This is a genomic window from Legionella rowbothamii (assembly GCF_900639985.1).
Taxonomy (GTDB): domain Bacteria; phylum Pseudomonadota; class Gammaproteobacteria; order Legionellales; family Legionellaceae; genus Legionella; species Legionella rowbothamii.
The window spans coordinates 1-57,671 of record NZ_CAAAIM010000001.1 but is presented as its reverse complement, the minus strand read 5'-3'; the positions used below and the strand labels follow the sequence as shown (position 1 = coordinate 57,671).

Below are 57,671 nucleotides of genomic sequence, written 5' to 3'. Positions count from 1 at the left end.
ACTTAATCCTGAACCTTCATGGGCATTAAATTGTCTTTTGTAATGTACTTGGAAAAAAGAGTTGCAAAACGGGTATGAATTCGGCCATCCAACTCGCTATGTTCACCTTTTAAATAAAAATCACCCCGATTTAATGTAGGATCTGCAGCCAAGATTTCATGCAATCCCGGGAGCTCGTTTTCTTTGATTTCAGCTTTAAGCCACTCAACATCTGATGGATGCATAGCCAACATGCGATGATTATTTAAGGTGGGTAGTTCCGTTTTAATTTCATTAAGTAAATCCCGCAATTTTTCTGGATTTACCGATAATTCAACAGCGATGCAATGTTGGCTGAGCCAGAGTATCGTTTGTAATGTTTCCTGGATAACATGTTCATCCAAAAGTTTTACTGGATTTTTAACTAAATCCAGCCAACGGATAAGCTCGTCCCTTTTTTTATTTATTTCTACTTGGCCTTGCTGTAATCCTTGTTCATAACCTTTTTGTATTGCCTCTTGCTTTAAACGCTCACATTCAATACGAAAGACTTCTCGTTCATCAACCGCGGGAGCTTCCTCTTCTTTTTTTTGCGTTGATTGATAATCCCAGACATTAAAATCATTATCATTAGTTTGTTTTGTACGATAAGGCTCAAATTTATTTGCCATGTAAAACCCTTAGTCCCTTATAGTTCACCCATGCTACGTCTTTTAAGTTAACACTGGGAATTAACACTGTCGCCATTGCGAATACAATGGCGAAATTTACAAATATTATGAATGATTAATAGCGCTAACTTGTCTTAATTTGCAAGCAAAATGGCCAGCTAAAAAATGTAGCTTTAAACACCCTACCAAAATTAAATCATTTCATCTCCACCTTTAGAACCTAATGCAATCTTCCCTTCTTCTGCTAAGCTCTTGGCGATGGTGAGAATATCTCGTTGTGCACGTTCTACATCCACTACCTTGACCGGTCCTTGAAGTTCAATATCTTCGCGCAACAGATCAGCCGCACGTTTAGACATATTGGTATATATTTTCTCTTTGGTTATTTCGGTTGTACCTTTTAAAGCTAACTTTAACAACTCCTGAGATACGTCGCGTAATAAAGTTTGCACACTACGGTCATCCATATCGACCAAATTCTCAAATACAAACATTTTATCGCGAATTTTTTCACTTAAATCCGAATCCCATTCCTTAATTTTATCTAAAACCTCTTCTTCCATCGAACCATCAAAATAGTTAATAACATCAGCTACACTTTTGATTCCCCCAACGGAAGCAGATTTACTCACCTTTTGTCCACTGAGTTGTTTTTCAATTACCTGTCCAAGCTCACTAATAGCTTCTGGCTTTACCGTATCAATATTACACATACGTAATAAAACCTCTGAGCGTTTTTCCATACTAAAGTAACTCACTACTTCTGCAGCTTGCTCACTATCCAGATGAATTAAAATGGTTGCAATAATTTGCGGATGTTCATTTCGAATAACATCAGCAATTAACCGTCCATCCAACCATTTCAAACGATTAAGACCGCTGTCTTTATCTGACACCAAAATACGGTCGATAAATGGGGTTGCTTTTTCTAGTCCTAAGGCTTCTATAAGTATGGTTCTTAAATAATGTTCTGTATCTACGGCCAAGCTAGTCTGGTCGCCTATAGCACTAGTAAAATCAGCTAAAACATTCTGCATTTTTGTCCTACTGACATTATTTAAAGCAGCCATTGCCATTCCAACTTTCTGCACCTGTCGTGGTTCTAAATGCCTCAAAACCTCAGCTGCATTTTTCTCTCCCATACTGAGAAGCAGTATGGCTGCACGCTCTATTCCATCCATCTCTTACCCCCGATCAACCCAAGTTTTAACTACCTGCGCAACACGCTTGGGTTCTTTATCAACAACTTGGCGTAATAAATTTAATTGTGACTCATAATCATGTGCATCACCTACATTAATTCCCTCATCATAAGTCAATTCACCCTGAGCCTCTGGCTGGTCTTCTAGATAAGGCAGATCACCACCTCCTCCTTTATTGCTTGCCAGGGTTTTAAGCATCGGCCTTAAAACCCCAAAGATGATTGACAGAATAAACAATGCACCTACAACTTGCTTGACAATAGACCAGAAGATGTCTTTTTGCCAAAAACGTTCTTCAGGGAGAGGCGCAATAGGATCTGGCTTCACAAAATCACTATTGATTACATTCAAGCTATCACCACGTTTAGCATTTAAACCAATCGCGTCAGCAACCAACAGCTTGATTTGATCGATCTCCTTAGCAGTCAAGGCTTTCTTAGTCATTTTCTTAGTTTTGTCATCCATTATTGCAGGATTATCTACTAATACAGCTACAGACAAGCGCTTAATAGAACCTGGTTGATTTCTGGTATGACTAATGGTTTTATCCAACTCAAAGTTCTTCGTACTTTGAGTACGTACGTCCGTATTTTGAGTTGTCTCTGATGATTGCTGCCCTTGCGGATTCGCTGGATTCGCTGGAGCATTCGGATTCTTACCAGTAAGCGCCGGATTAGACTGAGGCGTATTAGATAATGAACCAGGCACTCCCTGTGCTTCATTGTTCGCATTACGCTTTTCTTGCAGTGTTTGTTCACTACGCAAGGAAGATTGTTCTGGATTAAACAGCTCTTGAGTTTGCTCATAGCTAGTAAAATCGATGTCCGCAGATACTTTAGCGCGCACACGACCATAACCTAATAATGGGGTCAAAATGTCTTGAATTTTTTGCGCATACTGACGCTCAAGATTTTGTCTATAATCGAGGAAACGTTCGGTATCAGTAAATAAGGTCTGTCCTCCTCCCTCATTCAATAATTGGCCATCTTGATCCACCACGGTGACACGACTTGCTGATAAATTAGGGATACTAGATGCCACTAAATTCACAATGGCAGCAATAGTTTGTTTTTTGAGCTCAAGTCCTGAATAAACATCAATGAAAACTGACGCACTAGGCTGCTGTGTATCACGAACAAAAGCAGATTCACGCGGAATGGCTAGGTGTACTCGGGCCGCTTTAATGTCATTAAACTTGCTAATAGTTCGAGCCAACTCCGCTTCCAGCGCTTGCTTATAACGTGCAACCTCCATGAACTGGCTGCTATTGAATGCATTACCGCTGGTAAATAGCTCCTCAGAACCAACCGGATCACGTGGCAAACCTTCAGCGGCTAGCTTAAGACGCGTACCTTGTAATTTTTCTGATGGGATTAAAATGGTACTGTTATTGTTATCAATTTTAAAATCGATACCATTGCGCTCAAGAGCCGATACGACTTCAGCTGTGTCTCGGGCATTCATTTGAGTATATAAAGGAACATAATTAGGATCACGAGACCATAAAACCACTGCTAAACCTATTGCAATACTCGCAGCCAAACCAATTAATAAACCAATTTGTCGCGGTATAGATAAGCTTGCAAATTTTGCTGCTACCATTGAAGCATTATCAGCCAATGCCATACTAAACTCCTGTAAAATCTACCCTGTAAAATAACTTGGGAGTTATGATTTGTCTATACTGGCATGCCCATAATGTCTTGATATGCTTGTAAAAATTTATTTCTGACTCGTAAAGCAGCCTCAAGTCCAAGATTAGATTTTTGAGTTGCGATCATTACTTCACCAATACTTACATTGCGATCGCCAAGTTCAAAACGGCTCTTTAAAGAATCGGCATTATTACTTAAATCACTTACTTGATTTAAAGCATTTTGAAAAATTGCACTGAATGAGGATTGATTTACGTCCCTATCGACTGTTGCGCCTTCAGCCTTTGCTGCCATTGATTGCATTTGATCAAATAGGCCAACGGTATTAATGTCATTCATTCCTTCGTCTTCCTCTACATAACATACTTATTATCTAAAACTTAAACCTCGAACGCATTTAGTCCCTAAAACGCTCGCTGTTTAGCTCCTCCTAAAAAAATGGTAACTATTCAGCCTAGTACACTGAAAAAACAGGTTTAACAGACTTTGAACGTAAACCTAAGTTTTCACTAGCATATTAACATGAATGCTATACAACATACCCTTCTTCACGCATTTTTGCTAGCTTATAACGTAAAGTTCTCTCACTAACTCCCAATAATGCAGCAACTTTTTGTCGATTCCCGTTATTTTCCATTAAAGTTTTAACAATTAGTTCAAATTCATGCACTTGCAAATTTTTACTACTCGCGGCTATAACCTCTGTTTCTTGAATAACTGTCGCCGAAAGTTGCAAATGTTCTACTTCAATAATTCCTTGAGTTTGTAATACCAAAGCTCGTTGGATGACATTATCTAATTCGCGTGTATTTCCCGGCCACGCGTATGCAAGCATTGATTTTTGTGCTGCAGGGCTAATGACAGGCACAATTGGCTGCTTATGATGACAGTGCTTACGAATTAGGTAATTAGCTAAGGGAATAATATCATTTTTCCGTTCTCTTAAAGGATGCCACTGTAAGGGAAACACGTTCAAACGATAAAACAAATCCTCTCGAAAGCGTCCCGCTTGAACTTCATCCTTTAATTGCCTATTTGTCGTCGCCAGAATTCGTACATCCAAACTAATAGTTTTGTTTGATCCAATACGCTCTACTTCTTTTTCTTGCAAAACGCGTAATAATTTTGCTTGCAGGCTTAAAGGCATTTCGCTGACCTCATCAAGAAGCAAGGTTCCACCTTGAGCCTGTTCAAATTTACCTGGGGTTGATTTATAGGCGCCTGTAAAAGATCCCTTCTCATAACCAAATAAAGTAGCCTCGAGCATTTGCTCCGGAATTGCCGCACAGTTTATAGCGATAAATGGTTTTTTCCTGCGTGTGGAATGGTCGTGTATGAAATGGGCTAATACCTCTTTTCCCGTTCCACTTTCGCCACTAATCATCACCCCTACTTCAGATTGAGCAACCTTTAATGCCATTGATAATAAAGCTTGGCTTTTTGGATCTTGTGCTATAGGCTCGCCAGTATCATCGTCATCCTGCTCCACTTTAATAAATTGATTAATCTTTTCAATGAGAACCTGAGCGCTAAAAGGCTTTTGTAAGTAATCTACAGCCCCCCGACGCATTGCATCAACCGCATCTTGTACTGACCCATAGGCAGTCATCAAAATAACAGGCAAACCAGGACGTTTTCGTTGAATTTCATTTAATAGTTGATTGCCATCCAAACCATCCATACGAATGTCAGTGAGTACGACTGCTGGATTATGTAATTCAAGTAGCGCAAGCGCTTCTTTACCATCCTTAGCGGTAATATAGGTATGTCCTGCAATGGTCATTGTTTCAGCTAAGGCTTCTCTTAAGACTGGATCATCTTCAACGATTAGAACATGACTCATAATAAAAATCCCTTTTTTCAAGCTACAGCCTGTTATCTTTCTTGTCTTTTGACGGGCAAAATGTAAACAGACCCTGATTTTATCTTAAGGCTTACGCATCATCTTAAAAAATAAATTTTAAGATTATGGCAAATACAAATTAACCTGCGTACCAACCCCTTCCATAGATTCTAAACTCACGGTTCCTCCATGAGCCTTGACTACTGCAAAAACTACAGCTAAACCTAAACCAGTTCCCTGGGCCTTTGTCGTATAAAAAGGAGAAAAAGCATGGCTTTTCACTTCCTCAGACATTCCCTTCCCATTGTCTTCAACTGATATATGAATACCTTGATTATCCATTGATGCTAGGGTTAAGTAAACCTCTGTTGCTCCAGATTGTATTGCGTTAATTACTAAATTTAAAACTGCCCCAATTAATGATTCGCCATGAATCATCCCTTCCTGGGAAATCAATTGGTTATTTACCTTAAACAACACCGAATGCGATGAAACATAAGGTTGTGCACGCTGAATTAATTGCGAACACCAATAGTTCATATCCATACGTGTAGGTTCTATAGTGGTACCTCGAGCAAAAAGCAGTAAATCCTGAATCTGTTGCTCGATACTACTATGACACTCATTCAACCTCTGAAACCAATTCTGGGTTCGATCATCAATACTAGTGAGGCTATGTAAATGATCGGTAAATAACATCGCTGAAGCTAAAGGTGTCCGGATCTGATGTGCTAATTGTGCTGTCATCGTACCAATAGAAACCAAGCGCTTATCATTTTCTTTTTCCTTCTCATAATCGCGTGTTGTGGTAACATCCGTCAAGCTAATTAAAATACCTGGTAAACTATCTAAAGTAGCGAGATCAGCATGCACACGTCGTCCATCAGCTAGAGAAACCTCATGTCCATCATCTGCTTGTGGAACAAAAGCACGCAATAAAACATCTAACCATAAAGATCCAAATAAACCATAACCCAACATTGCCTCTGCAGGGGGATTCAGCCAAACAATCCGGCCTTGTGAATTAATAATAACTAGAGCAGTCGGAAGGCTCGACAAAATATCCCATTCAGATATAGGCATCTGGGGTCTTACTGCACAAGTTTGATAATTTGAATAATGCATACTAGACATTATGATTATATGAATCTAAAGACTGTAACAAATTTTAAATAGAAAGCAAAATTCTTTTAAAATCATAGAATTAATTTTAAATTCTGTGTGACGATTAATTGAGCAAAGCATGGGAAAATAAATATATTTTAAGCTTTTATATCTCTTTTCCATATTAAAAATTATGATAAATTTCTGTGGCTCTCAGAGTCGGAATAAGATCACCTCTCATTGAAATATAGTGCCTCGCGTTAATTACTCGTGAATACGCATTTCAATTCAATTATTCAGCCCAGTATGCTGTTGATGCGAAACCTCAATATCTTCCCCCGAGATGATTACTATCAATCAAAAGCATATAAAAACAACAGATAATTTAATATATGCTTAATCTGTTTAATCTATAATCATAATAAATGAGGTTCATTATAACTGAGCTAAAATGAAGATAATTGAACAGACCACTGCTTTTCTAAAAAAAGTAACGTCTTGGTATGAAAAACGCAATACTGAGCAAGCGGTGAGAACGCTTTACAGTAAACAAAAATACCTTGCGGGATTCTTTAATGGCTTTAATACTTTTTTAGATCATTTTACAAAATATGGAGCCGTAATAACTCTTGCCTTATCTATTACCTCCTTTTTAGGCTTCTCTATGACGCCAGGAGGCTGGATGATAGTTGGAGCATCGATGCTAATAGGGGGAATAGTTCTAGCCGCAAACAGCATATTCAGTTATCTCGATAAAACTAAAAAACTGATAGAGGCGATTGAGACCCGGGATGCACATGAACGTCAAATTAAAGACCTCGCAAAAGAAATCGAGCTCCAATATGCTCAACATGATGCATTAGAAAAAGAACTAGAAACACTCCGTCATTCAGCGGAAAATTTTAATATTTCCAAAGACTTAGAAACTGCAAGTATTCTACCGGTTAATGCCAAAATAAAGCCTATTGAAGAGAACAAAAATGCAGAAAAAGAAAATCCATTCATCCAGGCTATAAAAAATCTAGCTACACCTTTTATAGCCTTAGCGCAACCATTTATCAAGCTGCCTCAACTACTAGTGCCCCAATTGCAAGAACTGATGGGTGCAACCACCCCTATACAACAAAGATTCAAAGAGCTGGCTGCTGTTTTAACCTTTGTAACTACCGCTTTTACTGGGCTTTTTACGTGGATGTCCTCCTTACTTGGAGGAGGAATTACACAATTGAGTTTCCTGCAGACATTGAGTGCCTTAACGGCCTCTTTAACTCCGGTTGGTCTAGGACTAATTTGCGCTACTATCTTATTAACTTCAGCAAGTCTACTTTTAAATAAAATATTCTTTAAAGACCCTCATGAGCAATTAACCAAAGAGCTAGAAGAAAAAAGAGAGGTTCATATTGATAGTTTAAATCAAAACCATCTGTTATTGTCTCAAATTGAATCTAAAAATGAATATCTAAAAGAAAAAGTTAAACTACTCACGTTAAAAATAGATTTAGTACAAAATACACTAAAAGATAAGGAACATAATAAACGACCCGTAATTGAAGCGGGGGAATCAAAAGAGTCATTGGAACCTCCCACTTTCGTCACAGATACCTCAAGCGCATCAAAAACAGACATTAAGCAAAAGCTGACCGATAACATTCACCATCTTCAAAGGTACATTCAATGGTATCAAGAGCAATTAAATAAATTGGAGCAAACAGAGATTTTAGAGAAATCCGATGTAGATATTTCTTCAAAAGAAGAAAACTCCCTGGAGCTAGCAAGTCAAGCCCCCCTCACTTTGTATAGCGCTACCACTGATTCCAACACCCGAAACAGTGAGATACGAGTGAAAAGTCCTCTTCAAAAACTTAGTATATTTAAGAATGATGTAGGAGTATCAGATAGTGATGACGCTCTTACTCCTAAAAAAATTTCTCCCGTCTAAAGAGTTATCGTGAGAAACTAATGTGTATTTTCCACCTTATACATTCCGATAACTCTCGTTAAACCGGTAATCTCAATAAGATCACGCCGAAACGCGGTAAGATTAGAAGAGCTACTTGGATTTATATTCTTCATCAAGTTTTTTTAAAAATGCCATTTTTTCGGCAATCTTGATTTCTAGGCCTCGTGGCACGGGTTGATACCAATTAGGCTTTTTCATCCCCTCAGGTAAATAATGTTCACCTGCAGCATAAGCATGAGGCTCATTATGGGCATATCGGTATTCATGCCCATATCCTAATTGTTTCATTAGACGCGTAGGGGCGTTGCGTAGGTGAATAGGTACCTCTCGCGACTTGTCTTTTTTTACAAAAGCCATCGCTTCGTTGAACGCATTGTAACCTGCATTACTTTTAGCGGCTATTGCCAAATAAATCACCGCTTGGCCTAAGGCTAACTCGCCTTCTGGGGCGCCTAAGCGCTCGTAGGTTTCTGCGGCATCATTCACAATTTGCATCGCGCGAGGATCGGCTAAACCAATATCCTCCCACGCCATTCTAATAATCCGTCGCGACAAATATAAGGGATCAACGCCTCCATCCAACATACGACAAAGCCAGTAAAGTGCGGCATCGGGATTAGAGCCACGAACCGATTTATGTAAGGCAGAAATTTGATCATAAAAATTCTCGCCGCCTTTATCAAATCGTCGCATATGCTGAGCTAAGGAGTTAATCACGAAGTCTTTAGTCACTTCAGTCACTTGCGTAGCGGTGCATGCGGTCTGCAATTGCTCCATGCAATTGAGTAATCTTCGAGCATCCCCATCCACATAATCAATAATAATTGCGATTGCTGCTTCATCGAATGGAATTTCAGTAAGAACTGCCTGGTGCGCTTTTTCAAATAATTGTTTTAATTCTTCATTACTTAATGACTTTAATACATAAACTTGTGCTCGTGACAACAAAGCAGAGTTTACTTCAAAAGAAGGGTTTTCCGTTGTTGCTCCAATAAACGTAACCAAGCCAGATTCGGTATAAGGAAGTAATGCGTCTTGTTGGGATTTATTAAAACGATGGATTTCATCAATAAACAGGATGGTATGTCTACCTTGAGTCAGATTCTCTTGGGCTTGTTCCATTGCAGCCCGAATATCTTTAACACCCGAAAAAACCGCTGAAAGTGCGATCCACTCGCAATCAAAAGCCTCCGCGGTAATTCGCGCCAAGGTTGTTTTACCAACTCCTGGAGGCCCCCATAAAATCATCGAGTGGAGCTTACCGCCCATGAAACTAAGTCGTAAAGGCTTTCCCTCTCCTAACAAATGCTGCTGACCGATTACGTCATCAATATGTTTTGGTCGTAATAATTCGGCCAATGGCAAGGTGGGAGGCTTCCTTGACTCAGTCATTGCTGTACCACATCAACCCCTTTTGGCGCCTTAAATTGAAACAAAGGAGCCGCCAATTGAGGGTTTAATTTAGTTTTTACCAACTCTACTGTAGTCACCTGCCCTAGCTGATCATACAATACCAGTTCAGTTAGCATATTTTTATGAAATACCAGCTTCATGCGCTGAAAATTTGCTTTGGGTGATTTGGATTTCAGATCAAAAACAGGATTATCCCCTGAGCCAGTTTGAACCACGGCAAAATCTCTCGTTACCGTATCGTCATAACCACTTAAAAATAAAGCAGCTGTTCCACCTAAACCTTTTTCTTGTTTTTTCACTGTGACCTGCTCGAGATCCGTATCATAAATCCAGATACGTTGACCATCAGCAATCATCAATTGTTCCATAGGTTCTTTAGTTTGCCAGCGGAAACGCCCAGGTCTTTGTAGCGCCATGGTTCCGGAAGAGCGAGAAACTACACGCTCTTTCGCTTTAACGACCTGTTTAAAACTTGCGGTCATAGAGCGAATTGCATTTAATTTAGTTTGTAATATTTGATCAGCCGTTTCACAAAATGCCCCGGCAGAAAAACTCATAAGAACTGCAAGCACTATTTTTTTCATGATCAATCCTCTGTTACTGAGTTAACTAAGACATCACGATAGCCACCATCTAGGGGGCCAACAATTCCTGTACGTTCCATTTCCTCGACCATACGTGCAGCACGGTTGTAACCAATTTTCAATCGTCGTTGTACTGCAGAAATACTGGCTTTACGTGTTTGGATGACAAACTCAACTGCTTGATCATAGAGCGGATCCTCATCTTCAGCTTGACTATCCCCATCAGCACTGCCCCCACCTTCATCACCATCTACACCTAATCTAGTGATGTCCTCGATATAATTGGGCTCACCGCGAGCGCGCCAATCATCAGCAATACGATGCACTTCTTTATCATCAACAAAAGCACCATGAACACGTAATGGAGCCCCACTTCCTGGAGCCAAGTATAACATATCTCCATGGCCTAATAATTGTTCCGCACCTTGCTGATCCAGTATAGTACGAGAATCAATTTTTGAAGAAACCTGGAATGACATTCGTGTTGGAATATTTGATTTAATTAATCCGGTTAAAACATCCACTGATGGGCGCTGGGTTGCTAAAATCATATGGATTCCTGCAGCGCGAGCTTTTTGGGCAATACGAGCAATTAATTGCTCGACCTTTTTGCCCACAACCATCATCATGTCAGCAAGCTCGTCAATAACAACGACGATATGAGGTAAAGCTTCTAACAAGGGAGCTGTTTCATCCATTGAATCTACTGGTTTCCATAAAGGGTTCGATAGTGGTTCACCACTTGCAATCGCTTCAACAACCTTGGTGTTAAAACCAGCAAGATTTCTTACTCCAAGCGAAGCCATTAATCGATAACGGCGCTCCATTTCCTCAACACACCAACGCAAAGCGCTCGCAGCCTCCTTCATATCAGTTACGACTGGAGCTAATAAATGAGGAATACCATCATAGACAGACAGCTCCAACATTTTAGGGTCCACCATAATTAGACGAACTTGCTCTGGAGTAGCCTTGAAGAGGATACTCAGAATCATGGCATTAATCCCCACTGACTTACCAGAGCCGGTCGTTCCGGCAACTAATAAGTGCGGCATTTTAGCCAAATCAACCACGACTGGATGTCCCGCAATATCAACACCTAAAGCCAAGGTGATTGGTGAATGTGCCTGTTGATACACATCAGCAGACAATACATCCGATAAACGAACCATTTCACGCGAATTATTCGGCAACTCTAAACCAACAACGGTTTTACCGGGAATAACTTCGACCACGCGCACCGAAATTACCGATAAAGAGCGCGCCAAGTCTTTAGATAAGGCCGTTAATTTACTGACTTTAACACCAGCAGCCAATTGCAATTCAAAGCGTGTAACAACAGGACCTGGATGCACAGCCACCACATCTGCTTGTACGCCAAAATCAAGTAAATGCTGCTCCAATTCTCGAGAAACATTTTCTAATTCTTGGTGGGTGTACCCCCCCATTGGTGTTCCGGGCTCTCCCCTATCCAGCAAGTCTAAACCAGGTAAAGTTCCTGGATTATATAGCTTAGGGGCACGAATTTCTTTTAATTCACGAGGAGGTGGTGCAACAACCACGGGAGCAGGTCTTACTACCTCAGCTCGAACAGGCTCTGATTTAATTGGTTCAGGCTTAATTATTTCTGACCTCACAGGCTCAGCTCTTTGAGCAGCAGGTCTCTCTACATTAGCCATTAAAACTGGAGCAGCTTTTTCTACCTCAGGTTTGGAATTAAATAACTTAGGTGCTGCTTTTTCTTGAGCTAGTCTATCCTCTGCCGCAGATCTACGTACTTTATATCCTGCAATCCATGCCTTACCTGCACTAATTACATTTTTCACCGTAGCATAAATCTTATTGAGCAAAGATAAAGTGTAAAAGCCAATTAACTCTACTGCTTGTAACCAGGATATTCCAGTAAGCCAGGTAGTTCCAACCAAAAACATGGCTAATAAAACCAGCACTGCCCCATGTAAATTCAACATGTGAAACCATGCTTTGCCTACAGCTTGCCCAATAAGTCCTCCTGGACCATGCATGGGATCCAGGCGGTTCCAATGCGCTTGAAAACTTAATATACCACTGCCACCCATGACCATCAGCACGAAGCCGCCAAGGCGTAAAGATAAGACACGAAGATCAAGTACTTTTAATGCCCGTAGATCTTGAAGTATTGCCCATGCAACATAAACAAAAACAATCGGTAATAAATAAGCGAAATAACCAAAAACAAAATAAAGAGCGTCAGCAATATATGCGCCCACCTGTCCTCCAGAGTTAGCAACTGTTTTTCCTGCACGTGATACATGCGACCAACCTGGATCAGTAAATTGATAGGTCATTAACGATAAAAGAACAAATAAAGCCCCAGTTAAAGACAATATAAAACTGCCCTCACTAAGACGTTTGATGATGAAACTTGGCATGGTTTTTTTTAGGGAGCCAGCCTTTCTCCCCGATTGTTGTTTTGCCATAGGTATATTCAAAGGTTTGTTTATGTCATAATGTTCGCCATCTTAACACAAAATATCAAAATATTAAGGAAGGCAGAATCGATGAGCGATAGTAATCACCACCGCTTAATCATCTTGGGTTCAGGGCCTGCAGGTTACACTGCTGCAGTCTATGCCGCAAGAGCAAATCTAAATCCAGTATTAATTACTGGTATGCAACCTGGTGGACAATTGACCACGACTACAGAGGTGGACAACTGGCCAGGAGATATTGAAGGTCTACAAGGCCCCGCATTAATGGATCGCATGCAAAAACATGCAGAGCGTTTTGATACAAAAATTATTTATGATCATATCATTAATGCTGACTTATCTAAGAAGCCGTTTACCCTGCGAGGCGATAGCGAAACCTATACTTGTGACGCATTAATTATTGCCACAGGAGCATCTGCACGCTACTTAGGTTTAGAATCCGAATCTGCGTATCAAGGCCGCGGGGTTTCTGCCTGTGCGACTTGTGATGGATTCTTTTTCCGTAACAAGGCAGTTTGTGTTATCGGTGGTGGAAATACTGCAGTTGAAGAGGCTTTGTATTTATCTAATTTAGCCTCTCACGTTACCCTGATTCACCGACGTGATAGTTTGCGGGCTGAAAAAATTCTTCAGGACAAATTATTTGAAAAAGAACGAAGTGGTAATATCAGAATTATTTGGAACAGTGCCTTAGATGAAGTAATCGGGGATGGGAAAAAGGTTACTGGGGCAAAAATTCGTCATGTTCTTGATGATTCAATAGAGCAACTTGATGTTGATGGCGTGTTTATTGCCATAGGCCATACTCCAAATACTGAGTTATTCAAAGACCAACTCAATATGAGAGATGGTTATATTACGATTAAATCAGGACTTGATGGCATGGCGACTAGTACTTCGGTACATGGAGTCTTTGCTTGTGGCGATGTTGCGGATCATATTTATCGTCAGGCAATTACTTCTGCAGGTTTTGGCTGTATGGCCGCACTTGATGCAGAACAATATTTGGATTTAGAACTCAAATAAGCCTCACCACATCTCCCCTTTGTACAATGTGAGAAAAAACCCGGTTAAAAGTAACCGGGTTTCATTAGGTACAAACCACAAAAATGTAGAACATCGGAAAGAGAAAGAAATTTTTTTATGTTGTCTTTAAAAAACTATTGAGCTGATTAGGTGAGCCTAGCTGGGACTAAATGCCTTGGGGTTCTGCCATCCGTGGCAAGCTCAGCAATCACAATTAGATTTGAGCGCGATAAGAATCATGATCAGTAGTGCAATCAATAGCCAATTGAACGGCACTCATTATGGGGCGGGTGATAAGACTAGCAAGGCTGATTATTAGGTTTAAAGCTTGAGCAAGGTCTGCTGCTATAGAGAGGACGAGACTAGAAAGTGCCATGCCAAATTCTGCGCCCGACTCTTCATCAAGGATGGAGGATGTTTTTTGTTGGTTCAAACTCCATAAATACATTCCTTTTGCTGCAGAAGCCAGTGCATTCACCAAATGAATTAACGAATCAAGAGCAAAGACTGGTTCTAAAAAGGAATCAATAAATGGTGTTGCAACAAAAGAAACGAAATCAGATTCCTTTTTTGTAATTTGACCTGCGCGATTACGATAGACACAACTCTGAATTGGAGTAGTCATAGTGAAAAATCGATGTTTGGTAGAAGCAAATGCCTCTTCAAGTTTTGTTTCAAAAATGGGTTTAATAATTTGCGGCATTTTATCTCCAAATAGTTTCTAAGATTAGTAAATGCGCAAATTATAAGTTAACTTTATTAAGGATTTATTAAATTGATTGATCTAATTTACTAATTGATTGGATGATTTTGATTTCATGGTTTCTTTATTGCGATTAAGCATTTTCAACATAATGTCTTTTCCCATAGCCTCGATCATTTTCATAAATAAGGGCGGAGTTTTGACTTGTAAACGCCGTAAGTCACTGTAATTCCAATAAATATATTCAACCGGTTCACGTGCATGAATTGTCGTACTTGCATTCCCATCACTAAAATAACTCATTTCACCAATAAAATGATAAGGTCCCAGCTCCAAGATTGAATCGTGAATATCAATATAAACTTGCCCATTGGTAATGAGCATTAACGCTTTTACTGGCTTATCTTTTTCTAGCACAACTTCATTACTGGCTGTTCCTCGATGACTTAACTTAATTAAGCGTAAGAAATCACTAGTTTGCATGCTGTCAAAAAATATTTTTTTTATTGATTGCAATTCGTCACTTAAATATTTAGGCATCATATCCCTTATCAAAAAACCAATTTGTACGAAATTAATAAGGAGCGAAGCAATTGCCCAATAAGCCATTGGCGGAATGTGAGCTAATATTCCATACAATAGAAATGAGGTGTCTGATAAAGCAAAGATAATACGAATCAAAAGCACTTTTCTGCAACTTAGACTAAGAAGAATTAAAATATTTCCTAAACTGTAAAGATGATCCAATTGCAATTGAGTTCCCCCTTGCGTATTTATAGTAATTGTAGAATATATTCAATATACTTCCAAATCTCGGGTTTTGCATGCTTCATGGAGAAACTGTACCTATGTTAAAAGACCCTAAAGAAGAGTTTTTATTCCCAGATCCTGAAACCAGCGATAAACAAGGGCTATTATTTATCGGTGGCGACTTGGACCCCAATCGTATATTACAAGCCTACGCACAGGGTGTGTTTCCTTGGTATGGGCCTGGCTCACCTATTCTTTGGTGGTCACCGAATCCAAGGCTTATTGTACGTCCTTCAGCATTTAAAGTGTCTCGTAGTTTACGAAAATCACTAAAAAAGCCATTTAAAATCACTGTAGATACTGCATTTAATCAAGTGATACGTGCCTGTGCTACTACTACGGGGCGTGTAGAAAATACCTGGATTGTTAATGATATGATTGAGGCATACACACAAATACATACAATGGGCTATGCTCATTCATTTGAAGTATGGCTTGACGATGAATTAGTTGGGGGATTGTATGGAATTAGCCTGGGACACGCTTTTTTTGGTGAATCCATGTTTCACAAAGTCCCTGATGCTTCAAAAATTGCGTTTTATTATTTATGTGAAACGATGAAACAATGGAATTTTGACTTTATTGACTGCCAACTTCCCACCCCTCATTTACTAACCTTGGGCGCGGAAATAATTAGTCGAGTGGATTTTATGCGCTTATTGAGGAATGCATTGGAATATCCAAGTATGCAGGGGATGTGGCAAGCTTCTTTTGCAAAACTGTTGACGTTAAATTAAGTACAACCTGGCTGCAAGCAACCAGGCTACTCTGATAAGATATTTATCAAACTCCATTTTATGGCATCATATAACTTGAACTGCCTTCAAAAGCTACATCTTGAGCTTTACCTTCGTAAACACATAACCAGGCCCCAAATGCTTCTTTCGCTTGTCGAGGTAGTTCATTTGAAGGATTAGAAAGTACTTCTTTAATGATCTCTTTGTTTATCGTGATGTTTTTGCCGTAAATGTACACGTTCCACTCACGGCCTTTTTCATCTTCGATTACCGACGTGGCTCCAGAGGAAACGATTCGAAAATCATCTACACTCATGGATTTTTTAGGTACTGGACAAGTAGGTTTTATTGTAGGCCCAAATTGCCCAGCATTAGCAAAACCAGCAATACTGAGTAGAATAAATAGCAAAATACGATTCACTTGATGCTCCAATTGTTTTATAAAGTATTGGCTATTTCCGTTCCGTGGAGGGGTCATAAAATCACTGACCTCATTAACTAAGGACGCAATGGTAGCCGAAACATTAGATTAAAACAATACAACTTGGATAATTTAAAACACCCTGATTGTGTGCCACATTGGGTTGCAGGATAACGCACATTAGTACAATTAATTTTCAATTTATACCTATAGTATAAATTTCAGCATTGCATAATTGCCATTGCCTTCATTTTAGCAGTATACTTGCGGAAGAATCATGTTTTTATTTTGAAAACATTACTTAATCGATTTGGTAATCATTTGAGAGACCTATGGCAAAAGAAGATCATATAGAAATGGCTGGCACAGTTATAGATACCCTGCCCAATACTATGTTTCGTGTTGAATTAGAAAATGGGCATATTATCACTGCTCACATTTCTGGTCGCATGCGCAAAAACTACATTAGAATTTTAACGGGTGATAAAGTTAAAGTGGAACTAACTCCCTACGACTTATCTAAAGGTCGCATTATATTCCGCGATAAGAATTAATTCCCTCAGATTTTACACCACTTTTTTCGCTTGAGCTCTCCTGAAATTACATTTTATTCAGGAGGGTTTTGGTTGCGAATTAAACGGTTATCCTGAATAAATCTATGTAGCCTTGCTTGCAAGCAATTAGTAGCACTTACTTACATGTGATTTGGTTAATAAGTATCGCTTGGAGAGGAACAGATTATAGCGGCTTGACTGCGGTAATTCGAGGTGAGAAAAAACTATTTAGTTACCGTTTAAGAAGGAATTCCTGGTTGCTAGCAACCAGGCCCCATTCATTTAGATATTATAATGCTTCGAATATCGCAGCAGCTCCCATACCAGTACCAATACACATAGTCACCATCCCGTATTTACCTTTGGTTCGGTGTAGACCGTGCAATAAGGTTGCTGTTCTAACTGCACCGGTTGCTCCTAAAGGATGTCCTAATGCAATAGCCCCACCTAAAGGATTTACTTTCTCTCGCGGTAACCCCAGTTCTTTAATCACCGCTAAAGCCTGAGCAGCAAAGGCTTCGTTTAATTCAATCCAATCAATTTGCTCTAAAGTTAACCCAGCACGCTTTAAAGCAACAGGAATGGCTTTTATAGGTCCAATTCCCATAATTGCTGGTGGAACACCTTCTACGGCATAACTTAATAATCGGCCCATGGGTTTTAAATCATATTTACGGACCGCCTCTTCACTAGCCAGCAAAGCAATACCTGCTCCATCACTAGTTTGTGAACTATTACCGGCAGTAACTGTTCCCTTTAATGCGAAAACAGGTCTTAATTTAGAAATCACATCATAAGATGTATCGGCTCTGGGCCCTTCATCATCAGCAATCAACTTTGTCTTAATATTTGTGGTTGAGTTTGCCAAGTTCGGTTGTCTTATTGTAATTTCTACTGGTGCAATCTCTGCTTTGAAATCACCACGCAATTGAGCAGCAATTGCCTTTTTATGGCTTTCGGCCGCAAATTCATCTTGTTGTTCACGAGTAATTTCCCACTGCTTCGCCACATTTTCTGCCGTTATCCCCATTCCGTAAGCAATGGCAACATGTTCATTATCAAAAAAAGCTGGATTTGCCGTGTATTTATTGCCGCCTAACGGCACCATAGACATGCTTTCAACGCCACCAGCAAGAGCTAATTGCATTTCGCCACTCCGAATCGATGCTGCAGCAGTTGCAATACTTTGCACCCCTGAAGAACAAAAGCGGTTAATCGTCATTGCCGGTACAGACTGCGGCATCCCCGCAAGCAAAGAGGCGATACGTGCTACGTTCATACCTTGCTCTGCTTCGGGCATAGCACAACCAATAACAACATCACCAATTTCTTCCCAATCAATATCTGGGTGGCGGCTCATTAAGGTTCTTATTGTATGTGCCAATAAATTATCAGGTAGTGTATGTTTAAATACACCTCGAGGTGCTTTTCCTACTGGCGTTCTTAATACATCAACTATGTATACATTAGTCATCGGTTAATCTTCCTTATGCTTCCTTCTCTCTCGGCCAAAACCAAGAGAGAGGATAGGTTGCATTTAATTACGTAATGGTTTGCCTGTCTCTAATAAGTGACTGATACGAGCTTGAGTTGCTGGCGTTGCTGCTAAAGTAACAAAGGCTTCACGCTCTAATTTCAACATCCAAGCCTCATCAACCAGTGCCCCTTGATTGAGATTGCCACCACAAAGTACTTTTGCTAATTCAGTAGATAAGAAATAATCATGTTGGGAAATAAACCCGCCTTCTAGCCAATTTACTAAACCGGTTTGTAATCTAGCTAGTCCTTCAATTCCCGCAACTTTAAATTGTCTTGGTAAAGGGGGTAGATAATTTTCCGCATGCATCAATTTAATTTTGCTTAGCGCAGCATAAAGAACTTCATCTGCATGCATTACAAATGTATCGGTACTCCGTAAGTAACCCATTTGTTTTGCTTCAGCAGCAGAACCTGCTACTTGTGCCATAGCTATTTGTTGGAAGTAACTTTGAATGACGGTCATTAAATCAGCGTGAGGGATACTCGCAGCACGCATTGCCATTTCTTTGCATCCGCCACCTGCTGGTATTACCCCTACTCCAACCTCAACTAGGCCAGGATATGATTCAAAAGCAGCGACAACCGCATCACAATGCATCATGAACTCACAGCCACCACCTAAAGCACGCCCTCTTAATGCGGCAATGGTTGGAATGGAGCTGTATTTTAAACGCATAGCCCCTGCCTGGAATTGAGCAATCATGTCATCAAGCTCATGCATCTTATTATCCTGGATCAATTTCATAACATGGCGTAAGTCCGCTCCAGAACTAAAATTTGCAGCATCATGTTGATAAATAATAAGCCCTCGACATTGTTTTTCAGCGACATCCAAGGAGGCTTCTAAGCCATCTAAAACGGCCTGGCCTAACGTATTCGCCTTGCTTTTAAAACTAAGAACGGCGACGTCATCTTGTAAATGCCATAAACGGACCCCATCATTCTCATAAAGAACTGGTGTTGGATGTACTGGTTCTTTGATTACTCGATCAGGGAAAAACTGACGATTGTAAACAGGCAACTCACTTCGCGGTTGATAGTTATTTTTCTGAGGCGAATAAGCACCCTCTTGCTTATAAAATGCATCAACTTCAAAAAGCCATCCAGGTAATTGGGCTGAACTCAGAGTAACTTTTTCTTTAATTGCTTCACTAATAAATTGTGTTGTTTTAGCTAAATCTGATAATTGCCAAGTTTCAAACGGGCCTTGCATCCAACCAAAGCCCCAGCGAATAGCTAAGTCTACGTCTCGTGCGTTATCTGCAATCGCCTCGAGATGATAAGCACAATAATGGAATAAATCTCTAAAACAAGCAGCTAAGAACTTAGCTTGTTTATTACTAGAAGTCATCAAGCCTTGCATACGCGCAACAGGATCAGCATTTCCCATGATTGTTTTAAGCTCATCAGTTACTTCTGATTTTGATGGGCGATAGCTTGCTGATTGAATGTCATACACTTCGATAGCTTTACCATTTTTGCGATAAATACCCTGCCCTGACTTTTGGCCCAAATACCCCTCTTTGATTAATCCAGTTAGCCACTCAGGTAATTTAAAACTAGAGTGCCAAGGATCATCTTTTAATTGTTCTTGCATGGTGCGAACCACATGCTCCATGGTGTCTAAACCCACTACATCCATAGTTCGGAACGTTGCGGATTTCGGGCGACCTAATAAAGGTCCAGTCAGTGCATCAACTTCATCTAATCCCATATTCATGGCCGAAGCATGATGTAAAGTAGTCAATAGAGAAAATACGCCCACACGATTTGCAATAAAATTAGGCGTATCTTTAGCACGAACCACCCCTTTGCCTAAATAGCTGGTTAACCAAGCTTCTAAATGATCCACTAATTTTGCATCGGTTGTACTTGCAGGAATAAGTTCTGCAAGATGCATATATCGTGGCGGGTTAAAAAAGTGAACGCCACAGAAGTTTTTGCGGTGAGCTTCAGGTAATACAGAACACAGTGCATTAATACTAAGCCCCGAAGTATTACTGACTAAAATGGAGCGATTCGTTAAATGAGGTGAAATACGTTTGTATAAGTCTTCTTTCCAATCCAAACGTTCTGCGATTGCTTCAATAATTAAATCACACTCAGTCAGCTCAGCTAAATTTTGCTCGTAATTTCGAGCGTGTAACAATGCAGCTGTTTGTGCTGTAGCAAGAGGTGCGGGTTTTAACTTTGTTAAATTAGCAATTGCCTTATCAATTAAGGCATTGGCATTGGCATCTTTAGAAGGCAAATCATAGAGTAGAGTTTCTATTCCAGCATTGACGCAATGTGCAGCAATCTGTGCGCCCATAACCCCTGCACCGAGAACCGCAACTTTTTTTATGAAAAATGGTTCCTGCATTATTTTTCCCTCATTAATTAATGAATATCACTCACACTTAAGGCCCTGCAGCTGCAGGGCCAAATCATAGGGGCTGTAAAAGTCCCTAGCTTAGATTAAATTTAATACCCTGAGCTAATGGCAACTCATTACCCCAGTTAATGGTGTTGGTTTGACGACGCATGTATGCCTTCCAAGAATCTGAACCCGACTCACGTCCACCACCCGTATCTTTTTCACCCCCAAAGGCACCACCAATCTCAGCTCCAGAAGTACCAATATTGATGTTTGCAATTCCACAGTCACTACCCCATGCACTTAAAAAACGTTCTGCATGCTTTAAGTTTTGCGTGAACATCGCTGAAGACAAGCCTTGAGGAACATTATTATGCATCTCTATCACTTCATCTAAAGAACGGTATGACATCACATATAAGATAGGCGCAAAAGTCTCTTCTTGCACAATATCCCAATCATTTTTTACATTACAGACTAAAGTGGGCTGTACAAAAGACCCCGACTGATTTATGGCCTCGCCGCCAAAAACAATTTTGCCACCGGCTTCTTTAACGCGGGCAATGGTTTTTTTAAATTGTTCTACAGCATGCTTATCAATTAAAGGTCCCATTAAATTATTGCTGTCTAAAGGATCACCGATTGATATTTGCTCATACGCAGAGCGCAGTTTTTCGATAATAAAATCGTACTGAGACTCATGAACAAATAAACGTCGTGTTGTAGTACATCGTTGACCTGCTGTTCCCACGGCACCAAAAACAATTGCAGGAACCGCTAAATGTAAATCAGCTGACTCATCTAGAATAATGGCATTATTGCCCCCTAACTCTAAAATAGTCTTACCTAATCGGGAGGCAACTTTTGCAGCGACTAATTTTCCTACAGCTGTGGAGCCTGTAAAAGAAATCAGAGGAATGCGTTTATCATTGACCATTGCATCGATTACCCCATGGCCTTGCGGAATAATTAAACTAAAAATTTCTGGGCAATTATTGGCTTTTAAAACTTGATTACATAGATGTTGAACAGCGATCGCACAAAGTGGGGTCTTTTCAGAAGGTTTCCATAAAGTCACATTACCGCAGATTGCTGATAAAAACGCATTCCAAGCCCAAACGGCCACCGGAAAATTAAAGGCAGAAATAACACCAACAATCCCATAAGGATGCCATTGTTCATACATTCTATGATTTGGGCGTTCAGAATGCATGGAGTTACCATAAAGCATACGAGATTGACCGACTGCAAAGTCAGCAATATCTATCATTTCCTGAACTTCACCATCCCCCTCTTGCTTGGACTTACCCATTTCTAAAGAAACCAGGCTTCCAAGTAAATCTTTTTTCTCACGTAGAATTTGACCGATTTGTCTGATGATTTCCCCACGTTTTGGTGCAGGAACCATTCTCCATTCTTGAGCAGCACTTTGAGCACGGCTCATAACCTGTTCATAATCATCCATAGTGCAAGGAGCTACTTCAGCAAGTTTCTCATTGTTTGTTGGACAGAAAGAGGCAAAAGTATCCGCATGAACATTACTGTGCCAACCTTGGCCACTAAAAGCTCCGGCATTGGTATCTTGAATATGTAGTTGCCTTAATAATTCCATGTATAACTCCTTGAAAACTCTTTTTATAGAATAAAACGGGACTGACTTAGCTTGTAGCCCGTATACGACGATAGTCGTAATACGGGTTAGGTTATAGCCTTAAGCGTAATAACGGCCAAAGCGGTTTTCCAATACTGCCGATAATTGGAAATTTTCTTGATAGACTAGGCCTTTGTATTCATTAGCTTGCCCTAATACCAGGTCAACTACAGCACAAACACCAGAGGCCGTACTTACTTGAATTGCAGACCATTCTAAACCTGCAATGACTTGTGGGTATATTTTCTTCACATAGTTCTTTTCCGTCAGCTCACCACGTTTAATGCCTTCAACAGTAACATAAACGATAACGAGATCTTGATAAGTCTTAGGAATAGCATTTTCTAAAATACGCTTTAAGGTTCCTCTATCTTCATTTAGGCGTAAATCATTCATTAAGAACTTCATTTTTTGGCAATGGCCTGGATAGCGCATTGTTTTGTAGTTCATGGTATGAACTTTGCCAGCATACAGCTCAGCCAAACTACCTAGACCGCCTGAAGTGTTAAATGCTTCATACTCACAGCCATCAATTTGAATCGCTTCTAAACCTTCTAGAGGAGATAAAGTAACTTCCTTGCCATATTTAATACCATAGCAAAGATTACCGTACTCATTGATTACCCCGTCAGTTGACCAGGTTAATGAGTAATGCAATGCATTGTTTGCATTTTGTGGTAATGCGCCCACACGCATTTTAACATGGTGACACTCTTCAAATTCTTGCATTAGGCTATTTGCCGCAATACTAATAAATCCAGGAGCTAATCCACACTGAGGAACAAAGGCAGTTTCAGCATTTTTAGAGATAGCTTTTACTGCATCAGTAACCGATGTATCTTCAGTTAAGTCAAAATAATTGGCTCCCGCCGCTTTAGCAGCTGCAGCAACATGTGTATTTAGGAAGTAAGGTAAACTTGAAATAACCGCCACAATATTATTCTTTTCCATATAAGCTGTTGTGGCTTGTTCATCAGTAACATCTAAGGCTACTGTTTTTACTTTGGGTAAAGCACTGAGTAGTCGCTTTACATCAGACCCATTAAAATCAACATCGACTAAATGGACTTGATAAGAGCCGCTTTCCGTTAATAAACAGGCAATTAAACTACCAATTTTCCCTGCACCCGTAATCATGACATTGTACATATAAATCCCTCTCCATTGTAAGTCGGGGATAATCCTACACAAAAACTCGCTAATTGCAAAGTGAGCTGTGCTAATCTATATTCAAAATAGCCTTTTCAAATTTCTTGACCTGAAAACAGTACTCCTTTATCTTATGATTTTCCAATTTTATGATAGCATATGAAGCAAACTGCTTTAGCCAATTCCATTCCACTAGGTACTTCCATACACATTGGATATATTAAATATTTATTGACGCTCATTCTTGGGCTTGTAGCGGCATTAGGTTTCGCACCCTTTCATATGCCAGGATTAACTATTTTAAGCCTGGCCTTTTTATATGCCAGTCTAAAAAACTGTTCTAAAAAACAAAGTTTTTATCTAGGCTTTTTTTATGGAATCGGGTACTTTGGCTTTGGCGTTTCTTGGGTTATTGTCAGCATTCACGACTATGGCCAATTAAATTATTTACTTTCAGGATTAGTGACCTTAGTTTTTATTATGTATCTATCGCTCTTTCCTGCATTGGTTACTTATTCGTTCATAACTCTGGAATTTAAGTTCAACAAGTTATTATCTGCTGTACTTTTTGCCGTTCTATGGTGCATCAGTGAATATCTGAGGGCAACGTTATTTAGTGGCTTTCCTTGGTTATTTGTAGGTACTGTACTTATTGATACTCCAATTAAATTCCTAATTCCACTTTTAGGAATTTATGGCTTGAGCTTGGTATGTGCCTTCCTTGCAGCTTTCTTGGTGCTTACCGTGCAGGAAGAACACTCCAGCAAACGCAATGCCTATGTAATTGTTTTTATCCTCTTGATGCTTAGCCCTTTTGCATTCAAAAATATAAGCTGGACTCAAGTGCAAAAAGAGCCCATAACTATTGGTGGAGTCCAAGCAAACTTATCTATGCGGGATAAATGGGATGAAACATTATTTTGGAATTTGTTAAAACATTATGAACAGGCAATCAATAAGCTATTGGGCAAACAATTAATTATTTTACCCGAATCAGCACTACCCCTTCCCGCCAGTTATTTAGATAAATATTTACATAAACTCAATGAGAAGGCCATAAAAGCAAATAGTGCCCTCATGTTAGGCATATTACAACCTACGAATGACAGTGAAGCTAATTACTATAATTCAGTGATCACTCTCGGTGCCGGAAAAGGAAAAGTGCTAAAGAGACAACTGGTGCCTTTTGGTGAATATATTCCCAAACCCTTACAAACAATTAATCGTTGGTTTAATTTACCCGATGCCAATTTAGTACCAGGGAAAATTCACCAGTCATTAATTAAGGTGGCTAATCATCCAATAGCTAGCCTTATTTGCTATGAAATTGCTTATCCTTATCTTCTGCGAATGCAAATGCCAGAAGCTCAATGGATTGTTTCGATCAGTGATAATGGGTGGTTTGGACATTCCCTTGCCAGCTATCAGCAACTGCAAATGGCACAGATTTTGTCTATCCTTACAGGCCGCTATCAGGTCGTAGTGAATAATGATGGGCTATCTTCGGTAATTAATGCCAGTGGTGATATAACCGAAATGCTTCCTCCCTTCAGTGCTGGAATTTTGCAAGGCAGCATTTATCCTGCCGAAGGCATAACCCCGTGGATTAGGTGGAGTGAAATGCCTACATTTATCTTTTGTGCGGTGTTTTTATCATTTACTTTGTTGATGTTTTTTCGAAGGAAGGCATAATCAGTCCGAATTAGGGCAGTCCTAATACAGGTGGTTGTACCCCAACGTCCCGCATTAGACTGCGCTAGGGCGGACTACGCTCTGAAGAACCTCCTTTTACCCGTTCTCCTAACGTGATGCCTATAAAATGTCAAGAGATTTTTATGCATGTGGCAACCCGATTATCTATTGCTGGCAAGGACAAGAGGAGTTATGCTTAGCGATCTTAAAGTTACTTACTAAATAATATTGACCCATGGATAATACCTATATACCACAAGAAGTTGAGGAACAAGCTCAACAGTATTGGCATAAAAAACAGTCTTTCAATGTTTCTGAAGATTTAAACAAAGAGAAATTCTATTGTTTATCCATGTTTCCCTATCCCAGTGGAACATTACACATGGGGCACGTTCGTAATTACACCATTGGTGATGTGATTGCACGTTATCAACGGGCCTTAGGTAAGAATGTACTGCAGCCAATTGGTTGGGATGCCTTTGGCCTACCAGCCGAGAATGCTGCGATAAAAAATGGCATTCATCCTGCTGAGTGGACTAAACAAAATATAGAATCAATGAAAAAGCAATTTTTACGCTTAGGCAATGCCTATGATTGGCGTCGTGAAATTTGCACCTGTGCTCCTGAATACTATCGTTGGGAACAATGGTTTTTTATTCGCTTATTTGAAAAAGGTTTAGTTTACAAAAAAAACGCGGTTGTTAACTGGGATCCGGTAGACCAAACTGTACTTGCAAATGAACAAGTAGTTGATGGTCGTGGTTGGCGTTCTGGCGCATTAGTTGAACGAAAAGAAATTTCTCAGTGGTTTATTAAAATTACCGCCTATGCCGATGAATTATTAAGTTCTTTGGATACTTTAGATGAGTGGCCTGCTCAAGTTAAGCAAATGCAGCGCAATTGGATTGGTCGTTCCACAGGAACAGAAATCCATTTCAACGTAAATAATTACCCTAAACGTTTGAAAATCTATACCACTCGCCCCGACACATTAATGGGCACAACCTATCTTGCAGTTGCCAGCGATCACCCTATTGCGAAAGAAGCAGCTACTCATAGCCAAGAAGTAACCGACTTTATTGCCAGCTGTCAGGGCACTAAAATGGCCGAGGCTGAACTAGCAACTATGGAAAAGCGTGGAATTGCAACAGGCATGACTGCAATTCATCCAATTACCGGCGAAGAGCTTCCGATCTGGATCGCCAATTTCGTATTAATGCAATACGGTTCTGGTGCGGTAATGTCTGTTCCTGCTCATGATCAAAGAGATTGGGAATTTGCGCAAAAATATAACTTAGCAGTCAAGCAAGTAATTAAGCCTGCTGGTGATGTCGATCATGATTTTAAAAAATCAGCATACACCGGCGAAGGTACTTTAATTAACTCCGGTCAATTTGATGGAATAGATTCAATTGCAGCAATTTCGACTATTACTAGCTTCCTTGAAGAAAATGAAGCAGGTAAAGCAACTATTAATTACCGCTTGCGTGATTGGGGTGTTTCCCGACAAAGATACTGGGGTACACCTATTCCAATGATCCTTTGTGAACAATGTGGTACTGTTCCGGTTCCAGATTATGATCTGCCTGTAGTTTTACCTGAAAATGTATCGTTTACTGGCACAGGCTCACCCTTAGCTCAGTGTCCAGAATTCGTTAATGTCCCCTGCCCCAAATGCGGACAGGATGCTTGTCGTGAAACGGATACCTTTGACACCTTTGTTGAGTCATCCTGGTATTACGCACGCTTTGCATGTAAAGGCCAAGAAAATGCCATGTTAGATGATCGCGCTAAATATTGGACCCCTGTAGACCAATATGTTGGTGGAATTGAACATGCAGTCATGCATTTACTCTATGCTCGCTTTTTCCATAAGCTGATGCGCGATGAAGGTTTAGTGAATTCGGACGAACCATTTAAAGCGTTATTAACTCAAGGTATGGTATTAAAAGACGGCCATAAAATGTCGAAATCTGTTGGTAATATTGTTGATCCAAATCAACTTATTGACACTTATGGAGCAGATACAGCGCGTTTATTTGTTATGTTCGCCTCTCCTCCAGAGCAATCACTTGAATGGTCTGATGCAGGAGTTGAAGGAGCTCATCGTTTCTTAAAGCGTGTTTGGGCTTATGCCTATCAACATATTAATATGTTTGTCGAGATCAATGACATTATCCTTGGTGGCAACGGGCATGTGAACTGGCAGCAGGCAGATAGCCGCTTGAAAAAATCACGCCATGTGGTACACCAAACTCTTGCGCAAGCAACTCATGACTATGATCGCAACCAATTTAATACAGTTGTCTCGAGTTGCATGAAGCTATTTAATGAAATTTCAGCATACTCTATAGAAACTGAAGAAGATAAATTCTTTATTCACTCCAGCATGAGTATCTTACTACGCTTGCTTGCACCAATAACCCCTCATATTGCACATCATTTATGGCAGCAATTAGGCTTTGAAAAAGCGATTATTGACGCCAATTGGCCTAGGGTTGATAAGGGCGCATTAAAGACTGAGGAAGTCGATTTTGTAGTCCAAGTTAATGGGAAACTCAGAGCACAATTTACGGCAAATGTTGATACCGCTGAAGATGTTTTAATTGAGGCAGCAAAAGAACATGCTCATGATTTTATCACGGGTAAAACCGTTAAAAAAGCAATTGTAGTAGCACACCGACAATTGATTAACCTGGTCGTGGCCTAATGAAAAAACTATTCATACCACTGATGCTAAGCCTCCTGCTCTGTGCATGTGGCTTTCATTTACGTGGTATGATGAATGTACCTACCTGGCTCAATGATATTGCAATTGTTGCCAAAGAGCAGGATAAAGAGCTCATTTCCATACTTCAGGCTCAATTAGAAGGTTACAATATTCATGTGGAATCAGATCCAGCTCTAGCTAAATACTGGTTAATCATTAACCGAGAGCTTATTTCACGTCAAATTGTGAGTGTGGGTGCAAGTACTAATCCCAGGCAATTTACGGTAACGTTACTCATTGAATTTATGTTGCAAACCCGTAAGGGAAAAATACTAAAAGTACCAAAACAAGTTCAAGTTACACGGCAAATTACCATAAACAATGATCGTATTCTGGGCTCCACCGATGAAGAAACCATTTTAATAAGTGAGATGAAGCAAGACGCAGCCATTCAGCTGCTTAACCAACTCAGTCATCGTGATGTAGAAATAAATACCAATGGAATTCAGCCTGTTAATTAATATGAAATGCTATGCAAATTAAACAGCAAATGCTTGCCCAGCAGCTACAAAAAAAAATTGCTCCCTTCTATATGCTGATTGGACAGGATACTTATCTTCTTGATGATTCATTAAGCACCATAAAAACTGCTATTAAAAAAGATTATGAGTGTGATGAAAAACTCATATCCATTCAATCTGCTGATGACTGGAATAATGTCCTTGAAGAGGCAAATAGCTACTCCTTATTTTCCGACGCCATCTTATTGAATATTTACTTTGATAAAAAATCACTGGATGCAACTGGGAAAAAAATTATCACCAGCTATTTAAATTCTGTTAATACGCGCTGTTTTATTATCATTCGCGCACCTAATATACCTGCAAAACAATTGCAGTGGTTAGCCTCACATGAACAAGTGGTTCTTTCGGTAGCCTATCCATTAAATCCTGCGAATATGAAGAGTTGGATTGCAACTCAGCTGAGAGCTAATGCATTTAGCTTCGACCCTCTAGTGCCTGAGGTAATTCATCATTACACACAAGGTAATATGCTTGCTTGCGCGCAAGTCATTGAGAAGTTGATATTAACCTACGCGCCAAATGATAAAATCAGTGTGCAACAAGCCCAAGAACAATTATCAGATCAATGCGATCATAATTTGTTTGAATTAACGGAAGCTTGCCTATTGGGTAACGCTGCGCAAGCTATTCCAATTTTAAGGCACGCAGCAAACAATAAAACAGAAGCAACTTTAATCTTGTGGATGCTCGCCCAAGAAGTAAGACTCATGCTTCAGCTCACTCATTTACTACAACAACAAGTAGATATTAAAAGTGCCTGTAGCCAATTAAAAATATGGCCTCAACGTTTTAGTCATTATCAAGCAGCCGGCAAACGGTTAAATAGAGCTGAACTCCAACGGTTGCACCAATATTGTTACCTAATCGATGAGCGCATTAAATCAAGTTTTAGCAGCCAAATATGGAATGCACTGGAAAATCTTGCTCTGTCACTATGTCTGGGGAAGTTAGTAGGTGACACATGGAGCATATAGCAATTTTTGGTGGCACCTTTGATCCGATTCATAATGGACATTTGCAAACAAGTTTAAGCATTCAATCCTCTTTTAAATTCGATACTTATTTTTTTTTACCATGCAAAGTTCCAACAATAAAGCCACCCACCTTTGCCAGTAATGCTCAGCGCATCAAAATGCTCGAATTAGCCATAAAGGACTATCCCCATTTTAAATTAGATTTACGCGAAATAGAACGCGATACCCCCTCCTATATGGTCGAGACACTACAAAGCTTTAGAAACGAATATCCAAGCGCATCAATTACGTTAATTATTGGTTACGATGCTTTTATTTCACTGCCTAAATGGCATCAATGGGACAAACTTATTACTTTAGCGAATATTTTGGTGATTAATCGTAATGAATTTGTCCAGAATAGAGTCCCAGAGCTAATACAACAATTCTTAATGAATTATCAATGTAAGGAAAAATGGGCCTTGTTGAACAGTAAAGCTGGTACTGTACTTATGTTTGATGCGGGTCATTATGAGATTTCTTCTACGATGATTCGCGAAGAGATTAAAAATGGAAAGGATGTTGGATTTAAAATCCCTAAAGAAGTCTATCAGTACATTAAACACGAAGGATTGTATGAGATAGAAGAATTTAAATAACTCATGAATGCCCTTTAATGACCTCCATTGGTTCAACCAAATGATAATTACTAAAACGTCCCCAATACCTTGCGGTTGCCTTGATCAAATCCGGTTCAAGATAGGGACGAATACTGAATTGGCTTGAAAAAGCGCCCAGCACCAATAATTTAACCTCGATAAATTTATCAATATTAATAAATACATTTGGTTTAAAATCCACGGTGCTTGACGGAGATAAGTAACAATACAAATTGGGGATTTTTCTGCATGCCGTGATCGTTGCTTGATGAGCATTACGATGATCCTGATGACTGTCATGAAATGAATGCGTATAAATATGTGTAGGTTGTACTTCTTGCACTATTTTTTCAATAAATTGAATAGTGCTCGCTGCATGATTAATATCAGTATCAGTAAAATGTCCCATAAATAAGTGCGCATTTTGAATTTCTGAAGCCCGCTGCGACTCTTGCTTTCTAATTGAAGAATCCCCTCCAACCTCCCCCATACTTAACGTGAGAATATTCAGAGAATCTCCGTCAGCTCGATGCTTTGCTAAGGTGCCCGCGCAACCAAACTCGACATCATCAGGATGAGCTCCTATTGCAAGCACTATTTTTTTCCCTTTTAAACGTCTATTTCTCGACTCTTCGGCTAACGTCAAGGCTTTAAAAACAAATTCGTTTTCTTGTAGAGGTTTAAAAAATAAACCATCGGCGTGATTTTGCATGGCAGAAATAATAAAGTCCACCTTTTTGTCTTCTGTAACAATAAGTAATGAGGTTTCTGGATTTGCATTTTTTACCATTACGGTAATATCCAAATCATCCATTTCCGGTGAATTCATGTCGGTAATGACTAGATCCCAATCAGCAATCGCGACTTTCTTTTTGCAGTCGTCAATATCCAATACATGAGTTACTTCCGCTTTGTTTTCTAACCAACTTAAAATGCTACGAGCCACATTGACATTGGGTTCGATGAGTAAAATTTTATAAAGTGGTTTATCCATAACATACCCAGAATTTAAAAATTTTAAGCCATGTTATAGATAAGTATAGAAGAGAAAAAATATAATTCACCTTGTATTTATTTTGCCCCCTAATATTGATTGGCGCTAGTTTTAAGACGGAGATAGTGCCTTCCATTCATCAGGAGCAAAAAAACATTCCGTCCAATAACGAACAACCATTAACTCTTTAAACGGTAATAAGTGTGAAGTAAACGGCTTATTTAACAAGTCGTCAATTAATAGCTGAGGGATATCAATTCCTGCTGCGCTAGTTAATGGTAAAGTTCCTGGGAAACGAGGATTAATTTCTAATAGCTTAAAATTCCCTTTTGCATCGGCTTTAAATTGCACGTTAGCCACATAAGTAATTCCTGCTTTTTGAGCAATATCAATGGCCATCATGGATAATTGTGGATTAATACAGGTTCGTGCTGCAACTGCGATGCCAGAATCAATTTTCATACGTAAACGGGGGACGGCAGCTATTGGATGGCCAGTGCTGTGAATATAGATATCAACAGAATACTCATCCCCAGGGAGTAGCTCCTGAACCAGATAACTACCATCATCAGGTAACATTTTAAAATCATCGATGCCATTAATGATCATGGCACCACTAGAGCCCGCACCCCGACGTGGTTTAGCGAAACAAGGAAATTGCAATCGTGTAATATCAAGCTTCGATGTAAACAAACTGAATTCGGGTGTATAACCGGTGCTTTGACAATAAGTTAACAAGGAGTATTTGTCACGACAACGTTCTAATGCGTCCACTGAACTAAGAGGTATTTTGATGCCATACTCATCAAATTGCTTTGCCTGTAATGCCAAATGGCTCAACTCACAATCTACAGTAGGAATAAGCAATTCGATTTGATGCTTTTGACATTCATAAAGCAATATAGATGGAAACTGTGGTGAATTACCAGCAGGAATGATCAGTCTTCGTGCTGGAGGAACTAAATACAAGCCCGCGGCACAAGGATCAATATCAGCCATGTAAATCTCATGCTCTCGGTTAAGACTTTTCCAAACACTAACGGCTGCCGCACCACCAGCCCCGGTTAATAGTATTTTCATTATTTTTCTCTCTATGCGACGGCGTTATCTTCAGTTTAGCTCATTACTTGCTACACACTGCATCAGCCCCAATATATACGCCAGCCTGCGGCAAAAATAGTGATATTATTAAATTCATAATGCTCCACAGACCCCTCTATCGCCTGATGTTTAAACGTAGGGAAAATAAGGCGTCCATGATAACCCCAAAATTTTTGCGTCGTATTATAAGAGGCACCTACATCATAAAAAGCAGAATTTGCAAATTCTTTACTTAAGTCAATAGAATAAGTAGTATTTTGGCCACCTATTTGTTGATTTCCCCAAAAACCTGTTGCACTGATGTTGAAGGGAAGCAAGGTATAATATGTCAGGCCTGAAAAATAAAGTTGGTTGTTCCATGGTGAAGGAAATCCAGCCCAAAAACCACCAAACCACTGTAAGGAATTAAGTAAGAAAATATTGCCTGTGCCACCAACACGTGACTCTATAGGTAAATTATTATGCTGTCGAAAATCATAATTGATTCCCCAGCCATATTTACCAGGAAGTTGGCGTTGATAAGCAAGAAAAATACTGTTATTGGGCAATATCGTTGGTTCAACAGTCAGATCCAAATTTAATTGCTGGCTGTTATGGGTAGCAATACCAATAATCCTATCCGTAGCATTAATATCGCTATACCCATAAAGCACACTACTGTTTGATTGTTTGTCGAGTACCCGATATTGTCCCTGATTAAAACTTGCCATATAACGCGTGGAATTATTCAGCTGCTCTAACCCCATTAATGAATCGCTATTTTTAGGGTTAAGTTGCAAAGCCTTATTAAAATAAGCACGCGACTGTTTGAATTTTTTATTAGTCATTTGTAGACGCCCCATGCCATTTAAAGCATCTACATCATTAGGATTTATAGTCAACAATTGACTATAAATAAGATTCGCAATATGGATATGGTATTGTGCGGTTTCAACGCGCGCAGCCCCTAATAATGCGGGGCGAGATTTGGGGTTTTTAGTCAACAACGCGTCATATTCAGCTTGTGCCTTTTTTAATTGCAAAGACCACTCATAGGTTAATGCTAATTCTTGTGCAGGTACGGAATTATTACTTGATGCAGCATTTTTAGCACGTTGAAGCCAACGTATTGCCTCAGGGTAATTCTTTTGTGAGCGAGCTAATAATCCATGCAATAAATAGACTTGGGCATCAGGATGCTTTAATTGGTCACAATAATTCAGAATTCGCTGTACCTCGTTCACGCGAGGATTTTTAGCGTTGACCAATAGAAGCCCCGCAGCCGTATTGCAAGGAGATAACTTTGCTGGGATCGCTTTGTGTTGCAAGGGCTGACTTACTACTTTGCTTAAGTTAAGTTGTTCTAAACCGATTTTAGCATCGACATTTCCCGGCTCCAGATCCAACACCTGATCAAAATAACGTTTCGCTTCGGCATAATTTTTTTCCATCATGTAAATACGGGCTAAACCGTTTAAGGCATCTAGATCCTTAGAGTTTTTTTGCAGTAAGCGTGTATAAATGTGTTGGGCTTCAGCACTATTTTTTTGCGACATATCAATACGTGCTTTACCAAGCAAAGCAGGACGTAAATCAGGATGAATAGCCAAAAGCGTCTCATAAATACTCTTTGCGGTTAAATTAAAATGCGACCATTCATAAGTTACAGCCAATTCTAGGGCTGGTACTGGGTTATCAGGCGAAGCCGCATTCTTTGCCTTTTTTAACCATTCTATAGCCTGAGGATACCTTTTTTGTACACGCTCATTTAATCCCTGCAACAACAATACTTGCACATCAGTATTTTTCTCACGGGCACAATTTAAGAGAATTTGTTGCACTAATAATAGTTGTGGAGGAGATTGGTTAATTAATTTTAACCCTTGAGCCGGATCACAAGTAAAAATTGGGGCAATGGCGGAGTCTAATTTCGCAACTTGTTCATTCAGCAGATTAACCTGCTTCATGCCAATTTGTGCATCGACATTACCTGGTTGCATGGTTAAAACCTGATTAAAATAAAGCGCTGCCTCATCATATGTTTTATAAGCCATCATAACTCGCCCCATTCCATTTAAAGCATCAGGATCTTTAGGGTTTACGCTTAATAGCTTTTTATAAATGTTAAGGGCGCTCTCCAGATGATCATTTGCTGTTGCTGTACGAGCCAAGCCCAGCAACGCGGGGCGAGAGTTAGGATTTCTCGCTAAAACTTGCTCATAAATGGGTTGCGCATTATCAGGCTGATTTGCCCATTCATAAGTGACCGCCAATTCTAATGCAGGAATATCATTAGTGTTTGATGCCGTTGCTCTAGCTTGTTTTAACCAAGAAATTGCCTCTGAATAATGATTGTTTTTCATACCTTCTTTTCTGGCTAATAAGCCATGCAACAGCAAAACCTGAACATCCTGGGGCATGCTTTTATCACAGGCTGAGAGTATCGTTTTAATTTGCAGAAAAGGTGGGTTTTCTTGATTTAATAAGGTAAGACCCTGGTTGGCATTACACACTGAGGATCCATTTTCCGCCCTTAATAAACAAGTTTGGCCAAGCATAAAAAGTATTAGACTGTATTTAAACCAAATCATTTTCATGATAATCCATAATATCGATGTAAAATACAAAAAATAATTAAAATCGTAAGCATCACCACTTCATAATAAAATAACCGACGCTCTTCTTTCTGATCAGCAGCTAGGATCGTGTGAAAATCATAAGCTACCACTAATGATTTTTTTTTCGGCTCTACTTTGCCAGTCTTTATGGTTTTATTCCATTTCATTTCGCGATGAAAAAACTGCACAAGATAAGCGCATAAGGTAATAACACAAAGCAATGGCCCATAACCAACTATTAAAAGTAATGGGTTGGTAATTTTTTGCGAAACACCCGCCCTATCCAAACGATAAAGAATCCAAGCAAAAAACATACATAAAGAAATCCAACTATTAGCCCAAAGCAAAAAATAATGGTCATAAATATATACTAACTCTGTGGAACAATACTGATGAATAAGCAAAGTCGCGTGATCTGGAAAAACGGCAACCAACATATTTATTAAAGAAATTAATCCCGGAAACATTATTCCTTCAAACCAGACTCGTTTTGCTGTTTTGGGATCAACACAAAAACCATAAAAAGTTGTAAATAAATAAGTAGCAAAGCTAATTAAAGAAAAAATACGGAAAAACTGCCAAGATAATGACGCATTTAAAAAATAGAGGGCATTAAGCGCTATTGAGGTAGTAATCATAATTAGGGGCATCAAAACTGTGCTAAACCAAATCAAGCCAAAAAAAATACCACCTAATCCACCAGGAGTACTGGGACGGAACCATATTTTTTTAAACTTATTAATAATCTGTACATTCCCCTCTGCCCAGCGAAATCGTTGTCGCCAGAGACTGCTTATATCACCTGGCTCTTCGGCAATTGCGATTGCATTTCCATCAAAAAGAACTTTATTTCGATGTAATTGAGTTTTAAATGTTGTGTAGGTATCTTCAACCAAAGTTGAGGTATCAATTTTACCCCCAAGCTGCTCAATATTTGCCCTTGTATGCAGTTGCGCTCCTCCTGCCAAACATGCCATAACTCCAAGAACATTCTGCGCGCGTCGTGTTGCGGCCTGGGCAACTATGTATTCAAATCCTATACTCCGCGTCATTATATTACCTGGATTTTGTCCTTCCTTTATATAGGCCGTCACGGCGCTAATATGAGGGTCAGCAAAATGGCGGGTCATTCTTCGCAAGGAATTTTTTTCAAACATGACATCCGCATCAATAATCATAATCGCTTCTGCCCAGGAATCGCTTAGTATAGTTTTTAAACCATGGTTAACTACTGCAGCCTTGCCAAAATCGATTTTTTCAATACGTCGAATGTTAAAAACATGATCAGGGTATTCTTGGCTTTTAGCGGCCAGAATTTGTGGTGTTTTATCGCTACTAACATCATCTATGGCATAAACTCGTAAACATTCGTAGGGATAATTCAAGCTCATTAAACTATCGATACTAAAACCAATCACATCTTCTTCATTCCAAACTGGAATAATAATTGCTACCCTAGGAGTATAATTTTTACATTGTGAGTAGTGATTTTTTAATCCATGGATACCAACCAAGAGAAATTGAAGAAATAAAGTAATAACCGGGACAACCCCCAGTAGCGCTAAAAAAGATAAGAAATTAATTAATCCAACCATAGATTAAGATTCATCCTGTGAAATCGCACTCTATCTCATAAACCTTAGCGTTCATGAAGATGTTATTTTTTAACTTGTCACCATTACGAATGTATACCGTGAACAGTTATTCATTTGAATAACAAAACTGCGGTTAGTCTATCAGGATTATATAGAAAGGAAACCTGGTTGGATACAACCAGGTCATATTAACTACTCAGATTCAGTTGGATTTTTAAGGATGAGGAATAGAATCAATGATATTACCGATATTCCCTGAAACCGCATCCATTGATTTCATTTGATTAAGCACGATAGGAATATAACCAGAAATCCAGTTCACTACAGGCTGTAATTTATTACAAACCACTGAGCTTTGGGTATAAGGCTGATAAGGCAAGGAGGTCATTTTTAACACCGCCAATACTAATGACACCATTAAAACCCCTCTTCCAAAACCAAAGCACCCTCCCAAAATCTTATCAATACTGCTTAAGCCAGAACGGCGAAGCATAAGACCTAGGATAAAATTAATTACCGCTCCAGCAAACATCACACCAATAACAATAATCATAAACGCTGCGGCGGTACGCGCTGTTTGGTTTCCTATGAACTGTGATAACCAGGGTGTCAAGCTTTGAGAATAGTTATATCCCACCCATATGGCAACTATCCAAATACCTAAAGCAATAACTTCTTTTATTACCCCACGAAACAATCCAGTTATCGTAGATAATCCAATCATCACTATAAGAATTAAATCTATCCATTGAAATTGCATCACTAGCTGACTCCAGTATTGACCACAAATCCATTTAATTGCATCGCACTTGCCAATTGAGTTTTCAACCTAACTACGTTGTCTCGAATTGGAGAATGCCCAACATATACCTTATAAATGGCTCCATTTCTTCCTGCTACACGAGCATAACTCGCTTTATATCCTTTACCTTGCAATTTATGTACCAAAGCTTCTGCATTAGCTAGTTTTGAAAATGATGCAAGTTGGACTGCATAGATATCTCGTTTTACAGCAGGCTTTTTAGCAACTATGTGGGGCACTACCGGTTTTACCGGCATTTTAGGTTTAACAACGTCTACTTTACGCTTAATAACTTGTTGTGCAGCAACCTGAACTGGTTTAACTACTGGCGTGGCAGGTTTAACAATGGTTTTTTCAAGTTTTGCCTGAACAACTTGAACTTCTTTATGTACAGTGGTTTGTACCGCATTGTTTAATGCAAGTTCAATTGGTTTTTCCATTGCAGCCGTGGCTGGAGTTTGCTCCACCTTGGCAACAGGCATGCTCAATTCTTCATTAACTGGGGCTGAAGTAATAAAATCGTCTTTAATTGTTTTTTGAGGAGCCGCCGATTTAATATTAACCTTAGCTATTTTAATCGTTTTAAACATTTGTTCTTCATCAGTAACGGCAACATTTGGAGCAACGGGTTTAGGGGGCAATTGAACATTAACACTAAGGTTATTTTCTAAACGTTGACTTGATTTTTTCATCATAGCAGGCAAAAAAATTGCTCCCAATGATAAAATCACAGAGATACCAACTAAGCGATGTTTTAATTTCTCATTGATTACCAGTTTCATCGAACCTCCTAATTAGACTGAACAGCCATTATATGACCCACAGTAAAAAATGACCCATAAACAACGATTAAATCACCCGGTTTTGCCTGATCTAATGCGGCTTTAAAGGCAAGAAATGGCTCATTATAACAAATTTTCGCATAAATTTCTGCATCCTTAAAATAAGAAAGCAATAAATTCGCACTAGGGGCGCGTTTAACATCTAATTGAGCAGGATACCAATAATCAACATAATCCTTTAATGGTAAGATTAAACCCAGAATATCTTTATCTTTTAAAGCTGAAAAAACAGCATGAACCGTCGCTTTTTTACCATAGCGCACCAAAGTTTTAGCTAATAATCGTGCAGATTGCGGATTATGAGAGACGTCATAAAGAACATCAACGATCCCCTTCTGCAATTGCAAACGACCAGGTATAAAAATATTCTCCATCGCCTTGTGCAGATGCTCGTAAGAAACAGGAAGGCTATGGGCTAATACAAGCGATGCCGTAATTGCGGCTGCAGCTGATTTCAGCTGTATTGCTGGTGTTGGTAAATCATTTATTTGTGTGTCACCCCACCGAACACTCCAAACGAGCTCACTTTCTTCAAATGAAAAATCCTTACCTAAATAATAAGCAGAAACAGACAAGCCTGTAGCCACTTCGACGATACTTGAAGGTGGATTCTCGTCGGCATAAATAAATGGTTTTCCGCTACGAAGAATACCCGCTTTTTCATAACCAATAGCTTCTAGTGTATCCCCTAGAAAGTCCTGATGATCCAAATCAATGGTGGTAATAATTGACAGATCCGCATCGATAATATTGGTTGCATCCAAACGCCCCCCTAAGCCAACTTCGAGGATAATAATATCAACTTGCTCTTTGTGGAAATACCATAATGCAGCGAGAGTTATAAATTCAAAATAAGTTAATATCGTATCCTGACGTGTTAATTCAATTAATGTAAAAGCCTGGCATAACATATCATCAGTTATGGGCATTAAACCAACACGAACACGCTCATTAAAATGAATAAGATGTGGGGAAGTATAAGCCCCTACTTTATAACCTGCCGTATGATAAATATGTTCTAATGCCGTTACTGTTGAACCTTTTCCATTCGTTCCTGCAACGGTAATTACTTTACAATTTGGCTTCAGTAATTGTAATCGCTCCGCAACGATCTGAATTCGAGTTAAACCTAATTGAATTTCGTTGATATTTCGAGTTTCGAGATCAGATAGCCATTCAGCTAAGATCCATTCGTTATAGGGCTTAAACAAAAAATACTCCTAGCTGGTGGCAATAATAGATAGGGTATACGCTCTATGGCTAATCTTAAGCGAATTAACGCGGATTAACCGCGGTAATTCGAGAATATTGAGAACCCTCAGCCTTACTGTAATCAGCACGCCGAATCTAAACAGATTAATTTTTTCGAGTCAGTTTCGACACCAATTCTGAAATTAACGGACGAAGCTCTTTTCGTTGTACAATCATGTCAATATGGCCATGTTCCAAAAGAAACTCACTGCGTTGAAAACCTTCCGGCAAAGTTTGTCGTACTGTCTGCTCAATTACTCTTGGACCAGCAAAACCAATTAAAGCATTAGGTTCTGCCATAATCACATCCCCTAAACTTGCAAAACTCGCAGATACACCACCCATAGTAGGATCCGTCAGTACCACAATAAAAGGAAGTCCAGTTTCAGCAAATTTTGCTAATGCCGCGGAAGTTTTAGCCATCTGCATTAAAGAAAATAGACCTTCTTGCATACGCGCACCACCACTAGCAGTAAAACAAATGTAAGGACGATGTTCTTCTGTAGCTACAGAAACCGCACGCACAAATTTTTCACCAACCGTAGCCCCCATTGAGCCACCCATAAAGTTAAACTCAAAAGCTCCTACCACAACAGGTTGTTGCATTAATGTACCTTTAACAATAATTAATGCTTCCTTTTCACCCGTAGCTTTTTGAGCTTGAGAAATTCTGTCTTTATATTTTTTGGAGTCTCTAAACTTAAGCCTATCAATTGGCTCTAATGATGCAGCGATTTCCTCTTGACCTGTTTCATCGAGAAACTGTCCAATACGAACGCGTGCTGAAATTCTATGATGAAAATTACATGAAGGGCAGACCATTAAATTCTTGGTCAGTTCGGTACTGTATAGAACCTCATTACAGCCAGAACATTTAAGCCATAAACCTTCCGGTACCCCTTTTTTCTGCGAGGTATCAGTATTTACTCTTGATGGTAATAATTTTTTTAACCAACTCATAAATTGGAACCCATTATTTATAGAACCTTAGTCATAAAAAAAGCAGCTTTCCCTATTATAGGGAAAATGTACTGCTTTTTTCGCTAATATTATACACATAAAAAAATATTCTGAAATCGTATCCTGTGAAACGGTAAGTTCATTACCATAATATACTATTAGAGTAAACATATTTTCATTAATATTTTTCTCGAAGACCAAATAAAGCACAACAACGCAACCCATTAATTTTATTAATCATTTTTTTTATTTTTTTTAAAAATTTTCCATTTTTTTCCTAAAGTTTTTTGCATCATGGCCGATAAACATCTTGGGAACAGGAAGCTCATACAAAAATGAAATTCTTGATTACTAAACGGAAAAAAAATCCCACACAGGGACCAAGTCTGAGGAGACTATAAATATGGCTCAAGTTATTAATACCAACGTATCGTCGCTATTAGCACAGCGTAACTTATCAAAAAGCAGTGATGCAATGTCTACAGCAATTCAAAGACTTTCATCTGGCTTAAAAATCAATAGTGCAAAAGATGACGCTGCAGGTCTTGCAATTTCTACATTAATGACAGCTCAAATTAATGGTGTGAATAAAGCAGCTCAAAACTCTAGCGATGCAATTTCTCTTGCGCATATTGCTGAAGGCGGTATGGGTTCAGCTATTGACAATTTACAAAAAATGCGTGAGTTGTCTGTACAAGCCGCAAACGGTACTAACAGTTCTGCTGACCGTTTGGCATTACAAGATGAAGTGAGTCAGTTAATTAGCCAGATAAATGATATTGCAAACGACACGCAATTCAACGGTCAAAGCATTATTAACGGTGCATTTTCAAGTACTACATTCCAAGTAGGCGCTAACGCAAACCAAACTACTTCTTTTGGAATTGATAGTATTTCAGCTAGTTCTATAGGCTTCCTTGCACAAGCTACTGGTACTAACGTAACTACAGCTACTGCTACTGACATCACAATTGGTATGGCAGGTACTCCAGGAACTAAAACGATTGCTTCTTCTGCCCTTTATGCTACCAGCATTACTGGTCAAGGTGGTGGTTCTGCATTCGCGAAAGCTGCGGCAATCAATGCAGCAAACGTTAATGGTTTATCAGTTACTGCAGAAACTAAAGGTACTACTGGTGCCCTAACTTTTGCTGGTGGCGCTTATGATTTAGACATCAATGGTATAACCATATTCAACGGTGATGATACTGCCTTAACTGCGACTACATTGAATGATTTGATCAACAGCCAATCATCACAAACTGGTGTTGTAGCTTCTTTAGACGCAACTGGTACTATTGTTACTTTAACTGCTGCTGATGGCCGTGATATTACTGTAACAGAAACAGGGGATACTCCATTAACAGCTGCAGGTTCATTTACATCTGGTACTGCGTTAACCGGCACATTAACAATGACTGGTGACAACGTAATTTACTTAGGTGGTACTATTGCTGACTTAGGATTTACTTCCGGTACAATTATGACTGATACCAGCGGTATTGATACTTTGGACATTAGTACTCAAGCAGGTGCAACAACAGCAATCCAAAGAATTGACTCAGCAATAGCAAGCATTACTGCTAACCGTGCTGCTATGGGTGCTATGGAAAACCGCTTTGAAGCAACTATTGCTAACTTAGAAAACATTTCTGATAACACTCAAGCTGCTCGTAGCCGTATCCAAGATACTGACTATGCTGCTGAAATGGCAAATTTAACTAAGAACCAAATCCTGCAACAAGCTGGAACTGCAATGTTGGCACAAGCAAACAGTATGCCACAATCTGTTCTTTCATTATTGAACTAATTGTAGGTATTTTAAATCGAAGTACAGGCTACTGTACTTCGATTTTTATTTATTGCCCTAACAACTTATATATCTATTGCTATGGGAATAGGAATAATAAATGACAATTGAATCAATCCCCCCAACAAATAAAATGTTACAAGCTGACTTCGTAAAGCTTAATGACAAAAATATTAAACCTATGACAAAAAGTTCGACTTCCACAGAGAATTTAGATACTGACGTGAAGCAAACAATTGATAATGTAACTGGTTTATTACAAAGCATTGTAACGCTAAAAATTTCAGATAAAGTACTACGTAAAATACCTTCCGATGAATACTTGCATTTATTAAGTTTACTTGATGAAATAGTTCAGGGATCCGTTAACAAACGGGTTTAAATGAATGATCTGCTTTTGAATAAATAACCAACATAAGAATAATAATAAGGGACATTATGGGCTTATCATCACCAGGAATAGGATCCGGACTCGATATTAAAGGCATGGTAGATGCTATGGTTAAGGCGGACGTAGCAAGTGCGCAAGCCCGTCATGATAAAAAATTAACTTTTGCTAACGCAGAGATTTCCGCTATTGGACAAGTCAAAAGCATTTTATCTAATTTGCAAACGACGCTAAATAATTTATCTAATCTGAGCCAAATCAATAAAATGAAAAGCTCGATTAGCGATGCTAAATATTTTGATGCAACAATTACCAATCAGGCTCAACCGGGGACTTACCAAGTTCAAGTACAATCCCTAGCCCAATCCCAAAGCCTTTCCAGTGCTTATTTTGCCAATAGTGCTACCTCTATAGGAGACGGTACGATTACTTTTAATTTCGGTACCTACAGCAGTGATCTAAGTACTTTTACTGCAAACGCCGAGGTAAATCCATTAACGATTACCATTGCACCAGGAAGCGATAGTCTCCGTGCAGTTTGTGATGCAATCAATACAGCTGATGCTGGCGTAAGTGCCTGCATCATACAAGATAGCTTAGGTGCTCGATTAAGTCTTACCTCCTCTGATACAGGAGAGAACTATGCGATGCAAATTACTAGTGATATCGCAGCTTTGAATTATGATCCAACAACAAGTAACACGTCACTAACACAAAATTTAGCAGCACAAAATAGTGTCGTGCTCATTAATGGCATGACAATAAATCAAAGTACAAATCAACTTAAAGATGTGCTTTCAGGAATTACTCTTAACTTAAAAGAAGTTACCACTGGTTCGAACATTAGTTTAACAGTTTCAAACAACCAGGAACATCTAACAACCTGCATTAACGACTTTATCAAAAAATATAACGAATGCATGGCGTTGTTAGGTAGCGCAATTGGATATGACGCGGAGACACAAACCAGTGGATTTTTCCAGGGTGACTCTCAAATCAAAGGTTTGAAGCAAAACATGCAGCAACTTATAAGCAGTTTTACTCCACCCAGTGGAAGTCCTTTTCAATCACTTACAGACATCGGGATTACCACCAAAAAAGGTGGTGCACTGGAGTTAGATCAAGATAAGTTCAAAACAGCACTCAACAAAAACTTTGAAGCCATTGGCGCTTTATTTGCAAAATCCATCACAGCAACAGATCCCAATATTCAAATTAACTCTATGGATACTAAAGTTGCTGCGGGAAGTTATGAGATTTTTTTAACTGATTTTGTTCCTGGAGTGAGTTTATCAGGACGTATTGGAGATCTTCCTGGAATTTCTACTGATGGTGTTACCATGACAGGAGCAGGGAAATTAAATACTTTATCAATTAACGTGCTTGCGGGTGGAACAGGTGATCGTGGTCAAATCATTGTTAATGATGGGGTTGCAGTCCTGCTCGATAAGATACTTGATGGGTATGTCGGTGATAAAGGCGAGTTTGAAGAACGAACAGATTCATTAAATAAAAACGTAAATCAGTTAAATAAAGAGCAACAAAAAATTGATGATAAAAGTAAGATGCTAGAGCAGAAATATCTAAAACGATGGAATGCTGTTGATCTGCTTATTTCAAAACTACAAGATACGAGCGGTATGCTTAGTCAGGTTCTGGCTAATTTACCCAAACTAAAGAGTAAAGATTAAACCTATAAATAGTTGGCTCACTTAGGATCACGCAGGCCAACTTACACACGGACTTAAGAGGTATTAATTCATGAAAAATCCATATAAAAAGGCAGCAGATCAATATAAGTCTATTGAGTTAAAAACTCGAGTCGAAGCAGCAGATCCTCATGAGTTAATTAACTTACTCTTACAAGGTGCACGCAATCATATTGCTGCAGCACAAGGGAGTATGGAACGCAAACAAATCCGAGAAAAAGGCGAACACATAGGCAAAGCATTGGGTATTATTGCCGGTTTAAAAACCTGCCTAAATCAGGAAGAAGGTGGCGAAATAGCTGCTAACTTACTCCAAATCTATGAACATATAGAAATATTACTTTTAAAAGCTAACTTACATAATGATGAAGAGTTGTTGACTAAATCAAGTGAATTACTACGAGAGATACATGACGCTTGGAAGGAAATTTCTCCCAAAACATCAGAAACAACAAATTAGCCTTACTTTCTAAAAAAGCGTAGTCCGTGTTAGGTGAAGTTGTAATAGGGATATATATGCCACGTCCCCGTATTACGACTTCGTTAATACGGGCAATTTATGGCAAAAATTTTTATAAAGTTATTCATCAACATGCCGCTAACGATAATATGAAACCCCAAATTGAGATCATGCCATGAAAATTATGATATCAATGTTGATCTCAGCATACTTTATGCTGACTAGCTCGCTTGCCCTAGCTGCCACCACTCGTTATGGAGAAAGCCTATGTAGCTCACCAGATTACCTCTGCATTAAAATTAAAAATGGGGAAAGCTGGGATAATCTCTTTCCTAATGCCGAAGAGCGCGATATGGTTCGTCGCATTAATCGCATGAATATATCCTTACGTCCCGGCATGACTATTGCTGTCCCGAAAAACATCGATCGTTTAACAATTTATGATGTATCCCCCTTCCCTCGTTATATAGAATCTACAGGTGAAAAAACGATTTATGTTAGTCAAAAAAAACTAGCCTGGGCAGCCTATGACGTGGACGGTGAACTTCTGTGGTGGGGACCTATTTCATCGGGAATCAGTAAATGTCCAGGAGTACGTGGTGGATGTACTACACCTACAGGTTCATTTCGTATTATTCGCAAACAAGATATAGATTGTGTATCTACGGTATTTCCACAAAGGTCTTATGGTGAAAGTGGTGGTGCTTTGATGCCTTATTGCATGCATTTTTTCCGTGGCTATGCATTGCATGGCAGCGATGATGTTCCAGGTTTTAGAGCAAGCCATGGGTGTGTACGCATGTTTACTGAAGATGCACGTTGGCTTAATGAAGAATTTGTTGATTTACCAGGTGGCGGCATGCAAGGAACTAGAGTAGTTATTGATGCTCCAAACGACGCGAAGGACAAACAAGGCACTTAGCTTATTGGCAGACAAGGTATGAACATATTGAGCGCAGAAAACCCGTTCATTCTGGCCAAAATAGTAGAAATATCAACAAACCATAAACAGGCTGATATTTTATTTGATGTATTTGATATTAATGTGTTATTTTTGGCGGTTGGCTTGTGATTGAACGAATCTGGAGAATGAAACAATAATGGCACATTACAATACACAATCGCTAGAATATTCTGGCAAAAGTTCCATTATGTCATGGATCGTCTGGGGATTAGCTTGTTTGTTCTATTTTTATGAGTGCCTTCTCCAAGTATCTCCTAGTGTGATGAGTAATGAGCTGATGCGGGATTTTGCCGTTACCGGGCAAACACTAGGGATTTTATCCGGAGTCTATTTCTATTCTTATGCAGCAATGCAGCTCCCTGGCGGCGTATTAATGGATTATTTTGGACCTCATCGCCTTTTAACACTTGCAACGGTAGTTTGCGCTGTAAGTACCATTGCCTTCGGAATGACTGATAACTTTTTCATGGCGTGCATTGCCCGATTAATGATTGGCTTTGGGTCTGCCTTTGCCGCAGTAGGAACCATGAAATTGGCCGCAAACTGGTTCCCCGCACAACGCTTTGCATTATTAACCGGTTTAATGGTTACACTTGGAATGCTTGGTGCCATTGGTGGGGAAACGCCATTAGCACTGCTTATTGAAGCTTTCGGCTGGCGAAAAAGCATGATGATTATGGGCTATGTTGGTTTAGTTCTTGCCATATTGATTTTTATTATCGCTAAAGATGCTCCCAAAAACTATCACCCACCGGTACATCATCATCCCAAAGAAGAAGAAGAGCATTTAATACCCAGTCTAATTGCCTTGATGAAAAACAAACAAATTTGGTTGGTCGCCTGTTATGGTGGATTAATGTATATGGCAACTCCAGTATTTTGTGGGCTTTGGGGTGTTCCATTCCTTATGGCAAAAATGGCAATTAGCAAAGAAACAGCTGCTAATTATATTTCCTTGGTATTCGTTGGTTGGGCTATTGCCAGTCCATTATGGGGAATATTTTCTAACCGTATTGGCCTACGCAAGCCACCAATGTACATAGGTTGTGTTGGCGCCCTATTTTGCTCATTATTCTTTATCTTTGCTCCGATTGGCTCCTCTTTTTTAATGCAATTTTTCCTCTTCTTCTTTGGTATATTTTCTGCAGGCTTTTTACCTGCCTTTACTGTAGTTAAAGAATTATGTAATAAAAAATACGTTGCCACGGGTTTAAGTTTTATGAACATGATGAATATGATCGGTATTGCTCTAGCTCAACCACTTATCGGATATATCCTTGATAAATTATGGACCGGTGAGTTGAATGGAACAGTCAGAGTATATCCTATGGAGGCTTATCATACTGGATTAGCTATTCTTCCATTAGGTATGTTCATCGCTTTACTTATTTTGCCTAAGATTAAAGAAACTTATTGCCAAAGCGTCCATTAAACAAGTCATCCTGGGGCAGTGTAACCATACATGTCATCTTGCGGAGCTCCTTCTCTTCGTTCAGGATGACCTGATTTGGGCAAGATGAAGTATTTATCCTCTCGTCCACAGCACCTTAATCATGAAGTTACTCACAAAAATGGCATTTTGAAGTTTCTTGGGTATAATACACACAAATTGTGATCTCAATGTAGGTTTAATCGGCACGCAATAAGCCTGCATTATATTTAAAAGTAGATTTTTATATGGCTAAAAAACTGTACATCAAAACAAATGGCTGCCAAATGAATGAATACGATTCAACAAAAATGGCAGAAGTATTGCGAGAATCTCACGGTTTGGAGAAAACTGATCAAGTCGAAGAAGCAGATGTAATACTACTTAATACCTGTTCTATTCGTGAAAAGGCGCAAGAAAAAGTCTTTTCTCAATTAGGACAATGGCGTGATTATAAAGCCAAAAACCCACATGTAGTAATTGGAGTTGGGGGCTGTGTGGCTAGCCAAGAAGGCTCTGACATTGTTAAACGCGCTCCCTTTGTAGACCTCGTTTTTGGCCCACAAACCTTGCATCGTCTTCCAGCGATGTTGAATGAGCGTATTGAAAAGAAAAAGCCGGTTGTAGATATTAGCTTCCCGGAGATTGAAAAATTTGACCATTTACCTGCACCAAGAGCAGAAGGGCCAACTGCCTTCGTTTCAATTATGGAAGGCTGCAGCAAATACTGCAGCTTCTGTGTAGTTCCCTATACCCGTGGCGAAGAAATCAGCCGTCCTTTTGATGATGTATTGGCTGAATGCTACCATTTAGCGACTCAAGGAGTAAGAGAAATCAACTTGCTCGGGCAAAACGTTAATGACTATCGCGGCAAAATGGAAAATGGCGACATTGCTGATTTAGCTCTTCTCATCCATTATATTGCTGCGATTGATGGAATTGGCAGAATTCGTTTCACTACCTCTCATCCTTTAGCGTTTTCAGATAACTTGATTAATGCCTATGCGGAAGTTCCTGAATTGGCAAATCACTTACATTTACCAATACAAAGTGGTTCTGATCGCATTTTAGGCCTGATGAAACGTGGCTATACCGCATTAGAATTTAAATCAAAAATCAGAAAACTACGTAAAATTCGCCCAGACATTCGTCTGTCTACCGATATTATCGTGGGTTTCCCTGGAGAAACAGATAAAGACTTCCAGGCCACAATGGATCTAGTCCATGAAATCGGCTTTGACATCTCCTTTAGCTTTATTTACAGCCCAAGACCAGGTACTCCTGCGGCTAATTTAGCTGACGACACGCCAATGGAAGTCAAAAAACAACGCCTACAAATCCTACAAAACCGATTGCTACTCCAATCATCACGTTATAGCCAGTCAATGATTGATAGCACACAAAGAATATTAGTAACGGGACATTCGAAAAGAGACAGCCAGCAACTTTCTGGCCGTACTGAATGCAATCGTGTCGTAAATTTTGATGGCCCAGCTCATTTAATTGGCCAATTTGTTGATGTTCATATTAATGAAGCATTACCTAACTCATTACGTGGACGTCTTGTTGAAGTTGAGGCTTACACATCCTAATGATAGAACATATTCAAAAAAAATTAACTGTTCCCCGCGAGCACCATAATCAGCGCATAGACAGTGTGCTCGCGAATCTACTTCCCGAATATTCCCGCTCACAAATCAGTAACTGGATAAAAAGCGGTGCAGTCACCCTGAATCAAAAGTCCTGCAAGCCAAAGGATAAGGCTTTAGATGGTGATCTCATTGAAATTAACGTGGATCTTAATATAATCGACACTAGTTTCGAGTCTTGTGCTCCTGAAGAGATTCCACTCAATATCGTTTTTGAAGATGATGAATTATTGGTATTAAATAAACCTGCCAATATGGTGGTACACCCAGGAGCGGGAAATCGAGATCATACCTTGGTTAATGCCTTATTACATCATGCACCCTCTCAACATCATTTGCCCAGAGCTGGAATTATTCATCGTTTGGATAAAGACACAACGGGTTTATTAGTCGTGGCCAAAAGTTTAACCGCCCATACCTCCCTCATAAGGCAAATGCAGGCGCGAGAAATTCAACGCCACTATATTACTTTGGTGCAAGGCCATCTCATTTCGGGAGCAACCATTGAGACTGGATTTGGACGCCACCCTCGTAACCGCTTAAAAATGGCAGTGCAGGAACACGGGCGCGAAGCAATTACCCATTATTCAATAAACAAGCAATATCAAGACTTTACTCTACTGGATGTTAAATTAATGACTGGAAGGACGCATCAAATTCGCGTTCATTTGGCACATATTAATCACCCAGTCGTTGGCGATCCGCTTTATGGTGGTCGCATGAAAGTTCCTGCTCAAGCATCATCTGAGCTGCGAAACCTCATTCAGGATTTTAAAAGACAAGCTCTGCATGCATGCAGCCTCTCTTTTTTCCATCCTAATACAGACGAGGAGTTGACATTTACAGCACCTTTACCCGATGATTTCCAACATCTTCTTAACACATTGGACGCGCATTATGAAGACTAATTTAGCCTGTTGGCCTGCACCTAAAAATATCACCGCACTGAGTACAACCCGTCTGTCAGGATATAGCTTGGCCCCTTATAACTCCAATAACTTAGGATTAGGAATTGGAGATGATGATCAACATGTTTTGCAAAACCGCCAACAACTGGTTGAGTTACTGCATTTACCTAGCGAACCTCAATGGCTACGCCAGACACACAGCACTCGTTGCGTGTTGGTGGAAGAAGATGCAAATCGAGAGGCAGATGCCTCAGTAACACGTTCAAGTAAACATCCGCTCGTGATTCTTACAGCAGATTGTTTACCCATTACTCTATGCAATGTACAAGGCAATGAAATTGCCGCCATTCATGCAGGTTGGAAAGGCTTAGTAAATGGCATCGTAGAAAATACACTTGCTAAAATGCACAGCAAAGCCTCCGATCTGCTCGCATGGATAGGACCCGCAATTTGCCACAAATGTTATGAAGTGGGCGATGAGGTATATGAAACCTTCACCACGAAATATCCTTTTAGCAAAGAAGCATTTAAGCCAGTTAACTCCAAATGGCTGGCTAATTTGCCGAAAATTGCGGAAATGGTGCTGAACTCTCAAGGCATACACGCGGTATATCAGTCCGAATTATGTACTTTTGAGTCAGAAAGTGAGTTGTTTTCCTATCGAAAAACCTCTCAAACAGGTAGAATAGGCACCTTAATCTGGTTTAATAATCAACCTCAACCTCAGGACTAAAAATGATAAAAAGCATGAAATTACTCTTTAGTGCCCTGCTCCTTGCAACCATGCCGCTAACTTACGCGGCAGATGAAGTGGTTATACCAAGCATGGCACCTGTATTAAAAAATATTATGCCAGCCATTGTGAATGTTGCCGTACAAGGTTACTTACCCAATGAAATCAGCGCCCCGGGAGCCGCTGCAGAAGAAGAAGCACAAAATAATAGACGCTCTAGACAATTACCTGAAAAAGGACGCAAATTTGAAAGCATTGGTTCAGGCGTAATCGTCGATCCGAAACAAGGAGTTATCATTACGAATGATCATGTGATTCGTAATGCCACGCTGATTACCATTACCTTACAAGATGGCCGACGTTTGAAAGCAAAGTTAATCGGTGGTGACAGCGAAACCGATTTAGCGGTGTTAAAAATCGATGCCAAAAACCTAAAATCATTACCTATTGGCGACTCAGATCAACTGCAAGTTGGTGATTTTGTGGTAGCAATTGGTAACCCATTTGGCTTAAATAGCTTTGGTAACAGCCAATCTGCAACCTTCGGGATTGTGAGTGCCTTAAAGCGTAGCGATTTAAATATTGAAGGTGTAGAAAACTTCATTCAAACTGACGCTGCAATTAACCCAGGTAACTCCGGTGGTGCACTGGTTAACTCTAAAGGTGAGTTAATTGGTATCAATACAGCGATTCTTTCACCTTACGGTGGTAACGTAGGTATTGGTTTTGCTATTCCGATCAACATGGCAAAAGATGTTGCACAACAAATTATAAAATACGGTTCTATTCATCGTGGGTTGATGGGAATTTTTGTTCAACACTTAACTCCTGAACTAGCTCAAGCTATGGGATATCCAGAAGATTTCCAAGGAGCATTAGTTGCACAAGTTAATCCTGGTTCTCCAGCAGAATTTGCAGGTTTAAAAGCTGGCGATATTATTACCCAAATCAATAATACTAAAATTACCCAGGGAACTCAGGTAAAAACAACTGTAAGCTTATTACGTGTAGGCACTAGTGCTAAGATTATGGTTCAACGCGATGGCAAACCAATCACCCTTGACGCAGTCGTTACTGACGTTAAATCCCATGAGCAAAAACTGCAATCAAGCAATCCATTCCTTTATGGTTTGGCATTAAGAGCATTTGATCAAGAAACACCACCTCATGGCAATGTTACTGGAGTTCAAGTCGTAGGTGCTGTAGAAAGCAGTGCCGGATGGCGTGCAGGTCTAAGACCTGGTGATATTATTATCTCTGCTAATAAGTCTCCAGTTAAAGACGTAAAATCATTACAACAAATTGCACAACAAAAGAAAAATGAGTTACTGGTACAAGTATTACGTGGACCTGGCGCTCTTTATCTATTAATCATCTAAATTTCTAACCCGTATTAGCACAACCTAATACGGGTTACCCTCTACCCATCTTTCATAAATAATCCTATTGATTTATATAAATAAATCCAATTAAGATAGTAAATAAAACTGCAAAAAAAATGGATTTTTAAATGCTCAAAATGGCCAAGATAGCTATATCCGTGGTTACTTTATTATTTAGCCTTAGTTGTTATGCTGGCAAACCGTTATGGACAATTATTCCAAATCCGGGTTACCCGCCACAAATATCACTCACCTCAGCAAGCACAGCAACAATTAAATATACAATCACCAACCAATCTCGTCGACCACATACCCTGACCATGAAACCCATTGCAGGAATTACACAAATAACTAGCCCTGGCAATTGCCCAGGCTCATTTACTTTGGTATATAAACAATCATGTTCTTTGAACCTATTAGTCAATGGCAATCTTTTAAGTGGCAATATATATGGTGGGCCAATTATATGTCAGCAAGGAAGCCAACTCGAATGTTACCAACCAAGTGCCGTAAATGCTTTAAGTATAAGCTTCATCCCATTAGCAAAATACTTAATTACTCCATTGCCAAGTGTAAATGGTATTATCACACCCAACACACCTCAAACAGTATATGCTGGAACAAATTTAACGTTCACGGCAAGTGCCAACACCGGATATCAAGTGGATCAATGGTTTGTTGATGGTGGAATTGCTCAAAAAGGCGGTTCAACTTTAACACTGTCCCATATTGATGCGAATCATACGGTAGAGGCAAGCTTTGTCCGTGGGGGAACCATCTATGCAGGAACAGCAAGTGGTTTTGTTTATTTTTCTAAAGATAATGGTTTAACCTGGAATATCACTACCCCTCCCTCCAGCGGGTATATGATCAATGGTATTTTTGCTAGCGCCACCACACTGTATGTGGCAAGTGCCGATGGCAAAGTATATTATTCCACGAATAACGGTTCTTCTTGGACTGCAACATCAGCTGTTGCAGGAAATAGCTCCATAAATAGTGTTTTTGTGGTGACAAACGGCTCGACTACCATTTATTGTGTAACTCAGGATGGGCACGTTTATTATTCAGCTGATGGTACTACATGGACAGCAACAGCGACAAATCCAGGCACAGGAGCTATCAATAGTCTATTTATAACACCGGTCAATACGATCTACGTCGGAAGCCAGGATGGAAATGTTTATTTTTCACTAAATAATGGAGTAACCTGGAGCCTGATTAATGGCCCGGAAACAAGTACTCCAGTACCAGTACACAATGTATTTGCCACCAACAGCCAACTTTATGTTAATACTCGCCAAACTACATCTAATGATACCCTGCCCCCAGGGACAATTGATTTTGAATACACTTATTCAAGCAATAGCCTCACCGATACTAATCCTATATGGAACCTGTTATCCCAGATAACCTACACATTGTTCGTCAACTCTGATGCGAGTTTGATGTATGCTGGCACGCAAAGTGGCTATATATTCTCATTAACAACTGGGGATGAATTGGGATTTATAACCCATAGTCCAATAACCAGTTTATATTTTCTAGATTAACTGAGTTATAGGGAGATTACTCATGTCAAAACTTAAATTCTTATTACCATTGAGCTTTATGGTAATGACTTCCTATGCGAATTCAATACAGCCCTTAGCAACTGTGCCCAGCCCCGGACTTAATTTGCTAAGACAGGCAAAGGTGATTAAACCTGTACCTGCAACTACAGAACTGTCATTTACTATATGGCTGAAATTACGCAATAAGGATGCACTCGATCGCCTTGTTCAGGACATTTATGATGCGAACAGCCCTCGTTACCATCACTATTTAACTCCCGCCCTTTATGAACAACAATTTGCTCCAAAAAATGAGACAGAAGAATTAATTCAACATTTTTTTGTAGCTCAAGGCATGCAGGCAAACATAATAAACCATAGCATTCGCGTAAAAGCTACGGCACAGCAAATCGAACAAACACTGCATGTACAAATGAATTATTATCGTTATCAGCAACAAACCGTTTATGCTAATTCGAATGAGCCCAATCTACCACCTGAACTCGCTAAATTTATTTCGGAAATCACAGGACTTAATAACATCCCAGAGTTTCATTCAAATCTCAGTAGTGCTGTTAAGATACAGACTCCGGAAACGCATGATTTGAATTTTATCTGGCGCAATTTTATGCCCAGCGCGATTCCTACCACTACTTCCTTACAAGGTTTTACGGGAGCAAATCTCCAAAAAACCTATAACTTGAGTAATATTCCCCCAATTAATGGAGTACGTTTAGATGGTACTGGACAAACCTTGATAATCGTTGATAAATGTGGCTCTAATGGCCCTGCACAAATATTAAGTGATGCCAATCAATATTTTGTTAGCAATGGCATTAAACCATTTAAGGTGTCTGGACCCGCGAAAAATTTTGCCGTAATTAATCCTGATGGTACCCCCTTTACATCATGTCCAGGCACGCCCTCTTTTAGTAGAGAAATTGTTTTGGATGTTGAGGCGTCGCATACCATTGCCCCTGGCAATAATACTGCTTTGGTTTTGGGAACAAATCAGCGTGATACATTAATTCAGGTCATTCATACCTTAATTCAAAATAATTATAGTATTAACAGCTTTACTAATGCCTATGTTATTTCCAATAGCTGGAGCAGTGCTGAAACCAATGATCCAGCACTAGAATCGACATTAGAACTGGCTGCCGCAGCCGGAATCAGTGTTAATTTTTCTTCTGGAGATTGTGGTGATAATACTTATCCAACAGCATCAAAATGTAATGGGAGTGGGCCCCTAACAGTGAATTACCCATCCAGCTCGGCTTATGTCACTGCCGTGGGAGCAACCGCCTTATTTGTTGATGCGAATTATCGTTATGCATTTGAGACCGTTTGGGGTACCGTACGTTCTATTAGCGGTACCCTATCCTATGATGGAGGCACGGGGGGAGGAATTAGTCAGTATTATGGTCCGGTGTCCTGGCAAAGTTCGATCAGTAGTTTTACTGCCGGAGGCTATGGCGTTATTAGTAGTTTTGGCAGCCTTCGTGCTTTACCTGACGTTGCAATGCTCGGTGATCCACAAACTGGACTATTAATTATTGCCAATGGGACACAAGTAAAAGATGGGGGCACAAGTTTGGCTTGCCCGTTATTTTCAGCGACCTTACTTTTAGTGAATCAGGCCCGTAGCTTATTAAATAAAGGAACTCCAATTGGCCAAGCAGCACCTTATTTATATCAAAAAAATGATGTATTACTTGCCCACAGAGCAATTAACCTCATTATTCCCCCAGCCCTGATTATTAGTGGTGCAACCCCTCCGCCTTCAACCACAATACAGAATACTCCAGCTCCCGCATCTGCATTTACAATTGGTCCTATAACTTTTGGCTGGGATTCAGCGCTTACGGTTGAGCCAGAGGATCAATTCTGGAATGATGCTGTTGGCGTCGGTTCACCAAATATTCCTAATTTTGTAATAGCGATGGCGAATATGTAAACATATTATAAGTTCAACTAGGCTGACTTAAACTGGAAGATCGAATTACCGGGAATTTATCGTAGTAATTCGATCGCCAGAACCTAAGATAATAACCAACAATATTAGCTTATAATTTAAGCAAGAAGTGGCGCTTTATGATAGATCCTTTTAACCACCCAGTTTCTTTGGCGTGTGTGATGGCAAGAGACTCTCATTTGATTCTGAATGTTCCTTACTTATTAAAAAATTCTCCTTGGCCTTTTGATATATTTTTAAACAAACCTCAAAAGTATCGTTTGGAATAAGCGTTCTCAAATATTCAGTGTCAACATTTGGGGTGGCAAACAAATCGCTGTTTACGTAAGCTGGATTCTGCAAAATTTTTTCCATTTCATCTTCAGCACGAACATATTCATTCACAAGCTCCTGCACAGAATAACCAGGAATTACGTTTGAGTTGTGAATAATAATAGGTAACAAGTTTTCCCGCATTAATAAAAATTGAAGCAACAGCATTGAATAAGTCCTACCGACCCCATCTTGAAAGGGATGTAACAATACAGCATGTTTTAAATAGCTAAAAATGGCAGTAAGTTTTCCACCCGTATTTTTTGCTTGTGTTAATTGAGTTTCCAACTCGCTAATTTGCTGTTCACCAATTTTATTTAAGATTTCGTGAATATTCTCTTTTACATGCCCGCCCTCACAATGTTCAACCAAGAAATTACCTTGTGCATTCCATAGCGTATCTGCTAACTCCTTCGAGCTTTTAGTCAAATCAGAAATAATTTGAACAGGTTTGTTATGTTCATAAATCTTAAAAGAATGATAATTATATCCATATTTTTCTTTTATAGATTTTAAATAATCAATTGACTCAATTAAACCAGTTAATGAATCGCCACAATCATTCAATTGCCAGCTTACCCGGGTATGACGAAATTCCCCCGGGGTATGCATGTACATGTTCTTTACATTTTCAGTAGCTATTTTATGTAGGTTTTTAATAAAATTAATGGTCAACGGCTCGTTGTTGGCCAACCGTGATAATACAAAACTTAACCCATTTGTTGCATGTATTAAATAACCTGGCTCTCCATCCTCAAAAGCTTGCCATCCAACCAACTTATCGATGTATTCTGTAAGAAGTTCTTCTTTTCTATTCTCTAATCGAAGAATAGCTAAAAGCTTTTTATCATCCTCACTAGTAAAAATATCAAATAAATCCCCAATCGTTAGGGAATTAAATTCGCTCTTCATTTGCTCTAAAGATAGGCTTCGTATTTTTTCCATAGGAAGACTTTTAAACTTTCTTGAATAGATCTCATAACAGAGCTCAGACCTTGCATCGTACCTTTCTCGCTCAACAAAGAACCTCCAGAATTCAATATCAGGAAAACCTTCTAAAAATCGCCTTAAATTATCTTTATGTGAAGTTTGCTCTTTGGAGTCATGCTGAGTAAAAAAACGGATAGGCATATCATGCGCCATGGTAATACTTTATTCATAAAGTATAGTTTATGAACTTAAAATATGTTAATGAACACTAAAAAAGTTTGGGTCGGAGTTCCTGTAAAGGTAAGCATAGAAAGGAAGAATAGAACCCAAACCATTAAAACGAAGAAGGCAGAATTTCCAAACCTAATAGAAAGGCACAATACGCAACTACTTTGGAAATATAAGAGCCAAAAGTAACAAAATTTTCAAAAAAATATAAAAAAAGACTATTTTTATTAATTTAAGTATTGACATATGCCTGCTAAAAAGACAAAATCTCGGTCCTCGCGGCTATGTAGCTCAGTCGGTTAGAGCGCGGCACTCATAATGCTGAGGTCGGTGGTTCGAGTCCACCCATAGCCACCATTTTTCGTTTAAAATCAATCATATCCTCTTAAAATCTTAAAAAACTTGTTGTTAAGTTTTTAAATTTAGATATCATGTTACTATCTAGGATTTTGCGGTTTTTCAATGCGCTCGATAGTACTTACATTTTTAATATTATGTTTCACATTTGTTTATGCGAATGACATTAATATTTCTACAACCACCAAGGATGGAAATACAACGTTCTTTCTCCAGGCTGGCGCCTTTAATGGCTCTTCCCCATTTCCGGGGGCACTAATCAAGAACACAAAACTTTAACCCTTAACCTATAATTTTCAAAATTTCTAAATCCATA

Annotated in this window: 47 protein-coding genes and 1 tRNA gene; 23 read left to right on the top strand and 25 right to left on the bottom strand. The window is 39.4% G+C overall.

Features of this window, described 5'->3' with window-relative positions; translation table 11 throughout:
* Positions 1-2: 2 nt before the first annotated feature.
* The 6 genes from E1P08_RS00235 to E1P08_RS00210 all read right to left on the bottom strand — a co-directional run bounded on the left by E1P08_RS00235 (position 3) and on the right by E1P08_RS00210 (position 6,475).
* Positions 3-650 carry a flagellar assembly protein FliH gene (locus E1P08_RS00235; RefSeq protein WP_133135024.1) on the bottom strand — a complete coding sequence of 216 codons (648 nt, stop codon included), beginning with the start codon at positions 648-650 and terminating at the stop codon, positions 3-5.
* Between the two features lie 191 nt (positions 651-841).
* Positions 842-1,831: a flagellar motor switch protein FliG gene (gene fliG / locus E1P08_RS00230; RefSeq protein WP_133135023.1), complete on the bottom strand. Its 990-nt coding sequence runs from the start codon at positions 1,829-1,831 to the stop codon at positions 842-844.
* A 3-nt stretch (positions 1,832-1,834) separates the two neighbouring features.
* Positions 1,835-3,478, bottom strand: coding sequence for a flagellar basal-body MS-ring/collar protein FliF (fliF, locus tag E1P08_RS00225; protein WP_133135022.1), 1,644 nt, complete (start codon positions 3,476-3,478; stop codon positions 1,835-1,837).
* A 53-nt stretch (positions 3,479-3,531) separates the two neighbouring features.
* Positions 3,532-3,846: a flagellar hook-basal body complex protein FliE gene (gene fliE / locus E1P08_RS00220; protein ID WP_133135021.1), complete on the bottom strand. Its 315-nt coding sequence runs from the start codon at positions 3,844-3,846 to the stop codon at positions 3,532-3,534.
* Between the two features lie 190 nt (positions 3,847-4,036).
* Entirely contained in the window at positions 4,037-5,350 is a 1,314-nt protein-coding gene (locus tag E1P08_RS00215) for a sigma-54-dependent transcriptional regulator (protein WP_133135020.1), read from the bottom strand.
* A 123-nt stretch (positions 5,351-5,473) separates the two neighbouring features.
* Positions 5,474-6,475, bottom strand: coding sequence for an ATP-binding protein (locus E1P08_RS00210; protein ID WP_133135019.1), 1,002 nt, complete (start codon positions 6,473-6,475; stop codon positions 5,474-5,476).
* Positions 6,476-6,905: 430 nt separating this feature from the next.
* Between E1P08_RS00210 and E1P08_RS00205 the strand changes: the two genes are divergently transcribed.
* Positions 6,906-8,393, top strand: coding sequence for a hypothetical protein (locus tag E1P08_RS00205; RefSeq protein WP_133135018.1), 1,488 nt, complete (start codon positions 6,906-6,908; stop codon positions 8,391-8,393).
* Between the two features lie 111 nt (positions 8,394-8,504).
* Here E1P08_RS00205 and E1P08_RS00200 read toward each other — a convergent pair whose 3' ends face one another.
* Genes E1P08_RS00200 through E1P08_RS00190 form a run of 3 tightly spaced genes read right to left on the bottom strand, consistent with a single transcriptional unit; the run spans position 8,505 to position 12,870 of the window.
* Complete coding sequence (locus E1P08_RS00200; protein ID WP_133135017.1) at positions 8,505-9,806, bottom strand: replication-associated recombination protein A; 1,302 nt, start codon at positions 9,804-9,806, stop codon at positions 8,505-8,507.
* Positions 9,803-10,411: an outer membrane lipoprotein periplasmic chaperone LolA gene (lolA, locus tag E1P08_RS00195; RefSeq protein WP_133135016.1), complete on the bottom strand. Its 609-nt coding sequence runs from the start codon at positions 10,409-10,411 to the stop codon at positions 9,803-9,805. Before lolA ends, E1P08_RS00200 begins: the two co-directional genes overlap by 4 nt.
* A 2-nt stretch (positions 10,412-10,413) precedes the next feature.
* On the bottom strand, positions 10,414-12,870 hold the full coding sequence (locus tag E1P08_RS00190; protein WP_133135015.1) for a DNA translocase FtsK: 2,457 nt from the start codon (positions 12,868-12,870) through the stop codon (positions 10,414-10,416).
* Between the two features lie 81 nt (positions 12,871-12,951).
* Here E1P08_RS00190 and trxB point away from each other — a divergent pair, with 81 nt between their 5' ends.
* The gene (gene trxB / locus E1P08_RS00185; protein ID WP_165485041.1) at positions 12,952-13,908 is read left to right on the top strand and encodes a thioredoxin-disulfide reductase; all 957 of its coding nucleotides are present in this window, start codon (positions 12,952-12,954) and stop codon (positions 13,906-13,908) included.
* 214 nt (positions 13,909-14,122) lie between these two features.
* Here trxB and E1P08_RS00180 read toward each other — a convergent pair whose 3' ends face one another.
* Complete coding sequence (locus E1P08_RS00180; protein ID WP_133135013.1) at positions 14,123-14,611, bottom strand: hypothetical protein; 489 nt, start codon at positions 14,609-14,611, stop codon at positions 14,123-14,125.
* 81 nt (positions 14,612-14,692) lie between these two features.
* Positions 14,693-15,364 (bottom strand): cyclic nucleotide-binding domain-containing protein, encoded by a 672-nt coding sequence (locus tag E1P08_RS00175; RefSeq protein WP_242602328.1) that lies wholly within the window; start codon positions 15,362-15,364, stop codon positions 14,693-14,695.
* Positions 15,365-15,459: 95 nt separating this feature from the next.
* Between E1P08_RS00175 and aat the strand changes: the two genes are divergently transcribed.
* Positions 15,460-16,158 (top strand): leucyl/phenylalanyl-tRNA--protein transferase, encoded by a 699-nt coding sequence (gene aat, locus E1P08_RS00170; protein ID WP_133135012.1) that lies wholly within the window; start codon positions 15,460-15,462, stop codon positions 16,156-16,158.
* A 58-nt stretch (positions 16,159-16,216) separates the two neighbouring features.
* On the opposite strand, the gene E1P08_RS00165 is transcribed toward aat, so the two are convergent.
* Positions 16,217-16,636, bottom strand: a complete 420-nt coding sequence (locus E1P08_RS00165) for a hypothetical protein (RefSeq protein WP_133135011.1) — start codon at positions 16,634-16,636, stop codon at positions 16,217-16,219.
* A 275-nt stretch (positions 16,637-16,911) separates the two neighbouring features.
* On the opposite strand from E1P08_RS00165, the gene infA reads away from it, so the two are divergent.
* Positions 16,912-17,133 carry a translation initiation factor IF-1 gene (gene infA, locus E1P08_RS00160; RefSeq protein WP_058499675.1) on the top strand — a complete coding sequence of 74 codons (222 nt, stop codon included), beginning with the start codon at positions 16,912-16,914 and terminating at the stop codon, positions 17,131-17,133.
* A 289-nt stretch (positions 17,134-17,422) separates the two neighbouring features.
* Here infA and E1P08_RS00155 read toward each other — a convergent pair whose 3' ends face one another.
* The 4 genes from E1P08_RS00155 to E1P08_RS00140 all read right to left on the bottom strand — a co-directional run bounded on the left by E1P08_RS00155 (position 17,423) and on the right by E1P08_RS00140 (position 23,828).
* A complete protein-coding gene (locus E1P08_RS00155; protein WP_133135010.1) occupies positions 17,423-18,607 on the bottom strand; it encodes an acetyl-CoA C-acyltransferase in 1,185 nt (394 codons plus the stop codon).
* A 63-nt stretch (positions 18,608-18,670) separates the two neighbouring features.
* A complete protein-coding gene (locus tag E1P08_RS00150; protein ID WP_133135009.1) occupies positions 18,671-21,034 on the bottom strand; it encodes a 3-hydroxyacyl-CoA dehydrogenase/enoyl-CoA hydratase family protein in 2,364 nt (787 codons plus the stop codon).
* 85 nt (positions 21,035-21,119) lie between these two features.
* Positions 21,120-22,640, bottom strand: coding sequence for an L-piperidine-6-carboxylate dehydrogenase (gene amaB, locus E1P08_RS00145; protein ID WP_133135008.1), 1,521 nt, complete (start codon positions 22,638-22,640; stop codon positions 21,120-21,122).
* A 99-nt stretch (positions 22,641-22,739) separates the two neighbouring features.
* A complete protein-coding gene (locus E1P08_RS00140) occupies positions 22,740-23,828 on the bottom strand; it encodes a saccharopine dehydrogenase family protein (protein ID WP_133135007.1) in 1,089 nt (362 codons plus the stop codon).
* A gap of 159 nt (positions 23,829-23,987) precedes the next feature.
* On the opposite strand from E1P08_RS00140, the gene lnt reads away from it, so the two are divergent.
* The 5 genes from lnt to nadD all read left to right on the top strand — a co-directional run bounded on the left by lnt (position 23,988) and on the right by nadD (position 30,426).
* Positions 23,988-25,520 carry an apolipoprotein N-acyltransferase gene (gene lnt, locus E1P08_RS00135; RefSeq protein ID WP_133135006.1) on the top strand — a complete coding sequence of 511 codons (1,533 nt, stop codon included), beginning with the start codon at positions 23,988-23,990 and terminating at the stop codon, positions 25,518-25,520.
* Positions 25,521-25,755: 235 nt separating this feature from the next.
* Positions 25,756-28,230: a leucine--tRNA ligase gene (gene leuS, locus E1P08_RS00130; RefSeq protein WP_133135005.1), complete on the top strand. Its 2,475-nt coding sequence runs from the start codon at positions 25,756-25,758 to the stop codon at positions 28,228-28,230.
* Entirely contained in the window at positions 28,230-28,751 is a 522-nt protein-coding gene (locus E1P08_RS00125; protein ID WP_242602327.1) for an LPS-assembly lipoprotein LptE, read from the top strand. The genes leuS and E1P08_RS00125 overlap by 1 nt, the downstream gene beginning before the upstream one ends.
* Positions 28,752-28,762: 11 nt before the next feature.
* A complete protein-coding gene (gene holA, locus E1P08_RS00120; RefSeq protein ID WP_133135004.1) occupies positions 28,763-29,788 on the top strand; it encodes a DNA polymerase III subunit delta in 1,026 nt (341 codons plus the stop codon).
* A complete protein-coding gene (gene nadD / locus E1P08_RS00115; RefSeq protein ID WP_133135003.1) occupies positions 29,776-30,426 on the top strand; it encodes a nicotinate-nucleotide adenylyltransferase in 651 nt (216 codons plus the stop codon). The genes holA and nadD overlap by 13 nt, the downstream gene beginning before the upstream one ends.
* Position 30,427: 1 nt before the next feature.
* Here the strand turns inward: nadD and E1P08_RS00110 are convergent, their stop codons facing one another.
* The 8 genes from E1P08_RS00110 to accD all read right to left on the bottom strand — a co-directional run bounded on the left by E1P08_RS00110 (position 30,428) and on the right by accD (position 40,568).
* Positions 30,428-31,420, bottom strand: coding sequence for a PIG-L family deacetylase (locus E1P08_RS00110; protein ID WP_133135002.1), 993 nt, complete (start codon positions 31,418-31,420; stop codon positions 30,428-30,430).
* Positions 31,421-31,531: 111 nt separating this feature from the next.
* Positions 31,532-32,500 (bottom strand): ATP-grasp domain-containing protein, encoded by a 969-nt coding sequence (locus E1P08_RS00105; RefSeq protein WP_133135001.1) that lies wholly within the window; start codon positions 32,498-32,500, stop codon positions 31,532-31,534.
* 62 nt (positions 32,501-32,562) lie between these two features.
* Complete coding sequence (locus tag E1P08_RS00100) at positions 32,563-35,097, bottom strand: tetratricopeptide repeat protein (protein WP_133135000.1); 2,535 nt, start codon at positions 35,095-35,097, stop codon at positions 32,563-32,565.
* The gene (locus E1P08_RS00095) at positions 35,094-36,713 is read right to left on the bottom strand and encodes a glycosyltransferase family 2 protein (protein WP_133134999.1); all 1,620 of its coding nucleotides are present in this window, start codon (positions 36,711-36,713) and stop codon (positions 35,094-35,096) included. The genes E1P08_RS00100 and E1P08_RS00095 overlap by 4 nt, the downstream gene beginning before the upstream one ends.
* A 214-nt stretch (positions 36,714-36,927) precedes the next feature.
* Entirely contained in the window at positions 36,928-37,473 is a 546-nt protein-coding gene (locus tag E1P08_RS00090; RefSeq protein WP_133135958.1) for a CvpA family protein, read from the bottom strand.
* Between the two features lie 2 nt (positions 37,474-37,475).
* Positions 37,476-38,297: an SPOR domain-containing protein gene (locus tag E1P08_RS00085; RefSeq protein WP_133134998.1), complete on the bottom strand. Its 822-nt coding sequence runs from the start codon at positions 38,295-38,297 to the stop codon at positions 37,476-37,478.
* Positions 38,298-38,305: 8 nt separating this feature from the next.
* The gene (gene folC / locus E1P08_RS00080; protein WP_133134997.1) at positions 38,306-39,568 is read right to left on the bottom strand and encodes a bifunctional tetrahydrofolate synthase/dihydrofolate synthase; all 1,263 of its coding nucleotides are present in this window, start codon (positions 39,566-39,568) and stop codon (positions 38,306-38,308) included.
* A gap of 145 nt (positions 39,569-39,713) precedes the next feature.
* Complete coding sequence (gene accD / locus E1P08_RS00075; protein WP_133134996.1) at positions 39,714-40,568, bottom strand: acetyl-CoA carboxylase, carboxyltransferase subunit beta; 855 nt, start codon at positions 40,566-40,568, stop codon at positions 39,714-39,716.
* A 403-nt stretch (positions 40,569-40,971) separates the two neighbouring features.
* Here accD and E1P08_RS00070 point away from each other — a divergent pair, with 403 nt between their 5' ends.
* The 13 genes from E1P08_RS00070 to E1P08_RS00015 all read left to right on the top strand — a co-directional run bounded on the left by E1P08_RS00070 (position 40,972) and on the right by E1P08_RS00015 (position 55,510).
* Positions 40,972-42,378: a flagellin N-terminal helical domain-containing protein gene (locus E1P08_RS00070; protein ID WP_133134995.1), complete on the top strand. Its 1,407-nt coding sequence runs from the start codon at positions 40,972-40,974 to the stop codon at positions 42,376-42,378.
* A 100-nt stretch (positions 42,379-42,478) separates the two neighbouring features.
* A complete protein-coding gene (locus tag E1P08_RS00065) occupies positions 42,479-42,760 on the top strand; it encodes a hypothetical protein (RefSeq protein ID WP_133134994.1) in 282 nt (93 codons plus the stop codon).
* Positions 42,761-42,816: 56 nt separating this feature from the next.
* Entirely contained in the window at positions 42,817-44,457 is a 1,641-nt protein-coding gene (gene fliD / locus E1P08_RS00060; protein WP_133134993.1) for a flagellar filament capping protein FliD, read from the top strand.
* Positions 44,458-44,527: 70 nt separating this feature from the next.
* Complete coding sequence (gene fliS / locus E1P08_RS00055) at positions 44,528-44,935, top strand: flagellar export chaperone FliS (protein WP_133134992.1); 408 nt, start codon at positions 44,528-44,530, stop codon at positions 44,933-44,935.
* A 184-nt stretch (positions 44,936-45,119) separates the two neighbouring features.
* Positions 45,120-45,857, top strand: a complete 738-nt coding sequence (locus E1P08_RS00050; RefSeq protein WP_423202195.1) for a L,D-transpeptidase — start codon at positions 45,120-45,122, stop codon at positions 45,855-45,857.
* 18 nt (positions 45,858-45,875) lie between these two features.
* Positions 45,876-46,007 (top strand): hypothetical protein, encoded by a 132-nt coding sequence (locus E1P08_RS17600; RefSeq protein ID WP_278041738.1) that lies wholly within the window; start codon positions 45,876-45,878, stop codon positions 46,005-46,007.
* Between the two features lie 28 nt (positions 46,008-46,035).
* The gene (locus E1P08_RS00045; protein ID WP_133134990.1) at positions 46,036-47,331 is read left to right on the top strand and encodes an MFS transporter; all 1,296 of its coding nucleotides are present in this window, start codon (positions 46,036-46,038) and stop codon (positions 47,329-47,331) included.
* A 245-nt stretch (positions 47,332-47,576) separates the two neighbouring features.
* Positions 47,577-48,920: a tRNA (N6-isopentenyl adenosine(37)-C2)-methylthiotransferase MiaB gene (gene miaB / locus E1P08_RS00040; protein WP_133134989.1), complete on the top strand. Its 1,344-nt coding sequence runs from the start codon at positions 47,577-47,579 to the stop codon at positions 48,918-48,920.
* On the top strand, positions 48,920-49,885 hold the full coding sequence (gene rluD, locus E1P08_RS00035; RefSeq protein WP_133134988.1) for a 23S rRNA pseudouridine(1911/1915/1917) synthase RluD: 966 nt from the start codon (positions 48,920-48,922) through the stop codon (positions 49,883-49,885). The genes miaB and rluD overlap by 1 nt, the downstream gene beginning before the upstream one ends.
* Positions 49,875-50,618 (top strand): peptidoglycan editing factor PgeF, encoded by a 744-nt coding sequence (gene pgeF / locus E1P08_RS00030; RefSeq protein WP_133134987.1) that lies wholly within the window; start codon positions 49,875-49,877, stop codon positions 50,616-50,618. Before rluD ends, pgeF begins: the two co-directional genes overlap by 11 nt.
* Before the next feature lie 2 nt (positions 50,619-50,620).
* Positions 50,621-51,997, top strand: a complete 1,377-nt coding sequence (locus E1P08_RS00025) for a Do family serine endopeptidase (RefSeq protein ID WP_133134986.1) — start codon at positions 50,621-50,623, stop codon at positions 51,995-51,997.
* 131 nt (positions 51,998-52,128) lie between these two features.
* Positions 52,129-53,553 (top strand): DUF6242 domain-containing protein, encoded by a 1,425-nt coding sequence (locus E1P08_RS00020; protein ID WP_133134985.1) that lies wholly within the window; start codon positions 52,129-52,131, stop codon positions 53,551-53,553.
* Positions 53,554-53,575: 22 nt separating this feature from the next.
* Positions 53,576-55,510, top strand: a complete 1,935-nt coding sequence (locus E1P08_RS00015; RefSeq protein WP_133134984.1) for a S53 family peptidase — start codon at positions 53,576-53,578, stop codon at positions 55,508-55,510.
* Positions 55,511-55,660: 150 nt separating this feature from the next.
* Here E1P08_RS00015 and E1P08_RS00010 read toward each other — a convergent pair whose 3' ends face one another.
* A complete protein-coding gene (locus E1P08_RS00010) occupies positions 55,661-56,971 on the bottom strand; it encodes a hypothetical protein (RefSeq protein ID WP_133134983.1) in 1,311 nt (436 codons plus the stop codon).
* Between the two features lie 307 nt (positions 56,972-57,278).
* On the opposite strand from E1P08_RS00010, the gene E1P08_RS00005 reads away from it, so the two are divergent.
* Positions 57,279-57,355: transfer RNA gene (locus E1P08_RS00005), tRNA-Met, on the top strand.
* Positions 57,356-57,671 lie beyond the last annotated feature (316 nt).

What these genes read in the sequence shown, in the direction of transcription:
- E1P08_RS00045 (WP_133134990.1), top strand. Translation starts at nt 46,036, where the DNA reads ATGGCACATTACAATACACAATCGCTAGAATATTCTGGCAAAAGTTCC.
- E1P08_RS00070 (WP_133134995.1), top strand. Translation starts at nt 40,972, where the DNA reads ATGGCTCAAGTTATTAATACCAACGTATCGTCGCTATTAGCACAGCGT.
- E1P08_RS00050 (WP_423202195.1), top strand. Translation starts at nt 45,120, where the DNA reads ATGATATCAATGTTGATCTCAGCATACTTTATGCTGACTAGCTCGCTT.
- holA (WP_133135004.1), top strand. Translation starts at nt 28,763, where the DNA reads ATGCAAATTAAACAGCAAATGCTTGCCCAGCAGCTACAAAAAAAAATT.
- miaB (WP_133134989.1), top strand. Translation starts at nt 47,577, where the DNA reads ATGGCTAAAAAACTGTACATCAAAACAAATGGCTGCCAAATGAATGAA.
- E1P08_RS00105 (WP_133135001.1), bottom strand. Translation starts at nt 32,500, where the DNA reads ATGAAAATACTATTAACCGGGGCTGGTGGTGCGGCAGCCGTTAGTGTT.
- aat (WP_133135012.1), top strand. Translation starts at nt 15,460, where the DNA reads ATGTTAAAAGACCCTAAAGAAGAGTTTTTATTCCCAGATCCTGAAACC.
- accD (WP_133134996.1), bottom strand. Translation starts at nt 40,568, where the DNA reads ATGAGTTGGTTAAAAAAATTATTACCATCAAGAGTAAATACTGATACC.
- E1P08_RS00140 (WP_133135007.1), bottom strand. Translation starts at nt 23,828, where the DNA reads ATGTACAATGTCATGATTACGGGTGCAGGGAAAATTGGTAGTTTAATT.
- E1P08_RS00015 (WP_133134984.1), top strand. Translation starts at nt 53,576, where the DNA reads ATGTCAAAACTTAAATTCTTATTACCATTGAGCTTTATGGTAATGACT.
- E1P08_RS00150 (WP_133135009.1), bottom strand. Translation starts at nt 21,034, where the DNA reads ATGCAGGAACCATTTTTCATAAAAAAAGTTGCGGTTCTCGGTGCAGGG.
- E1P08_RS17600 (WP_278041738.1), top strand. Translation starts at nt 45,876, where the DNA reads ATGAACATATTGAGCGCAGAAAACCCGTTCATTCTGGCCAAAATAGTA.
- E1P08_RS00210 (WP_133135019.1), bottom strand. Translation starts at nt 6,475, where the DNA reads ATGCATTATTCAAATTATCAAACTTGTGCAGTAAGACCCCAGATGCCT.
- rluD (WP_133134988.1), top strand. Translation starts at nt 48,920, where the DNA reads ATGATAGAACATATTCAAAAAAAATTAACTGTTCCCCGCGAGCACCAT.
- E1P08_RS00085 (WP_133134998.1), bottom strand. Translation starts at nt 38,297, where the DNA reads ATGAAACTGGTAATCAATGAGAAATTAAAACATCGCTTAGTTGGTATC.
- fliG (WP_133135023.1), bottom strand. Translation starts at nt 1,831, where the DNA reads ATGGATGGAATAGAGCGTGCAGCCATACTGCTTCTCAGTATGGGAGAG.
- pgeF (WP_133134987.1), top strand. Translation starts at nt 49,875, where the DNA reads ATGAAGACTAATTTAGCCTGTTGGCCTGCACCTAAAAATATCACCGCA.
- fliD (WP_133134993.1), top strand. Translation starts at nt 42,817, where the DNA reads ATGGGCTTATCATCACCAGGAATAGGATCCGGACTCGATATTAAAGGC.
- lolA (WP_133135016.1), bottom strand. Translation starts at nt 10,411, where the DNA reads ATGAAAAAAATAGTGCTTGCAGTTCTTATGAGTTTTTCTGCCGGGGCA.
- E1P08_RS00180 (WP_133135013.1), bottom strand. Translation starts at nt 14,611, where the DNA reads ATGCCGCAAATTATTAAACCCATTTTTGAAACAAAACTTGAAGAGGCA.
- E1P08_RS00200 (WP_133135017.1), bottom strand. Translation starts at nt 9,806, where the DNA reads ATGACTGAGTCAAGGAAGCCTCCCACCTTGCCATTGGCCGAATTATTA.
- amaB (WP_133135008.1), bottom strand. Translation starts at nt 22,640, where the DNA reads ATGGAATTATTAAGGCAACTACATATTCAAGATACCAATGCCGGAGCT.
- fliS (WP_133134992.1), top strand. Translation starts at nt 44,528, where the DNA reads ATGAAAAATCCATATAAAAAGGCAGCAGATCAATATAAGTCTATTGAG.
- E1P08_RS00020 (WP_133134985.1), top strand. Translation starts at nt 52,129, where the DNA reads ATGCTCAAAATGGCCAAGATAGCTATATCCGTGGTTACTTTATTATTT.
- leuS (WP_133135005.1), top strand. Translation starts at nt 25,756, where the DNA reads ATGGATAATACCTATATACCACAAGAAGTTGAGGAACAAGCTCAACAG.
- E1P08_RS00110 (WP_133135002.1), bottom strand. Translation starts at nt 31,420, where the DNA reads ATGGATAAACCACTTTATAAAATTTTACTCATCGAACCCAATGTCAAT.
- infA (WP_058499675.1), top strand. Translation starts at nt 16,912, where the DNA reads ATGGCAAAAGAAGATCATATAGAAATGGCTGGCACAGTTATAGATACC.
- E1P08_RS00010 (WP_133134983.1), bottom strand. Translation starts at nt 56,971, where the DNA reads ATGCCTATCCGTTTTTTTACTCAGCATGACTCCAAAGAGCAAACTTCA.
- E1P08_RS00100 (WP_133135000.1), bottom strand. Translation starts at nt 35,097, where the DNA reads ATGAAAATGATTTGGTTTAAATACAGTCTAATACTTTTTATGCTTGGC.
- E1P08_RS00235 (WP_133135024.1), bottom strand. Translation starts at nt 650, where the DNA reads ATGGCAAATAAATTTGAGCCTTATCGTACAAAACAAACTAATGATAAT.
- E1P08_RS00090 (WP_133135958.1), bottom strand. Translation starts at nt 37,473, where the DNA reads ATGCAATTTCAATGGATAGATTTAATTCTTATAGTGATGATTGGATTA.
- E1P08_RS00205 (WP_133135018.1), top strand. Translation starts at nt 6,906, where the DNA reads ATGAAGATAATTGAACAGACCACTGCTTTTCTAAAAAAAGTAACGTCT.
- fliE (WP_133135021.1), bottom strand. Translation starts at nt 3,846, where the DNA reads ATGAATGACATTAATACCGTTGGCCTATTTGATCAAATGCAATCAATG.
- fliF (WP_133135022.1), bottom strand. Translation starts at nt 3,478, where the DNA reads ATGGCATTGGCTGATAATGCTTCAATGGTAGCAGCAAAATTTGCAAGC.
- E1P08_RS00165 (WP_133135011.1), bottom strand. Translation starts at nt 16,636, where the DNA reads ATGACCCCTCCACGGAACGGAAATAGCCAATACTTTATAAAACAATTG.
- E1P08_RS00025 (WP_133134986.1), top strand. Translation starts at nt 50,621, where the DNA reads ATGATAAAAAGCATGAAATTACTCTTTAGTGCCCTGCTCCTTGCAACC.
- trxB (WP_165485041.1), top strand. Translation starts at nt 12,952, where the DNA reads ATGAGCGATAGTAATCACCACCGCTTAATCATCTTGGGTTCAGGGCCT.
- E1P08_RS00190 (WP_133135015.1), bottom strand. Translation starts at nt 12,870, where the DNA reads ATGGCAAAACAACAATCGGGGAGAAAGGCTGGCTCCCTAAAAAAAACC.
- E1P08_RS00095 (WP_133134999.1), bottom strand. Translation starts at nt 36,713, where the DNA reads ATGGTTGGATTAATTAATTTCTTATCTTTTTTAGCGCTACTGGGGGTT.
- lnt (WP_133135006.1), top strand. Translation starts at nt 23,988, where the DNA reads ATGAAGCAAACTGCTTTAGCCAATTCCATTCCACTAGGTACTTCCATA.
- nadD (WP_133135003.1), top strand. Translation starts at nt 29,776, where the DNA reads ATGGAGCATATAGCAATTTTTGGTGGCACCTTTGATCCGATTCATAAT.
- E1P08_RS00155 (WP_133135010.1), bottom strand. Translation starts at nt 18,607, where the DNA reads ATGACTAATGTATACATAGTTGATGTATTAAGAACGCCAGTAGGAAAA.
- E1P08_RS00125 (WP_242602327.1), top strand. Translation starts at nt 28,230, where the DNA reads ATGAAAAAACTATTCATACCACTGATGCTAAGCCTCCTGCTCTGTGCA.
- E1P08_RS00215 (WP_133135020.1), bottom strand. Translation starts at nt 5,350, where the DNA reads ATGAGTCATGTTCTAATCGTTGAAGATGATCCAGTCTTAAGAGAAGCC.
- E1P08_RS00065 (WP_133134994.1), top strand. Translation starts at nt 42,479, where the DNA reads ATGACAATTGAATCAATCCCCCCAACAAATAAAATGTTACAAGCTGAC.